The organism is Cedecea davisae DSM 4568, assembly GCF_000412335.2.
GTDB classification, from domain to species: Bacteria; Pseudomonadota; Gammaproteobacteria; order Enterobacterales; family Enterobacteriaceae; genus Cedecea; species Cedecea davisae.
The window spans coordinates 599,995-640,952 of sequence record NZ_KE161030.1; the positions used below are offsets into that span (position 1 = coordinate 599,995).

Consider the following 40,958-nt stretch of genomic DNA (forward strand, 5'->3'; position numbering starts at 1 on the left):
GAGCAGAAGGCGCTGGAGAAGTATGGTCTCGATGAGCTAACCGGCCCGTTTGAAAGCATAGTGGAAATGGCCTGCCTGATGCACGACATCGGCAACCCGCCGTTCGGCCATTTTGGCGAGTCTGCCATCAACGACTGGTTCCGCCAGCGGCTACAGCCGAAAGATGCCGGGAGCCAGCCCCGCAGCGATGACCGCTGCAAAGTGGATTTTTTAAAGCTGCGTGAAGGGGAGGAGTCGCTAAATACTCTACGCAGCAAAGTGCGCCAGGATTTGTGCAGCTTTGAGGGCAACGCCCAGGGTATCCGCCTGGTGCACAGCCTGCTGCGCATGAACCTGACCTGGGCGCAGGTTGGCTGCATCCTGAAATATACCCGCCCGGCCTGGTATGCCGACAAACCGCCGGAAAGCCATAATTACCTGATGAAGAAGCCGGGGTTTTATCTTTCGGAAGAGGGCTATATCGCCCGCCTGCGTAAAGAATTGAGCCTCGGAGAGTACAGCCGTTTCCCGCTGACCTGGATAATGGAGGCGGCGGATGATATCTCCTACTGCGTGGCGGATCTTGAAGATGCGGTAGAGAAGCGGATCTTTAGCGTGGAGCAGCTTTACCAGCATTTATGCGAAGCCTGGGGCGAGGAGAAGCGTGGCGACCTGTTTGAGCAGGTGGTTAAAGATGCGTGGGAGAAGTCCCGCACCAACCAGATGCGACGCAGCGCGGAAGATCAGTTCTTTATGTATCTACGCGTCAATACGCTGAACAAGCTGGCGCCTTATGCCGCCCAGCGCTTTATCGACAATCTGCCGGATATCTATTCCGGCGAGTTTAATCACGCGTTGCTGGAGGACGACAGTCCTTTCGCCAGGCTGCTGGAGTTGTATAAGCAGGTGGCGGTACGCCATGTTTTCAGCCATCCTGATGTGGAACAGCTGGAGTTGCAGGGTTACCGGGTTATCAGTGGCTTACTTGATATTTACAGTCCCTTACTCGAGCTTTCAACCGAGGATTTCTCCGAGCTGGTCAGCAAAGAGAGCCTGCGCCGTTTGCCGATTGAAACGAGGCTTTTCCACAAACTCTCAACTAAACATAGGCTTGCTTATGTAGAGGCGGTGAACGATTTGCATCCGGCCAGCCTTGATTTTTCGGTTTGGGAATACTATTTCCGTGTAAGGCTGATTCAGGATTACATCAGCGGAATGACGGATTTATACGCCTGGGATGAGTACCGACGCCTGATGGCGGTAGAGTGAAGTCGGCAGGAGTTTTGTAAAGATGGACAATAAATTTTTACTTTTTCCAGCCACTTAAGCGCTGAACTTAGGGCGTAAACTTCACTCTGAATGGTACCAACACAGCAATTTTGCGTTATTTGAAAGTTGAGATGATTCCATGAAAAAAACCACGTTAGCAATGAGTGCGCTGGCTCTTAGTCTGGGTTTGGCGCTGAGTCCTATGTCTGCCTCCGCCGCTGAGACGGCCTCTTCTGCATCTGCTGCGCAGCCGCTGCCAAGCCTTGCGCCAATGCTGGAGCAGGTGATGCCTTCAGTGGTGAGTATCAACGTTGAAGGGAGCACGACGGTAAATACTCCGCGCATGGGGCGCAACTTCCAGCAATTCTTCGGTGATAACTCGCCGTTCTGCCAGGACGGTTCTCCGTTCCAGAGCTCACCTTTCTGCCAGGGCGGCGGCGGTGAAGGCGGCGCGCCTGACGGCGGCAGCCAGCAGCAGAAGTTTATGGCGCTGGGTTCCGGCGTAATTATTGATGCCGCTAAAGGCTACGTGGTGACCAATAACCACGTTGTTGATAATGCGACCGTGATTAAAGTGCAGCTGAGCGATGGCCGTAAATTTGACGCCAAAGTGGTCGGCAAAGACCCGCGCTCCGATATCGCGCTTATCCAGCTTCAGGACCCGAAAAACCTGACGGCGATTAAAATCGCGGACTCCGACGCGCTGCGCGTAGGGGATTACACCGTGGCTATCGGTAACCCGTATGGCCTGGGTGAAACCGTGACTTCCGGTATCGTTTCGGCGCTGGGTCGTAGCGGCCTGAACGTTGAAAACTATGAAAACTTTATCCAGACCGATGCGGCGATTAACCGCGGTAACTCCGGCGGTGCGCTGGTTAACCTGAGAGGCGAGCTGATCGGGATTAACACTGCGATCCTTGCGCCGGACGGCGGCAACATCGGTATCGGCTTTGCTATCCCGAGCAATATGGTGAAAAATCTCACCGCTCAGATGGTGCAGTACGGGCAGGTTCGCCGCGGCGAGCTGGGGATTATGGGCACCGAGCTGAACTCCGAGCTGGCGAAAGCGATGAAAGTCGACGCTCAGCGCGGGGCGTTTGTCAGCCAGGTGATGCCGAACTCCTCTGCTGCGAAAGCGGGGATTAAAGCGGGTGACGTTATTACGTCCCTGAACGGTAAACCTATCAGCAGCTTTGCGGCGCTGCGTGCCGAAGTTGGCTCGATGCCGGTGGGGAGCAAAATCGCGCTTGGCCTGCTGCGCGACGGTAAGCCGGTGACAGTGAGCCTGGAACTGCAGCAGAGCACGCAAAACCAGGTTGATGCGGCGACAATCTTCACCGGAATTGAAGGTGCGGAGATGAGCAACCGCGGCGGTAAAGACCAGAAAGGCGTGCAGGTCACCAGCGTGAAGCCAAATACTCCGGCGGCGCGTATCGGCCTGAAAAAAGGCGACATCATTGTTGGCGTCAACCAGCAGGCGGTGAACAATATTGCCGAGCTGCGTAAAGTGATGGACAGCAAGCCTTCGGTGATGGCGTTGAGCATCCAGCGCGGTGACACGTCGATTTACCTGCTGATGCAGTAATTTTTGAGTCAAACAGAAAAGGGCCGCAAATGCGGCCCTTTTTATTAGGTTACTGAACTACTTATTGCGGGTCAGTTTTTCCAGATCGGATTCGATTTCGCTGATCTTGTTGGTCACTACCGACTCGAGGTGACGCAGGTCTTCGAGGATCTTACGTTTCAGATCGACTTCGGTACGATCGCGCTGGCAAAGCTGATCCAGCTCATCTATCACGTAGCGCAGGTTCGGGCTGATTTCCTGCACTTCTTTGTAGCCCTGGCCTACGCCATCGGCGACCACGGTTTTGCGCTGGCGCGGATATTTAAACTTCACGCTTTTGGCAAAAAACTCGCCCTTATCCTTCTGGAAATAGACTTTCAGGATATCGTTGTTGGCTTCCTGCCGGAGGCTGTAACGATCGATTTCATCAGGATTAGTAATACCCAGACTTTTTAAATTATCGTACATAAGCGGTACCCTTAAATATCAATAACCATTAGAGAGTTAACGGAAAATTCCTTTTCCGCTAGTGCCAGATGCAAAAAAGGCGGGATAACCCGCCTTTTAGAGCAAAAAATTAGTCGATGGTGCGCAGCAGTTCGTTGATGCCGACTTTACCGCGGGTTTTGGCGTCGACTTTCTTAACAATCACCGCGCAGTACAGGCTGTAAGAACCATCTTTAGACGGCAGGTTGCCTGAAACAACAACCGAGCCAGCCGGTACGCGGCCGTAATGGACTTCGCCGGTTTCGCGGTCATAAATACGGGTGCTCTGGCCGATGTACACGCCCATTGAGATGACGGAGCCTTCCTCAACGATAACGCCTTCCACCACTTCAGAGCGCGCGCCGATGAAGCAGTTGTCTTCGATGATGGTCGGGTTGGCCTGCAGCGGCTCAAGCACGCCGCCGATGCCTACGCCGCCGGACAGGTGAACGTTTTTACCGATCTGCGCGCAGGAACCTACGGTCGCCCAGGTATCAACCATGGTGCCTTCATCAACGTATGCGCCGATGTTGACGTAGGAAGGCATCAGTACGGTGTTACGAGCGATAAACGCGCCCTGGCGCACCGCAGCAGGCGGAACCACGCGGAAGCCTTCTTTCTGGAAGCGAGCTTCGTCGTAGTCGGCAAATTTCATCGGTACTTTATCGAAATAGCGACTTTCGGCACCTTCGATAACTTTGTTGTCGTTAATGCGGAAAGAAAGCAGAACCGCCTTCTTCAGCCACTGGTGGGTGACCCACTGGCCGTCAATTTTTTCGGCAACGCGCAGCGCACCGCTGTCGAGCAGGGCAATAACCTGATTCACCGCTTCGCGGGTGACGGTATCAACATTTGCCGGGGTGATTTCGGCGCGGCGCTCGAAAGCGGATTCAATAACATTTTGTAGCTGCTGCATTATGAATATTTCCTGATTGTGACTTACCTTTCAACTTTCGGGCCGCAAAACTATTGACTGTGGCCCGCAAGCTAAAAGGTAAAAATAAAAGACCGTTATTTATCGTTTGGATTAAGGGCCGCTGTCAACCGTTGCTGCACTTCCTGCTGGAGCACATTATTAAGAGCACGCCGGTCGGCGGTCGCGATTATAAATAAATCTTCTACTCGCTCACCAATTGTCGTAATTCTCGCCCCGTAGAGCGAAATTCCCAGGTCCGCGAACACTTCACCGACCCTGGCAAGCAGGCCTGGCTGATCGAGCGCAATCAGCTCAAGAAAGGTTCGCCTGTCGGTATGGGTGGGCAGGAAGTTGACCTCGGTATCCACGGTAAAGTGGCGCAATTTTGCCGACTGGCGGCGAGGCTGCGGCGGCTGCCAGCTGGTCTGGGTTATCGCCTGCTCGAGACTGTGGCGAATAATATTATGCCGGTCAATGGAGAGCGGGCTACCGTCCGGCTCGAGCACGATAAAGGTGTCCATCGCCATGCCGTCGCGGGTGGTAAAGATTTGCGCATCGTGAACGCTAAGGTTGCGCCTGTCCAGCTCTGCACAAACGGCGGCAAACAGGTAAGGCCTGTCCGGGCTCCAGATAAATATCTCTGTCCCGCCGCGCGTCGCCTGCGGGCTAAGCAGGATCAGCGGCTGGGTGAGATCGTGCTTGAGCAGATGGCGGGCGTGCCAGGCAATCTGGTTCGGCGTGTGGCGCACAAAGTAGTTGGCACGGCAGCGCGCCCAGATGTGGTGCAGAGCCTCTTCGTTAATATTGTCCATGCGCAGCAAAGCCAGCGCCTGAAGCTGGTGGTGACGTACGCGCTCGCGCATATCCGGGCTGTTTTGCATCCCACGGCGCAGCTGTTTCTCTGTGGCAAAATAGAGCTCGCGCAGCAGGCTTTGCTTCCAGCTGTTCCACAGCGTTTCGTTGGTGGCGCAAATATCGGCGACCGTCAGGCAGACGAGGTAGCGCAGTCGGTTTTCCGTCTGAACTTCTTCGGCAAATTGCTTGATGACTTCAGGATCCTGAATATCGCGGCGCTGGGCGGTGACAGACATCAGCAGATGCTGGCGAACCAGCCAGGCGACGAGCTGGGTTTCCCGCGAGTTCAGGCCATGAAGCTCTGCAAATTTCAGCACATCCTGTGCGCCGAGAACCGAGTGATCTCCGCCTCGCCCTTTGGCGATATCGTGGAACAGAGCGGCTATCAGGATCAGCTCAGGGTGCGAAAGACGCGGCCAGAGATCGACGCAAAGCGGGTGTTTGGCCCGCGTTTCTTCCTTCGCGAAGCTTTCCAGTTTTTGCAGGACACGAATGGTGTGCTCATCCACCGTGTAGGCGTGGAACAGGTCGAACTGCATCTGGCCGACGATGTGCGACCATTGAGGCATATAAGCCCACAGCACGCTGTGGCGATGCATCGGCACCAGAGCACGACTTACCGCGCCGGGGTGGCGGAGCATCACAAGGAATAGCTCTCGCGCCTCCGGGATGTAGCACAGCGGCTGCGTGAGGTGGCGGCGGGCATGGCGCAGATGGCGCAGCGTGGTTGAATAAATGCCGGTTATCTCGCGGTTGCGCACCATCATGTAGAACATGCGCAGAATCGCCTGCGGCTCGCGCATGAACAGCGTTTCATCGCGAAGGTCGATAAGCGTGCCGCGCAGCTGGAAGTCATCGTCCAGAGGGCGAGGCTTCTCGCTGGCGTCCAGCGCCAGGATGGCTTCGTCAAACAGCTGCAACAGCATTTGGTTTAACTCGCCGACTCGCCGCGTCACGCGGTAGAAGTCCTTCATCATACGTTCGACCGGCTCGTTGCCTTCACCGCTGTAGTGCAGGCGCTGGGCAACGCTAAGCTGGCGGTCAAACAGCAGGCGGTTATCGTAGCGATTCACTTCAAGATGCAGCGCAAAGCGAATGCGCCACAGCAGATGCTGGCACTCGTCCAGCTCTTTGCGCTCGGCTTCGGTTAAGAAACCAAAATCGACCATTTCGCCCATCGACGTTGCGCCGAAGTGGCGGCGCGCCACCCATTGCAGGGTATGAATATCGCGCAGGCCGCCGGGGCTGCTTTTAATGTCCGGTTCGAGATTGTAGCTGGTGCCGTGGTAGCGCTGGTGGCGCTCGTTTTGCTCTTCGACCTTGGCGGCAAAGAACTTGGCCGAGGGCCAGAAGCCCTCGCTAAAAATATGTTTTTGCAGTTCGAGGAACAGGGCAACGTCGCCTATCAGCAGGCGCGACTCGATAAGGTTGGTGGCAACCGTCAGGTCTGAAAGGCCTTCAAGCAGGCACTCTTCCAGGGTGCGTACGCTGTGGCCGACTTCCAGCTTAACGTCCCATAGCAGGGTCAGCAGTTCGCCGATTTTCTGCGCCTGGGCATCGGTCAGGCGTTTGCGGCTGAGGATCAGCAGGTCGATATCCGAAAGCGGGTGCAGTTCGGCGCGACCATAGCCGCCAACCGCAACCAGTGCGGCTTCCGGCACTTCAGCAAAACCGTAGACAATCCACAGCCGCTGTAGCAACTGGTCGATAAATTCGGTGCGTGCCTCAATCAGCCGCTCGGCTGAAATGCCGCTGTCGAAGGCGGCGCCCAGCCACTTTTGAAAAGTGTCTAAATGCGACTTGATACTGGCGCAATTAAGCTCGGCTTCCTGCCAACTGTTGGGATAATCCGGCTGGCCGGAAATCTCGGGTTCCGTGGTGTTGGCAAACTGCTCTGGTAAACCTGGACTCATTGTGCGCTACCCATAAAAAAAGCCGGCTCGGGGCCGGCTTAGATTGCTGACTGACGTCAGGGCATCATTCGTTATGCGAAATCACGTTGGGGATGGTGTCATCCTTACGCAGCGTCATAATCTCGCAGCCGTTCTCAGTCACCACAATAGTATGCTCGTATTGAGCAGACAAGCTGCGATCTTTGGTTTTCACCGTCCAGCCGTCTTTCATGGTGCGAATGCGGTAATCACCGGCGTTTACCATCGGTTCGATGGTGAAGGTCATGCCCGGCTGGAGCACCACGCCGCCGTCGTCTGCATCATAGTGCAGCACCTGCGGTTCTTCGTGGAATACGCGACCAATGCCGTGGCCACAGTATTCACGCACCACGGAGAAACCTTCGGCTTCAACAAACTTCTGAATCGCCGCGCCAAGCGTGCGCAGACGGATGCCGGGCTTCACCATACGCAGGGCCAGGTAGAGGCTTTCCTGAGTGATGCGGCACAGGCGTTCGCCGAGAATGGTTGGCTTGCCGACGATAAACATCTTCGAGGTGTCGCCGTGGTACTCGTCTTTAATGACCGTCACGTCGATATTGACGATGTCGCCGTCTTTCAGCGCTTTTTCATCGTCCGGGATGCCGTGGCAAACCACTTCGTTAATGGAGATACAAACGGATTTCGGGAAGCCGTGGTAGCCCAGACAGGCGGAAATAGCCTGCTGCTCGTTGACGATGTAGTCATTACAGATGCGATCCAGCTCGCCGGTAGTGATGCCCGGTTTAACGTGGGGTTCGATCATTTCCAGCACTTCGGCAGCCAGGCGGCCGGCGACGCGCATTTTTTCGATTTCTTCAGGTGTTTTAATTGAAATAGCCATATCAGGTCCGCAGATGTCGAGCTTGTCGACATGAATTAAGCAGGGAAGTGACGTAATGGTATCAGGGGGCGCGACTTCCTGCCAAATTGAGAATCATTGAGCGAGCAGAACGGCAACAACTATTGGAGTCCTGACGCCGTTTATGGTATAAAGCGCGCCGGACTTGTATTCCGATTTTTCGGGTACAGCCAAACACTCTCACTTTGTGTAAATAACACACACGTATCGACACATATTCCGGGGTGCCCTTTGGGGTCGGTAATATGGGATACGTGGAGGCATAACCCCATACTTTTATAGAGGTTTTAAAACATGGCTACTGTTTCCATGCGCGACATGCTCAAGGCTGGTGTTCACTTCGGTCACCAGACCCGTTACTGGAACCCGAAAATGAAGCCTTTCATCTTCGGCGCACGTAACAAAGTTCACATCATCAACCTTGAGAAAACTGTACCAATGTTCAACGAAGCTCTGGCTGAACTGAACAAGATTGCTTCTCGCAAAGGTAAAATCCTTTTCGTTGGTACTAAGCGCGCTGCAAGCGAAGCGGTGAAAGAGTCTGCTAACAGCTGCGATCAGTTCTTCGTGAACCATCGCTGGTTGGGTGGCATGCTGACTAACTGGAAAACCGTTCGTCAGTCCATCAAACGTCTGAAAGACCTGGAAACTCAGGCTCAAGACGGTACTTTCGACAAGCTGACTAAGAAAGAAGCGCTGATGCGCACTCGTGAGCTGGACAAGCTGGAAAACAGCCTGGGCGGTATCAAAGACATGGGCGGCCTGCCGGACGCACTGTTTGTAATCGATGCCGATCACGAGCACATCGCTATCAAAGAAGCAAACAACCTGGGTATCCCGGTATTTGCTATCGTTGATACCAACTCTGATCCGGACGGTGTTGACTTCGTTATCCCTGGTAACGACGATGCTATCCGTGCTGTTAGCCTGTACCTGGGCGCTGTAGCTGCAACCGTTCGTGAAGGCCGTTCTCAGGATCTGGCTTCCCAGGCGGAAGAAAGCTTCGTAGAAGCAGAATAATAAGGCACGCTCGTCAGAGCCCTTATTTAACCAGGTAGTATCTAGTTTGGTTAGGGGCCTTTTTATGGCCCCTTTTTCACTTTTAAGTCTGTTTGGCCACCGTGCCGGGCAGGCAACATCTCCGAGGATTTTAGAATGGCTGAAATTACCGCATCCCTGGTAAAAGAGCTGCGTGAGCGTACTGGCGCTGGCATGATGGATTGTAAAAAAGCGCTGACCGAAGCCAACGGCGACATCGAGCTGGCAATCGAGAACATGCGTAAATCCGGTGCTATCAAAGCAGCTAAAAAAGCAGGCAACGTTGCTGCTGACGGCGTGATCATCACTAAGATCAACGGCAACTACGGCGTGATTCTGGAAGTTAACTGCCAGACCGACTTCGTTGCTAAAGACGGCGGCTTCCAGGCATTTGCTAACAAAGTTCTGGACGCAGCAGTTGCTGGCAAAATCACCGACGTTGAAGTTCTGAAAGCGCAGTTCGAAGAAGAGCGCGTTGCACTGGTTGCTAAAATCGGTGAGAACATCAACATCCGTCGCGTTTCTTCCCTGGAAGGCGACGTTCTGGGTTCTTACCAGCACGGCGCGCGTATCGGTGTTCTGGTTGCAGCTAAAGGCGCTGATGAAGAGCTGGTTAAACAGCTGGCAATGCACATTGCTGCAAGCAAGCCTGAGTTCGTTAAGCCAGAAGACGTTTCTGCAGAAGTTGTAGAGAAAGAATACCAGGTTCAGCTGGACATCGCGATGCAGTCCGGTAAGCCGAAAGAAATCGCAGAGAAAATGGTTGAAGGCCGCATGAAGAAATTCACCGGCGAAGTTTCTCTGACCGGCCAGCCGTTCGTAATGGACCCAAGCAAAACCGTTGCTCAGCTGCTGAAAGAGCATAACGCTGACGTCACTAACTTCATCCGCTTCGAAGTGGGTGAAGGTATCGAGAAAGTTGAGACTGACTTCGCAGCAGAAGTTGCTGCCATGTCCAAGCAGTCTTAATGGTTTAAAAGGAACCGCCAACCGGCGGTTCCTTTTTATCCAGCCTCATAAATTCAGCCGTCTCCTATAGGCAACTGGCTGAAATGCGACAGAATGTCGCCAGAATTATCCATCCCCCATTCGTTGACTGTTCTCAGGAAAGAAACATGGCTACCAATGCAAAACCCGTCTACAAACGCATTCTGCTCAAATTGAGCGGCGAAGCTCTGCAAGGTACAGAAGGCTTCGGTATTGACGCGAGTATTCTGGACCGTATGGCTCAGGAAATTAAAGAACTGGTGGAACTTGGCATTCAGGTCGGGGTGGTAATCGGCGGCGGTAACTTATTCCGTGGTGCTGGTCTTGCAAAAGCCGGTATGAACCGCGTCGTGGGCGACCACATGGGCATGCTGGCGACCGTAATGAACGGACTGGCGATGCGTGATGCGCTCCACCGCGCCTATGTGAACGCCCGCCTGATGTCCGCTATTCCACTGAATGGCGTTTGCGATAACTACAGCTGGGCAGAGGCCATCAGCCTGCTGCGCGCTAACCGTGTCGTTATCCTCGCAGCCGGTACCGGCAACCCGTTCTTCACCACCGACTCCGCAGCCTGCCTGCGCGGGATCGAAATTGAAGCGGACGTTGTGCTGAAAGCAACCAAAGTTGACGGCGTATTTACCGCCGATCCGGTTAAAGATCCAACTGCGACACTGTACGAGCAGCTGACCTACACCGAAGTTCTGGATAAAGAGCTGAAAGTCATGGATCTTGCCGCCTTCACCCTTGCTCGCGACCACAAACTGCCGATCCGCGTGTTCAATATGAACAAGCCGGGTGCGCTGCGCCGTGTGGTAATGGGTGAGAAAGAAGGCACTTTAATCACTGAATAATTTCAGTCGCCCTTTAATCAGGGTAAGATTTGGCTTTATCTACAGCCAGGAATAAACAGGGCTATACTTAGCCTGCGGCTATCGTTGCCGCAGATGATAAGCGTGGTCTGCCTTAAACCAGTTTTCAAGGATTCGTAACGTGATTAGCGATATCAGAAAAGATGCTGAAGTGCGTATGGATAAATGCGTCGAAGCATTCAAAAACCAAATCAGCAAAATCCGCACCGGCCGCGCTTCTCCAAGCCTGCTGGACGGCATTGTCGTGGAATATTACGGCACGCCAACTCCGCTGCGTCAGCTGGCCAGCGTCACCGTAGAAGATACCCGTACCCTGAAGATCAACGTTTTCGATCGTTCCCTGGGCCCGGCAGTTGAAAAAGCGATCATGGCTTCTGACCTGGGTCTTAACCCAAGCTCAGCGGGCACCGATATTCGCGTTCCGCTGCCTCCGCTGACTGAAGAACGTCGTAAAGATCTGATCAAGATCGTACGTGGCGAAGCCGAAGGCGCTCGTGTTGCCGTGCGTAACGTTCGCCGTGACGCTAACGACAAAGTTAAAGCCCTGCTGAAAGACAAAGAGATCAGCGAAGATGATGATCGTCGTTCCCAGGATGACGTTCAGAAACTGACTGATGCAGCCATTAAGAAAGTGGATGCGGCTCTGTCTGAAAAAGAAGCCGAGCTGATGCAGTTCTAATCCACCCTCTGGTGGATAATACGCCGCACAGTAAGCCCTCGCGTGAAGCGTGGCGTTTGCTGAGCGGCGTTTTGCTTTGATAAACACAGAGCAAAGGCGTAGACAATACGCCCCCGTCGCCGCAAACTAATGCGTCATTAATCCCTCATTTTACGACCCTGAGTAACTCATGAAGCAGCTCACTATTCTTGGATCCACCGGCTCTATTGGCGTCAGTACGCTGAGCGTCGTTCGTCATAATCCTGAAAAATTTGCCGTAACCGCCCTGGTGGCCGGTAGCAACGTTGGGAAAATGGTCGAGCAATGTCTGGAGTTCTCGCCGCGCTTTGCGGTCATGGCCAGTGAGCAGGCCGCTTCTGAATTGCGTCGCCAGTTGAAAGAGCAGGGCAGTAAAACCGAGGTGTTGGCCGGTTCGCAGGCGGCATGTGAAGTTGCCGCGCTGAATGAAGTTGACCAGGTAATGGCCGCTATTGTTGGCGTTGCAGGTCTCCCCTCTACGCTCGCCGCTATCTCTGCGGGTAAGCAGGTGCTGCTGGCGAACAAAGAGTCGCTCATCACCTGCGGGCGGCTGTTTATGGAAGCCGTTGCCCGCAGCAAAGCGCAGTTATTGCCGATAGACAGCGAACATAACGCTATTTTTCAGAGTTTGCCGGAAACAATTCAGCAGAACCTGGGATACGCTAGCCTCGAAGATAATGGCGTATCGTCCATTATTCTCACCGGATCGGGTGGTCCGTTCCGGGAAACGGCGTATGCCGAACTGGCCGCAATGACGCCTGACCAGGCATGCAGCCACCCGAACTGGTCGATGGGACGCAAAATCTCCGTTGATTCGGCCACCATGATGAATAAAGGTCTCGAATATATTGAAGCGCGTTGGTTATTCAACGCCTCTGCGGCACAGATGGAAGTGCTGATTCATCCGCAGTCGGTTATCCATTCAATGGTTCGCTACCGTGACGGTAGCGTGCTGGCACAGCTTGGCGCACCGGATATGCGTACGCCAATTGCCCATGCGATGGCCTATCCTGCCCGCGTATCATCGGGCGTTGAGGCACTCGATTTTTGTAAAATCGGCACGCTGACTTTCATGGAGCCGGACTTTAAGCGCTACCCATGCCTGAAGCTCGCTATCGATGCCTGCGCGCAGGGGCAGGCGGCTACCACGGCGCTGAATGCGGCAAACGAAGTTGTGGTTGAAGCTTTCCTTAATCAGCAGGTGCGTTTCACCGATATCGCAGTGCTAAACCGCAGCGTGCTTGAGCAAATGAACTTAACCGAACCGCAAAGCGTGGAAGAGGTGCTGAGTGTCGATGCAATCGCTCGTGAAATAGCCAAAAAACAAGTGATGCACCTCGCAAGCCGGTGATAATTCATGCGGCCGACGTACCGCCATTTGTTCACTTTGTGCTTCAGTGATATAGTCTGCGCCACTTAATCGTCAGATGTGACTGAAGGTTAGGTGGAGAGCCGTGTCACAGCACGGCTTTTTTATGCGAAAGGCTTCAGTATTCCTGAGTACCGCTTAATTCTTTTCAGGGAATCATTACGCGTTATGTTGTCTGCTAATCAACAATTAAGCGAATCCTCACCTGCTCATGGCGCTCGCCATGTTGCCATTATTATGGATGGCAATGGCCGCTGGGCTAAGCGACAGGGGAAAATGAGGGTTTTCGGTCATAAAGCCGGGGCAAAGTCGGTTCGCCGCGCTGTTAGTTTTGCAGCCAATAACGGCATCGATGCGCTGACGCTTTACGCTTTTAGTAGCGAAAACTGGAATCGCCCGGCTCAGGAAGTGACCGCGTTGATGGAGCTTTTTGTGTGGGCATTGGACAGTGAAGTCAAAAGCTTACACCGTCATAATGTCCGCTTACGGGTAATCGGCGATACCAGTCGGTTCAACTCACGCCTGCAAGAACGTATCAAAAAAGCTGAAGCACTGACCGGTGAAAATACCGGTTTGACGCTGAATATCGCCGCGAATTATGGCGGGCGTTGGGATATTATTCAGGGAGTGCGACAACTTGCGTCGCAGGTGCAGGAAGGCTTATTGCGCCCTGACCAAATAGATGAAGACCTGCTCGGTCAGCAGATCTGCATGCATGAACTGGCTCCCGTTGATTTAGTAATTAGGACAGGGGGAGAACATCGCATCAGTAACTTTCTCATCTGGCAAATTGCCTATGCTGAACTTTATTTTACCGATGTTCTTTGGCCTGATTTCGATGAACAAGACTTTGAAGGTGCACTAAATGCTTTTGCAAACCGAGAGCGTCGTTTTGGTGGCACAGCACCTGGTGGTGAATAAGCCTGTTGGGGGTCGCTTTTGCTGAAGTATCGCCTGATTTCCGCATTTATTATGATTCCTGTTGTCATCGCGGCGCTGTTTTGGCTGCCGCCGGTAGGATTCGCGATTGCGACACTGGTTATCTGCATGCTGGCTGCATGGGAGTGGGGGCAACTGGCTGGTTTCGTTGCTCGTTCACAGCGCGTTTGGCTGGCCGTACTGTGCGGCCTGCTGCTTGCAGTAATGCTCATTACGCTGCCTGAATACCGCCATTCGGTGCATCTCCCGGTGATAGAAGTATCGCTTTGGGCATCACTTATCTGGTGGGTTGCGGCGCTGCTGTTGGTGCTATTTTATCCCGCTTCTGCGGCACTCTGGCGCAATTCTAAGCCGATCCGTCTGGTCTTCGGCCTGTTGACGATTATCCCCTTTTTCTGGGGAATGGTGGCGCTGCGCAGCTGGCATTATGATATCAACCACTACAGCGGCTCCGTGTGGCTACTGTATGTGATGGTGCTGGTATGGGGCGCGGATTCCGGTGCTTATGTCTTCGGCAAGATGTTTGGTAAGCATAAGCTGGCACCGAAAGTGTCCCCGGGTAAAACCTGGCAGGGCTTTATTGGCGGGCTGGCTACATCCGCAGTTATTTCCCTGCTGTTTGGCATGTGGGCGAATCTGAATGTTGCGCCAGCTGTTCTGCTAACCTGTTCCATCGTTGCCGCGCTGGCCTCGGTTTTGGGTGATTTAACCGAGAGCATGTTTAAGCGTGAGGCCGGTATTAAAGATAGTGGTCACTTGATCCCCGGACATGGTGGTATTCTTGACCGCATTGACAGTCTGACAGCGGCGGTGCCGGTGTTTGCCTGTCTGCTGCTTCTGGTATTCAGGACGATTTAACGGAAGGTTTTATGCTGAGCATACTCTGGAATTTGGCTGCGTTTATTGTTGCACTGGGTGTTTTAATTACCGTGCACGAGTTTGGTCATTTTTGGGTTGCTCGCCGCTGCGGCGTTCGTGTTGAACGCTTCTCCATCGGCTTTGGTAAGGCGCTGTGGCGCCGTACCGACCGCCAGGGCACGGAGTTTGTCATTGCTCTTATCCCGCTGGGCGGCTACGTCAAAATGCTGGATGAACGCGTTGAGCCGGTCATCCCGGAAATGCGTCACGCCGCGTTCAACAACAAAACGGTTTCTCAGCGAGCGGCAATCATCGCTGCGGGGCCGGTTGCCAATTTTATCTTCGCTATCTTTGCTTACTGGCTGGTCTTTATTATCGGCGTCCCGAGCCTGCGCCCGGTGATCGGCGAAATAACCCCCAACTCTATCGCCGCCGAAGCACAAATTGCGGCGGGTATGGAACTAAAAGCGATAGATGGCATCGAAACGCCTGACTGGGATGCTGTTCGTTTGGCCTTGGTCGGCAAAATTGGCGATGCCAGCGCGCGGGTTTCTTATGCCCCGTTTGGCACCAATCAGACGCATGATGTGACCCTCGATCTGCGTAACTGGCAGTTTGAGCCAGACAAGCAGGATCCGGTAACATCACTCGGGTTTAAGCCTCGCGGTGCGCAGATTGAAAATGTGCTGGATGAAGTCCAGCCGCAGTCGGCAGCAAGTAAAGCGGGTTTGCAAGCCGGAGACAGGATCGTTAAAGTCAACGGTCAGCCGCTCCTTCAGTGGAGTACGTTTGTTAACCTGGTGCGCGATAACCCAGGGCAGGCGCTGGCCGTCCAGATTGAAAGGCAGGGGAGTTCCTTGTCTTTGACGCTGATACCGGATACAAAACCGGGTAAAGCGAAGGCCGAAGGGTTCGCAGGGGTAGTGCCAAAAATTATCCCGCTGCCTGATGAGTATAAGACAGTGCGTCAGTATGGGCCGTTTACCGCTGTAGCAGAAGCCACGGATAAAACCTGGCAACTGATGAAGCTGACGGTCAACATGCTGGGGAAATTAATAACCGGTGATGTAAAACTGAACAACCTCAGTGGGCCAATCTCCATAGCTCAAGGGGCAGGTATGTCGGCGGAATACGGGTTGATTTACTTCCTGATGTTCCTGGCGCTTATCAGCGTCAATTTAGGGATTATCAATCTGTTTCCACTGCCCGTCCTTGACGGCGGACACCTGCTCTTTTTGGCGGTTGAGAAACTGAAGGGCACACCGGTTTCCGAGCGAGTTCAGGACTTCAGTTATCGCATTGGCTCAATCCTGCTGGTGCTGTTAATGGGGCTTGCACTTTTCAATGATTTCTCTCGTTTATAGAGAGAATTAGGTTAGGAAGAACGCATAACAACGATGGCGATGAAAAAGCTCCTCATAGCGTCGCTGCTGTTTAGCAGCGCCACCGTATACGGTGCAGACGGGTTCGTGGTGAAAGACATTCATTTCGAAGGCCTGCAGCGAGTCGCCGTCGGTGCGGCCCTCCTCAGTATGCCGGTACGCCCAGGCGATACCGTCTCTGACGAGGATATCAGTAATACTATCCGTGCTCTGTTTGCCACCGGCAACTTCGAAGACGTGCGGGTTCTGCGTGATGGCAATACGCTGCTGGTGCAGGTCAAAGAGCGCCCAACCATTGCCAGCATCACTTTCTCCGGTAACAAGTCGGTGAAAGATGACATGCTCAAGCAGAACCTCGAAGCCTCCGGCGTTCGTGTGGGTGAATCTCTCGATCGCACCACTTTGGGCGACATCGAGAAAGGGCTGGAAGACTTCTACTACAGCGTCGGTAAATACAGCGCCAGCGTGAAAGCAGTGGTTACGCCGCTGCCGCGTAACCGTGTTGACCTGAAACTGGTATTCCAGGAAGGCGTTTCCGCGAAGATCCAGCAGATCAACATCGTCGGTAACCACGCGTTTACTACCGATGAGCTGATCTCCCACTTCCAGCTGCGCGATGAAGTGCCGTGGTGGAACGTGGTTGGCGATCGCAAATACCAGAAGCAGAAGCTGGCCGGGGATCTCGAGACCCTGCGCAGCTACTATCTGGATCGCGGCTATGCGCGTTTCAACATCGACTCCACGCAGGTTAGCCTGACGCCGGATAAGAAAAGCATTTATGTGACGATTAACATCACCGAAGGCGAGCAGTACAAAATCGCCGGCGTGGATGTGAAAGGCAACCTGGCGGGCCACTCTGCGGAAATCGAGAGCCTGACCAAGCTGAAGCCTGGTGAGCTGTATAACGGCACCAAAGTCACCAAAATGGAAGACGACATTAAGAAACTACTGGGCCGCTATGGTTACGCGTATCCGCGCGTACAGACTCAGCCGGAAATTAATGACGCCGATAAGACCGTTAAACTGCACGTAAACGTCGACTCAGGTAACCGTTACTACGTTCGTAAAATCCGTTTCGAAGGCAACGACACCAGTAAAGATTCCGTTCTGCGCCGTGAAATGCGCCAGATGGAAGGCGCATGGCTGGGGAGCAACCTGGTTGACTCCGGTAAAGAGCGTCTGAACCGTCTGGGCTACTTCGAAACCGTAGATGTGGATACTCAGCGTGTGCCGGGCAGCCCGGACCAGGTTGACGTAGTCTATAAGGTGAAAGAGCGTAACACCGGTAGCTTCAACTTCGGCGTCGGTTACGGCACTGAAAGCGGCGTGAGCTTCCAGGTTGGCGTTCAGCAGGATAACTGGCTGGGTACAGGTTACTCCGTCGGCATCAGCGGCACCAAAAACGACTACCAGACCTACGCAGAACTCTCGGCCACCGACCCGTACTTCACGGTTGACGGCGTGAGCCTCGGCGGCCGTATTTTCTATAACGACTTTAAAGCTGACGATGCGGACCTGTCTGACTACACCAACAAAAGCTATGGCGTAGACAGTACGCTGGGCTTCCCGGTGAACGAATACAATACGCTGCGCCTTGGTCTCGGCTATGTGCATAACGACCTGTCGAATATGCAGCCGCAGATAGCGATGTGGCGTTACCTGGATTCTGTGGGTCAGCACCCGAATATGAACGCCAATGACAACAGTTTCTCGGCGGACGACTTCACTCTGAACTATGGTTGGACATACAACAACCTTGACCGCGGTTACTTCCCAACCGACGGTTCTCGCGTCAACCTGAATGGTAAAGTGACCATTCCAGGATCTGATAACGAGTTCTATAAAGTGACGTTAGATACGGCGAGCTACTTCCCTATCAACGACGATCACACCTGGGTGGTGCTGGGTCGTACCCGTTGGGGTTATGGCGATGGTTTAGGCGGTAAAGAGCTGCCGTTCTACGAGAACTTCTACGCCGGTGGTTCCAGTACCGTGCGTGGCTTCCAGTCGAACAACATCGGCCCGAAAGCGGCTTACTTTGGCCCTAACCAACGTAACTGCGGAACTGGTGAGGTGTGTAACTCTAACGATGCGGTGGGCGGTAACGCCATGGGTGTTGCCAGCCTCGAGCTGATTACCCCGACGCCGTTCCTGAGCGAGAAGTATTCGAATTCTGTTCGTACCTCTCTGTTCGTTGATGCGGGTACCGTTTGGGATACCAAATGGGAAAATACCGCAGCAACCAGAGCGGCCGGTATACCTGACTACAGCACGCCGAGTAACATCCGTATGTCTGCAGGTATCGCATTGCAGTGGATGTCTCCTCTGGGGCCGCTGGTGTTCTCTTATGCCCAGCCGTATAAGAAATATGATGGAGACAAGGCAGAGCAATTCCAGTTTAACATTGGTAAAACCTGGTAATTGTTCCGCGCGAAGGAACGCAACAGCAGTGTAGCGTAGCGCCCGTTAGCCGCTTAGCAGTTCGCGGGTGCTCGCAAAAAACAGTGTCTTCGGACACCTATGGGATGGTAAGGAGTTAATTGTGAAAAAGTGGTTAGTTGCCGCAGGTCTCGGGATTGCTATGGTTGCTTCAGCCGGCGCTCAGGCTGCCTCCAGCATCGCAGTAGTTAATATGGGCAACCTGTTCCAACAGGTGGCACAAAGCACCGGCGTTTCTAAAACCCTGGAAAACGAGTTCAAAGGCCGCGCCGGTGAACTGCAGGGCATGGAAAACGATCTGCAATCCAAAATGCAGCGTCTGCAGCGCGATGGTTCAACCATGAAAGCTTCAGATCGCAGCAAAATGGAAAAAGACGTGATGGCTCAGCGCCAGGCGTTCTCTCAAAAAGCACAGGCTTTTGAGCAAGATCGCAACCGTCGCTCCAACGAAGAGCGTGGCAAACTGGTTACTCGTATCCAGGCTGCCGTGAAGAAAGTTGCTGACGACAAAGGTTATGATGTTGTTCTGGATGCAAACACCGTTGCCTATTCCGGTAACGATGTAAAAGACATCACTGCAGACGTTCTGAAACAGGTTAAATAAGTAATGCCTTCGATTCGACTGGCTGAATTAGCCCAGCAGTTGGATGCAGAATTGCACGGTGATGGCGATATCGTCATCACCGGCGTCGCATCTATGCAAACCGCCCAGGCGGGCCATATCACGTTCATGGTTAACCCTCGCTATCGTGAACAGCTGGCGGCTTGCCAGGCTTCTGCCGTCGTGATGACCGAAGCCGATCTTCCTCATGCTAAAAGCGCAGCTCTGGTAGTGAAGAATCCCTATCTGACCTATGCACGCATGGCACAAATTCTTGATACCACGCCTCAGCCGGCGCGTGACATCGCCCCGAGTGCGGTGGTTGACGCTTCAGCGAAGCTGGGTAATAACGTTTCTATCGGCGCGAACGCCGTTATCGAGTCCGGCGTTGAGCTGGGCGATAACGTAGTGATTGGCGCTGGATGCTTTATTGGTAAAAATACCAAAATCGGCGCGGGTAGCCGCCTGTGGGCCAATGTCTCCATTTATCACGAGATTGAAATCGGTGCCCAGTGCCTGATTCAGTCCAGCACCGTGATTGGATCTGACGGCTTTGGCTACGCCAACGATCGCGGCAATTGGGTGAAAATCCCCCAGCTTGGCCGCGTCATCATTGGCGATCGCGTTGAGATTGGTGCCTGCACAACCATTGACCGCGGTGCGCTGGATGACACGATTATCGGCAATGGTGTTATCATTGATAACCAGTGCCAGATTGCACATAACGTCGTGATTGGCGACAATACCGCAGTTGCTGGCGGCGTCATCATGGCTGGCAGCCTGAAAATCGGGCGTTACTGCATGATTGGCGGCGCAAGCGTGATTAACGGCCATATGGAAATCTGTGACAAGGTGACCGTGACCGGAATGGGAATGGTGATGCGTCCTATCACCGAGCCTGGCGTTTATTCCTCGGGCATCCCGTTGCAGCCAAACAAAGCGTGGCGTAAAACCGCTGCCCTGGTGATGAACATCGATGAAATGAGCAAACGCTTAAAATCCATCGAACGTAAGGTCAATCAACAAGACTGACCGTCGCCTGCCCCGCGCTGCCGTGCTTACCGGCCATAAGGGCCGAAGCGCGAAGCCGCGCGATTTGATTTGCGGCCTGCTGGCTTTCTTTCGATAGCCGCAGGCCGTGTTATTATTGTCATTTAGAATATTTAGACAGGAAGAGTATTTTGACTACTGACACTCATACTCTGCACATTGAAGAGATTTTAGAGCTTCTGCCGCACCGTTACCCGTTCTTGCTGGTTGACCGCGTGCTGGATTTTGAAGAAGGTCGTTTTCTGCGCGCAGTAAAAAATGTCTCCGTTAACGAGCCATTTTTCCAGGGCCACTTCCCTGGCAAGCCAATCTTCCCGGGCGTACTAATCCTGGAAGCGATGGCGCAAGCTACCGGTATTCTGGCGTTTAAAAGCGTCGGCAAACTTGAGCCGGGCGAACTGTATTACTTTGCCGGTATCGATGAAGCGCGCTTCAAGCGCCCTGTAGTGCCTGGCGATCAAATGGTTATGGAAGTGACCTTTGAGAAAACTCGCCGTGGTCTGACGCGTTTCAAAGGCGTTGCGACCGTTGACGGAAAAATTGTCTGCGAAGCAACCATGATGTGCGCGCGCAGCCGGGAGGCATAATACGTGATTGATAAATCCGCCTTTATTCATCCAACAGCTATCGTGGAAGAGGGTGCCGTTATCGGTGCCAACGTCCATATTGGTCCGTTTTGTATCGTGGGTCCAAATGTTGAAATCGGCGAAGGCACGGTGCTGAAATCTCACGTTGTCGTGAATGGCCATACTAAAATTGGCCGCGACAATGAGATCTATCAGTTCGCGTCCATCGGCGAAGTTAACCAGGATCTTAAATATGCGGGTGAACCTACTCGCGTGGAAATTGGCGATCGCAACCGCATTCGCGAAAGCGTCACTATCCACCGTGGTACGGTACAAGACGCTGGATTAACGAAGGTGGGCAGCGATAACCTGCTGATGGTTAATGCGCACGTTGCGCATGATTGCCAGATTGGCGACCGCTGCATCCTCGCGAACAACGCTACGCTCGCGGGTCACGTACAAATCGGGGATTACGCCATCATTGGCGGGATGACCGCGGTGCATCAGTTCTGCATCATCGGTGCCCACGTTATGGTTGGCGGCTGTTCCGGCGTCGCTCAGGACGTTCCACCTTACGTTATCGCACAGGGCAACCATGCGACGCCGTTTGGCGTGAACATCGAAGGCCTGAAGCGTCGCGGTTTCAGCAAAGAGGCGCTGCACGCTATTCGTAACGCCTATAAACTCCTCTATCGCAGCGGCAAAACGCTTGAAGAGGCGAAGCCGGAAATCGCTGAGATTGCCGCTCAGCATCCGGAAGTGAACGCATTTGTTGAATTCTTTGCGCGCTCCACGCGCGGTCTGATTCGCTAAATGAAGCGTGGTCGTCCCCTCACGATTGCCCTGGTCGCCGGAGAAACTTCCGGCGATATTCTTGGCGCAGGTCTTATCCGCGAGCTGAAAGCCCGAGTCCCCGATGCCCGTTTTGTTGGCGTTGCCGGGCCGCTGATGCAGGCTGAAGGCTGTGAAGCCTGGTATGAGATGGAAGAGCTGGCGGTAATGGGCATTGTCGAAGTGCTTGGCCGCCTGCGCCGCCTGCTGCATATCCGTGCTGACCTGACCAAACGCTTTACCGAACTGCAGCCAGACGTCTTCGTCGGCATTGATGCGCCGGATTTCAATATCACCCTGGAAGGCAATCTCAAGAAGCAGGGGATCCGCACCATCCACTACGTCAGCCCGTCCGTTTGGGCATGGCGGCAAAAACGCGTTTTCAAAATTGGCAGAGCGACCGATCTGGTGCTGGCTTTTCTGCCTTTCGAAAAAGCGTTTTATGACCGGTTTAACGTACCCTGTCGCTTCATTGGGCACACCATGGCGGATGCCATGCCGCTCGACCCTGACAAAAACGCCGCCCGCGCGACGTTGGGTATAGCGCCTGAAGCAAAATGCCTCGCACTGCTGCCCGGCAGCCGTGGTGCTGAAGTCGAAATGCTCAGCGCTGACTTCCTGCGTACCGCGCAGCTGCTGCGCAAACGCTGGCCGGAGCTGGAAGTTGTGGTGCCGCTGGTTAACGCGAAGCGCCGCGAGCAGTTTGAAAAAATCAAAACCGAAGTTGCCCCCGAGTTGCACGTTCACCTGCTGGACGGCAAGGCTCGTGAGGCGATGATCGCCAGCGACGCGGCGCTGCTTGCCTCAGGCACGGCTGCTCTGGAGTGTATGTTGGCGAAATGCCCGATGGTTGTGGGTTACCGCATGAAGCCATTCACCTTCTGGCTGGCAAAGCGCCTGGTGAAAACAGACTACGTTTCGCTGCCTAACCTGCTGGCCGGGCGTGAGCTGGTGAAAGAGCTGCTGCAAAATGAATGTGAACCTATCGCTCTTGCGGCCGCGCTTGCGCCGCTGCTTGAAGACGGTGCGGTCAGCCATCAGGTGCACGAAACCTTCCGCGATTTGCATCAGCAGATCCGTTGTAACGCGGATAAGCAGGCGGCGGACGCCGTGCTGGAGCTGGCTCAATGATGGAATTTATCTACCCCCACACGCATCTGGTCGCCGGGGTTGACGAAGTAGGCCGCGGGCCGCTTGTTGGTGCCGTTGTTACCGCTGCGGTTATCCTTGATCCGGCAAAACCCATCGTCGGCCTGGCGGACTCGAAAAAATTATCAGAAAAGCGCCGTCTGGCGCTGTATGACGAGATTGTTGAGAAAGCGCTGAGCTGGAGCCTTGGGCGAGCCGAGCCGGAAGAGATAGACCAGCTCAATATTCTGCATGCGACAATGCTGGCGATGCAGCGTGCCGTTGCGGGCCTCCATATCATGCCAGAATATGTGTTGATCGACGGCAACCGCTGTCCGGCGCTGCCGGTGCCGTCTCTGGCGGTGGTAAAAGGCGATAGCCGGGTTGCGGAAATTAGCGCGGCGTCAATACTTGCCAAAGTCACGCGTGACCGCGAAATGGCAGAGCTGGACATAAGCTTCCCGCAGTACGGTTTCGCTCAACACAAGGGCTACCCAACCGCTTTTCATCTTGAGAAGCTTGCCGAGCATGGCGCGACCGAGCATCATCGCCGCAGCTTTGCCCCTGTCAAACGCGCGCTTGGGCTGGTGTCCTGAGCCGCGAGTAGCTGATACAGAGTAATTGGTGAGAGATGGCTGAACCACGTTTCATTCACCTTCGGGTGCACAGTGACTATTCCATGATTGATGGGCTGGCAAAAACCGGGCCGCTGGTAAAAAAAGCCGCGGCGCTGGGGATGCCTGCCATCGCTATCACCGACTTCACCAACCTGTGCGGGCTGGTGAAATTCTACGGTGCCGGCCACGGCGCCGGCATTAAGCCGATCATTGGCGCAGATTTTAACGTTGCCAGCGAGCTTCTGGGCGACGAGTTAAGCCATTTGACGGTGCTGGCCTCCAATAACGAAGGCTACCAGAACCTTACCTTGCTGATTTCTCGCGCCTATCAGCGCGGCTACGGAGCTGCGGGCCCGATTATCGACCGCGACTGGTTGATTGAGCTTGGTGAAGGGTTGATCCTGCTCTCCGGCGGGCGTATGGGAGATATCGGCAAAAGCCTGTTGAGAGGAAACCAGCCGCTGGTCGATCAGTGTCTGGCGTTCTACCAGCAGCATTTTGCCGATCGCTTCTATCTGGAACTGATACGTACCGGTCGTCCTGATGAAGAAAGTTATCTTCACGCGGCGGTGGCGCTGGCCGATGAACGAGGCTTGCCGGTCGTGGCAACCAATGACGTTCGTTTTCTCGAGCCGGGTGATTTCGACGCGCACGAAATTCGTGTCGCTATCCACGACGGCTTCACGCTGGACGATCCTAAACGCCCGCGAAATTACTCGACCCAGCAGTACATGCGCAGCGAAGATGAGATGTGCGAGCTGTTCTCGGACATCCCGGAAGCGCTGGAAAACAGCGTGGAAATCGCCAAACGCTGTAACGTGACCGTACGTCTGGGCGAATACTTCCTGCCGCAGTTCCCGACCGGTGAAATGAGCACCGAAGACTTCCTGGTAATGAAGTCCAAAGAGGGGCTGGAAGAGCGTCTCGAGTTCCTGTTCCCGGACCCCGAAGTCCGCGCGGAAAAACGCCCTGAATACGACGAACGTCTGGATATCGAGCTTCAGGTTATCAACCAGATGGGCTTCCCTGGCTACTTCCTGATCGTTATGGAGTTTATCCAGTGGTCGAAGGATAACGGCGTGCCGGTAGGGCCGGGGCGCGGTTCCGGTGCCGGCTCGCTTGTTGCGTATGCGTTGAAAATCACCGACCTCGATCCGCTGGAATTCGACCTGCTGTTCGAACGCTTCCTGAACCCTGAACGTGTTTCGATGCCCGACTTCGACGTCGACTTCTGCATGGAAAAACGCGACCAGGTTATCGACCACGTTTCGGAGATGTACGGCCGCGAGGCGGTTTCTCAGATAATCACCTTCGGCACCATGGCGGCGAAAGCGGTAATCCGCGACGTAGGCCGCGTGCTGGGGCACCCTTACGGCTTTGTCGATCGTATCTCCAAGCTGATCCCACCCGATCCGGGTATGACACTGGCCAAGGCGTTCGAAGCCGAACCTCAGCTACCTGAGATCTACGAAGCCGACGAAGAAGTTAAAGCGCTTATCGATATGGCGCGTAAGCTGGAAGGCGTCACGCGTAACGCCGGTAAGCACGCAGGGGGCGTGGTTATCGCCCCGACCAAAATTACCGATTTTGCGCCGCTTTACTGTGACGATCAGGGCCAGCATCCGGTCACCCAGTTTGACAAAAACGACGTTGAATATGCCGGCCTGGTGAAGTTCGACTTCCTCGGCCTGCGTACGCTGACGATCATCGACTGGGCGTTGAAAATGATTAACCCGCGTCGGGCTAAACAGGGGCTGGAGCCGATCGATATCGCCGCCATCCCGCTCGACGATAAGAAAAGCTTCGACATGCTGCAACGCTCGGAAACCACGGCGGTATTCCAGCTTGAATCGCGCGGCATGAAAGACCTGATTAAGCGCCTGCAGCCCGACTGCTTCGAAGACATGATTGCCCTGGTGGCCCTGTTCCGCCCCGGCCCGTTACAGTCGGGGATGGTAGATAACTTTATCGACCGTAAGCATGGCCGCGAAGCTATCTCTTACCCGGATGTTCAGTGGCAGCATGAATGTCTGAAGCCGGTTCTGGAGCCGACTTACGGCATCATTCTGTACCAGGAACAGGTGATGCAGATTGCCCAGGAGCTTTCTGGTTATACCCTCGGCGGCGCGGATATGCTGCGTCGTGCAATGGGTAAGAAAAAACCGGAAGAGATGGCCAAGCAGCGCGGCACCTTCGAAGAGGGGGCGAAGAAGAACGGCGTCGACGGCGAGCTGGCGATGAAGATCTTCGACCTGGTAGAGAAATTTGCCGGGTACGGTTTTAACAAATCCCACTCCGCCGCCTATGCTTTGGTTTCCTACCAGACGCTGTGGCTGAAGGCGCACTATCCCGCCGAGTTTATGGCGGCGGTAATGACCGCGGATATGGACAACACCGAGAAAGTTGTTGGTCTGGTGGACGAGTGCTGGCGCATGGGGCTGAAGGTTCTGTCGCCGGATATTAACTCCGGTCTTTATCATTTCCACGTCAATGACGATGGGGAAATTGTGTACGGCATCGGCGCGATTAAAGGCGTGGGTGAAGGGCCGATTGAAGCCATCATCGAAGCGCGTAACCAGGGCGGGCATTTCCTCGACCTGTTTGATCTTTGCGCGCGCTCCGATGTTAAAAAGCTCAACCGCCGGATACTGGAAAAACTGATTATGTCCGGGGCGTTTGACCGCCTCGGGCCGCACCGCGCGGCGCTGATGAACGCCCTGGGCGATGCCTTGAAGGCAGCCGATCAGCACGCGAAAGCCGAAGCCATTGGCCAGGCCGATATGTTTGGCGTGCTGGCCGAAGAGCCTGAACAGGTTGAGAAGTCGTATGCCAGCGTCATTCCCTGGCCCGATCAGGTGGTGCTGGAGGGCGAGCGTGAAACCCTGGGTCTGTACCTTACCGGCCACCCAATCAACCAGTACCTGAAAGAAATTGAGCGCTATGTCGGCGGCATGCGCCTGAAAGAGATGCACCCGACAGAACGTGGTAAAATGACCACGGCTGCGGGTCTGGTGATTGCTTCGCGAGTTATGGTCACCAAGCGGGGCAATCGCATCGGCATCTGTACGCTGGATGACCGTTCTGGTCGTCTGGAAGTGATGTTATTCACAGATGCGCTAGAAAAATACCAGCATCTGCTGGAAAAAGACCGTATCCTGATCGTTAGCGGACAGGTCAGCTTTGATGACTTCAGCGGAGGGCTTAAAATGACGGCCCGCGAGCTGATGGACATCGACGAAGCCCGTGAAAAGTACGCGCGTGGGCTTGCTATCTCGCTGACGGACAGGCAAATTGATGACCAGCTTTTAAACCGTCTCCGTCAGTCTCTGGAACCCCATCGTTCGGGGACAATTCCAGTACATCTCTACTATCAGAGGGCGGATGCACGCGCTCGATTGCGCTTTGGCGCAGCGTGGCGTGTTTCCCCTAGCGATCGGTTACTTAACGATTTGCGCACGCTGATTGGTTCGGAGCAGGTGGAACTGGAGTTTGACTAAAACAGGAATATTATGAGTCTGAATTTCCTTGATTTCGAACAGCCGATTGCAGAGCTGGAAGCGAAAATCGATTCCCTGACGGCCGTTAGCCGCCAGGACGAAAAACTGGATATTAATCTGGATGAAGAAGTGCAGCGTCTGCGCGAGAAAAGCGTTGAGCTGACCCGCAAGATCTTCGCTGATTTAGGCGCATGGCAGATTGCGCAACTGGCGCGTCACCCGCAGCGCCCGTACACCCTGGATTATTTGCGTCTCGCTTTTGACGAGTTTGACGAGCTTGCGGGCGACCGCGCCTATGCCGACGATAAAGCTATCGTTGGCGGTACCGCTCGTCTGGACGGCCGCCCGGTGATGATCATTGGTCATCAGAAAGGGCGTGAAACTAAAGAGAAAATCCGCCGTAACTTCGGTATGCCTGCTCCCGAAGGCTACCGCAAAGCGCTGCGTTTGATGGAAATGGCCGAGCGTTTCAACATGCCGATCATTACCTTCATCGACACGCCGGGGGCATACCCGGGCGTTGGCGCCGAAGAGCGCGGCCAGTCGGAAGCGATTGCCCGTAACCTGCGTGAAATGTCTCGCCTGAAGGTGCCGGTTATCTGCACCGTGATTGGCGAAGGCGGCTCCGGCGGCGCGCTGGCTATCGGCGTGGGCGACAAAGTGAACATGCTGCAGTACAGCACCTATTCGGTTATCTCCCCGGAAGGCTGTGCTTCTATTCTGTGGAAAAGTGCCGATAAAGCGCCGCTCGCGGCAGAAGCGATGGGCATTATTGCCCCGCGTCTGAAAGAGCTGAAGCTTATCGACACCGTTATCCCGGAACCGCTCGGCGGTGCGCACCGCAACCCGGAAGTGATGGCTGCTTCCCTGCGTGCTCAGCTGCTGGCGGACCTGGCCGATCTCGACGTGTTGAACAAAGAAGAGTTGTTAAACCGTCGTTACCAGCGTCTGATGAGCTACGGTTACGCTTGAATAAAGGGTAAACAATAGCGATAAGGGTCGGATTTTCCGGCCCTTTTTTTATTTATCGCTTCATGGAAAATCGCATTGCGCTATGCTTAGCAAAGTATATTTTCCAGGAGGTGAATATTGAATACGATTGCAGTCATGGGGCCGCACGGCGTTTTTTACAAAGACGAGCCTATCAGGGAGCTGCATCGCGCCCTGGAGCTACAAGGCTTTCAGCTGATTTACCCGACCAACAGCACCGACCTCCTCAAGCTGATTGAGCACAACCCGCGTATCTGCGGCGTGGTGTTTGACTGGGACGAATACAGCCTTGATTTATGCAGTGAAATTAACCTGCTGAACGAAAACCTGCCGCTGTACGCCTTTATCAATACCCACTCTTCGCTGGACGTCAGCGTTAACGAAATGCGCATGGCGCTGTGGTTCTTCGAGTATGCGTTGAGCGCCGCCGACGACATCGCCCTGCGCATTCGCCAGTACACCGCTGAGTATCTCGACACCATTACGCCACCGCTGACCAAAGCGCTTTTTACCTATGTGAAGGAAGGGAAATATACCTTCTGCACGCCGGGTCACATGGCGGGAACCGCTTACCAGAAAAGCCCGATTGGCTGTCTGTTCTACGATTTCTTTGGCGGCAACACGCTGAAGGCTGATGTCTCTATCTCGGTGACGGAGCTGGGGTCGCTGCTCGACCATACCGGGCCACATCTTGAGGCGGAAGAGTACATCGCCCGTACCTTTGGCGCCGAGCAAAGCTACATGGTGACTAACGGCACCTCGACCTCCAACAAAATCGTCGGCATGTATGCTGCGCCTTCCGGCAGCACTATTCTGGTGGATCGCAATTGCCACAAATCGCTCACGCACCTGCTGATGATGACCAACCTGGTGCCAATCTGGCTGAAGCCGACGCGAAACGCATTGGGGATCCTTGGCGGTATTCCTCAGCGCGAATTTATGCGGGAAAATATCGAAAAGAAAGTGGCCGCAACGCCTGACGCCCAATGGCCGGTACATGCGGTGATCACCAACTCCACCTACGATGGCCTGCTGTACAACACCGAATTTATCAAACAGACGCTGGATGTTCCGTCGATTCATTTTGACTCCGCATGGGTGCCTTATACCAACTTCCACCCAATCTATCAGGGTAAAAGCGGTATGAGCGGCGAACGCGTGCCGGGGAAAGTGATTTATGAAACGCAGTCTACCCACAAGCTGCTGGCGGCCTTTTCACAGGCTTCGCTGATCCATATTAAAGGCGATTACAGCGAAGAGACTTTTAACGAAGCCTACATGATGCACACCACGACTTCTCCGAGCTACCCGCTGGTGGCGTCGATAGAAACGGCGGCGGCCATGCTGCGTGGTAACACCGGCAAGCGTTTGATTAACCGCTCCGTAGAGCGGGCGCTTCATTTCCGTCGTGAAGTGCAGCGTCTGCGTGAAGAGTCGGAAGACTGGTTCTTCGATATCTGGCAGCCGGAAAGTATTGATGAAGCGCAGTGCTGGCCTATTGCGCCGGGTGAAGAAGACTGGCACGGTTTCCGTGATGCCGATACGGATCATATGTATCTTGATCCTATCAAGGTTACGATCCTTACGCCGGGTATGAGCGAGCTGGGTGAAATGGCAGAGGAGGGGATCCCGGCCGCGCTAGTGGCGAAGTTCCTCGACGAGCGCGGCGTGGTGGTTGAGAAAACCGGGCCGTACAACCTGCTGTTTCTGTTCAGCATTGGCATTGATAAAACCAAGGCGCTAAGCCTGCTGCGCGGGCTGACCGAGTTTAAGCGCTCATACGATCTCAACCTGCGGGTGAAAAACATGCTGCCGGATCTCTACGCAGAAGATCCCGACTTCTATCGCAACATGCGTATTCAGACGCTGGCGCAGGGTATCCATAAGCTTATCAAGCAGCATAATTTGCCCGACCTGATGCTGCGGGCGTTCGACGTGCTGCCGGAAATGAGAATGACGCCGCATGAAGCCTGGCAGCAGCAGGTGAAGGGCAATGTTGAAACGGTAGAGATTGAAGAGTTGCTGGGGCGCGTGTCGGCCAACATGATCCTGCCTTATCCTCCCGGCGTGCCGGTCGTGATGCCTGGGGAAGTTATTACCAAACAGAGCCGCGCGGTGCTCGACTTCCTGCTGATGCTTTGCTCGGTGGGTGAGCATTACCCCGGTTTTGAAACAGATATTCATGGCGCAAAACTCGGCGACGATGGGATCTACAGGGTACGAGTCTTAAAAGAGGCCTGAGTGCTTGATTTGCAATGAAGCGGTGTTACCGTGCCAGAATAGATTAAGGAGCATCCTATGCTGGGTTTAAAACAGATTCATCACGTCGCTATTATCGCGTCGGACTACGAGCGCAGTAAGCAGTTTTATTGTGATGTGCTGGAATTCACGCTTGAAGCTGAAGTGTATCGCAAAGAACGAGATTCCTGGAAAGGTGACCTGGCGCTCAACGGGCAATACGTTATTGAGCTGTTTTCTTTCCCGTTCCCGCCCGCTCGCCCGAGCCGCCCGGAAGCCTGCGGGCTTCGTCACCTGGCGTTTAGCGTCGATAATATCGAGCAGGCGATTACGCACCTTGAAAGCCATGGCGTAAAATGCGAGCCGGTTCGTATTGATCCATATACCGATAAGCGTTTTACCTTCTTTAGCGATCCCGACGGTTTGCCGCTGGAACTTTATCAACAGTAGCCCTTGCCAGCGCTCTCAATGCCCGGTAACTTTCCGGGCAAATACCTCGTAACTATCGAACTATGACAATCCGCGAACTTCAGTCCTTTCTGCTTCCTCACCGCCGGCTGCTGGTGGCGTTCAGCGGTGGGCTGGATTCGACCGTTTTGCTTCACCAACTGGCCACGCTGCGGGATTCTTTAGCCCCTGAGCTGGAGATCCGGGCGATGCATATCCATCACGGTCTTAGCCCGAAGGCGGATAGCTGGGTGGAACATTGCCGCACTTTATGTCGCCGCTGGTTAGTGCCTTTCGATGTCGCTTACGTGCAGCTTCCTTCCGGTGGCCAGGGGATTGAGGGAGAGGCGCGGGCGGCGCGTTATCAGGCGCTGTCAGGCTCTCTTTTAACCGAAGAAGTGCTGCTGACGGCCCAGCACCTGGATGATCAGTGTGAAACCTTCCTGCTGGCTTTGAAACGCGGCAGCGGCCCTGCCGGTTTAGCGTCAATGCCCGCAAAATTACCGTTTGCCAATACTCTATTGCTTCGCCCGCTGCTGGCGACTTCGCGCGCTCAGCTTGAGGAGTGGGCGCTGGCTCATCAACTTAGCTGGATAGAAGATGAGAGCAACGGGGATGATAAATACGACCGCAATTTCCTGCGCCTGCGGATTGTGCCTTTGCTACAACAGCGCTGGCCGCATTTTGCCCGCAGCGTAGCCCGCAGCGCCGACCTGTGCGGCGAGCAGGAACAGCTGCTTGATGAGCTTCTGGCCGAACAGCTTGCCGGGCTGATGTCGCCCCAGGGCGCTTTGCTTATTGAGCCGCTATGCACGGTAAGCGAAGCCCGGCGTTTTGCCTTATTGCGCCGCTGGCTGGGGCATCACCGGGCGGCTATGCCATCGCGGGCGGCGCTTCAGCGCCTGTGGCAAGAAGTGGCGTTGAGCCGGGAGGATGCTAATCCTCGCCTTCGCCTGGGTGAGTATGAAATTCGCCGCTTTCAGGGCGAACTTTATTGGGTTCCGCTGCGGGCAATAGACAAAGAGAGCGTTTATCCGTGGCCCGCCCCTCATCGGCCGCTTTCTCTTCCCGGCATCGGGACCGTTTCTCTTCAGGAAAGCGGGACTGCGGTGCGTGCTCCGATAGAAGGCGAAGCGGTGAGCCTGCGCTTTAAGGCTTCAGGATTGCAGCATATTGTTGGGCGGGATAAAGGGCGTCCGCTTAAAAAAATCTGGCAGGAATTGCGCATTCCGCCCTGGCAGCGGGATATCACTCCGCTGCTGTTTTATGGCGAACAGTTGATTGCTGCTCCGGGAGTGTTTGTCACTCGTGAAGGGCAGGCGACAGAAAATTCATGCTGGCATATAGACTGGCAACAAGGAAGGGAAGAATGAAAAAGGCGGTGTTATTGCTGGGGTTGATGATTTGTAGCTTGTCTGCGCTGGCAAAAGGCAATGCTGAGGCCGGTGAGCAGAAAGCGATGATGTGCGTGGCCTGCCACGGCGCAAGCGGCACCGCGTCCGCCCCCCTTTACCCGAACCTGGCCGGGCAGCAAGAGGCGTATCTGGAGCATTCTCTCCAGGCCTATAAAAAAGGGGAGCGCAGCGGCGGGCAGGCAGAAATCATGAAGGCTTATGTCAGCGGGCTTTCCGATGAAGACATCAGTAATCTGGCGGCATATTACGCCTCAATGAAGCCTTAAAACAAAACGGGCAACCACCTGGGCTGCCCGTTTTGTGTTTATGCGGTTACTACAGTTATTCAACGCTGACCACGATAGTGCCAATTTCAGGGTGGCTGAAGCTGTTAATCTTATCGAGGCGGACTTCACGCGAGGCACCGGCATCATCGACAATCAGATATTCGACGTTTTTACGAGAAACCAGGTCGCTCGCCTTGGCTTTGAAAATCTCCCCGTCTTTTAACTCCAGCGTCAGTAACAAATGCTGCTGGCAGGCGAGCTCGAGATTGTCATAATCATCACAATTGATGGGTTGATAGGCATCATTCATTGACATAATCGCTCACCAGTAAGTTCGCGGCAGCATACGCCGCCTGTTCCCTGATTGACTCTGAGACGGCCTCGCTGGAAGCCACTTCATTCAGAGCCTTCAATACGCATCCTAAGGCATCAGGAATGTAGCCTAAGTCACCGCTGGCAATTTCCGCATAGCGTTGTCGAACCAATTCACAATACTTTTCCACATACCCTCCTCTCAGAGTCCCAACTTCAGACCTATTCGTGGGGTCAAATCTAAGCCTACGAAGATAAACTCTGTTTAGCAAGGTGACTATACCACAGCAATGTAACCGATATCAGTAAGGCAAGGGGATGCAGCCACAATCGATAACAGCGTTTTTCAGTAGATTTCGCTACAATGGCACCAACTGTGTATGGAGAAGTGTAATGGCGTTAAAAGCGACAATTTATAAGGCGACGGTGAATGTGGCCGATCTCGATCGGAATCGGTTTATGGACAGCAGCCTGACGCTGGCACGCCACCCTTCTGAGACTCAGGAACGCATGATGTTGCGCCTGCTGGCATGGATTAAATATGCGGATGAGCGGCTGGAGTTTACCCGCGGGCTGAGCGCAGAAGAAGAGCCGGAGATCTGGCGTAAAAACGATCATCTGGGCATTGATTTATGGGTTGAGCTTGGGCTACCGGAAGAGCGCCGGGTGAAAAAAGCCTGTAGTCAGTCGGCCGAGGTGGCATTGTTTACCTATAATAGTCGGGCAGCGCAGGTTTGGTGGCAGCAAAACCAAAACCGCCTCAGCCAGTTTAAAAACCTGTCTATCTGGTATCTGGATGACGAGCAGCTGGCGAAGCTGAGCGAGTTCGGCACGCGCACCATGAATTTGCAGGCTACCATCCAGGACGGCGCTATCTGGCTTTCAGACAGCGAGAATAATCTGGAAATTCACTTTACGGCCTGGCAGCAGCGATGATTTCCGTTTCCAGGACGGTATCAATCCCGGACAATGAAGTGACGATTACCGCCATTCGTGCCCAGGGGGCGGGCGGGCAGCATGTGAATAAAACCTCAACGGCTATTCACTTGCGCTTTGATATCCCTGCCTCAAGCCTGCCGGAGTCGTATAAGATACGTCTGCTGGCCGTAAGCCACCATTTAATCACGCCTGAAGGCGTGGTGGTGATTAAGGCCCAGGAATACCGAAGCCAGGAGATGAACCGCGAAGCGGCGGTGGCTCGCCTGGTTTCACTGATACAAGAATTAACCGTAGTGCAGAAAAGCCGCCGGGCCACCAGGCCAACGCGGGCTTCTAAAGAGCGTCGTCTGGCTTCCAAATCGCAGAAGTCGACAACCAAAGCGCTACGCGGCAAGGTTAGCCGCCATCCGGAATAGTGGCTAACCTCAGGACAACAGCATAAGGATAAGAAGCATGAAAAAGAGTTTTCTGGCGGTGCTGGCGGCACTTAGCCTGTTCACGCTGTTTGGCTGTAATAACCGCAGTGAAACCCAAACCCTGATCCCGGCTCAGGCCGCCGAGTTGACGCCTATGCAGCAAAGCTACCGCGGCGTGATCCCATGCGCGGACTGCGAGGGAATTGAGACTTCACTGTTCCTGGAAAAAGATGGCACCTGGGTGATGAACCAGAGCTATCAGGGCAAAGGAGCCTCTTTCGGTAGTTACGGCACTTGGGCGCGTACCGCGGATAAACTGGTGTTAACCGATAGCGAAGGCGAAAAGCAGTATTTCCATCCGAAGGGCGATAGCCTGGTTATGCTGGATCGCGAAGGTAACCCGATTGAATCGCAGTTCAACTATACGTTGAAGGCGGTTAACGCGGCGCTGCCGTCAACGCCGATGCCGATGAAAGGGAAATATAAATATATGGCGGATGCAGCCGTCTTCCAGGATTGCGCCACCGGCAAGACCTTTGCCGTAGCGGATAATGCCGAACTGGAAAGAGGCTATGCTGCGGCTCGCGGTAAGAATAGCGCCCCGGTTCTGCTGGTGGTTGAAGGCCACTTTACGCTTCAGGCTTCCCCTGACAGCGGCGAACTGCAAAAAGCGCTGGTCGCCGACAAAGGCGCAAAATTCAGGCCCGGCAAAGAGTGTAACGACTAAAAACAAAAAGCCCTGCAATGCAGGGCTTTTTAATGGCTTCAACCAAAGTTAGCCTTTGATCTGTTTCACCAGGAAATCAACGATTTCATTGGTTTTGATCATCTGTTTCTCACCAGCACGGCGGTGTTTGTATTCAACTTCTTCGTTATCCAGATTACGGTCGCCGATAACGATAGTGTGAGGAATACCAATCAGCTCCATATCTGCAAACATCACGCCCGGACGCTCTTTACGGTCGTCCAGCAGCACGTCGATACCCTGAGCGCGCAGCGTGGTGTACAGCTCTTCAGCAAGCTGCTGCACGCGGAAGGATTTGTGCATGTTCATCGGCAGAATGGCAACGTTGAACGGTGCGATGGCTTCCGGCCACAGAATGCCGCGATCGTCAAAGTTCTGCTCAATCGCCGCCGCGACAACGCGGGTTACGCCGATACCGTAGCAGCCCATGGTCAGCGTCTGATTGCGGCCATCTTCACCCTGTACCGCGGCTTTCAGCGCTTCAGAGTATTTGGTGCCCAGCTGGAAGATGTGACCCACTTCGATGCCACGCTTGATCATCAGCGTACCTTTGCCGTCCGGGCTTGGGTCGCCGGCGACAACGTTACGGATGTCTGCCACTTCCGGCAGCGCAACGTCACGCTCCCAGTTAATGCCGACAAAGTGCTTACCGTCGATGTTAGCGCCTGCGGCAAAATCACTCATCGCGGCTACGCTGCGGTCGATAACCACCGGGATTGGCAGATTGATTGGGCCAAGTGAGCCCGGGCCAGCTTTCGCTACAGCACGGATTTCTTCTTCAGTAGCAAAAGTCAGCGGGCTGGCAACCTGAGGCAGTTTTTCAGCTTTGACTTCGTTCAGCTCGTGATCGCCACGTACCAGCAGAGCAACCAGCGGGTAAGCGCTGCCCTCGGTGGCTTTCACCAGCAGAGTTTTAACCGTTTTCTCGATTGGCAGGTTGAACTGCTCAACCAGCTCGGCGATGGTTTTTGCATTCGGGGTATCAATCTGGCTCATTTCAACGGTTGGTGCCGCACGGCCAGCCGCCGGAGCCAGCGCTTCAGCGAACTCGATATTTGCCGCGTAGTCAGAGCTGTCGGAGAAGATAACGTCATCTTCGCCGCTCTGTGCCAGCACCTGGAACTCGTGCGAAGCGCTGCCGCCGATGGAGCCGGTATCAGCCTGCACGGCGCGGAAATCAAGGCCCATGCGGGAGAAGATTTTGCTGTAGGCTTCATACATCTTGTCGTAAGTTTCCTGCAGCGATTCCTGAGAAGTATGGAAAGAGTAGGCATCTTTCATCAGGAATTCGCGAGAACGCATAACGCCAAAGCGCGGACGCACTTCGTCACGGAACTTGGTCTGGATCTGGAACAAGTTCAGCGGCAACTGCTTGTAAGAGCTCAGCTCGTTACGAATCAGGTCGGTGATAACTTCTTCGTGAGTTGGACCCAGTACAAACGGGCGCTCGCCGCGGTCAACAAAACGCAGCAGCTCGGGGCCGTACTGCTCCCAACGTCCGCTCTCCTGCCACAGGTCGGCGGGCTGAACAACCGGCATGCACATTTCGATAGCACCGGCGTTGTTCATCTCTTCACGCACAATGTTTTCGACTTTCTTCAGGACGCGCAAACCGGTCGGCAACCAGGTGTATAAACCCGAGGCCAGCTTGCGGATCATCCCGGCGCGCAGCATCAGCTGGTGGCTGACCACTTCGGCGTCGGCAGGTGTCTCCTTCAGAGTGGAGAGCAGGTATTGGCTAGTACGCATGTTGTTACGGTTCCATTTGAACGGCGGATAACAGGCCTTAAGCGACCTGCTTCAAAAAAAGTGGTTTAGTTTACCAGTGTGGCAGAGATGTCAAAAGAGAGGGGCGCTAAATTAACGTGCTTCGACGGCAAACACCTCAAACCCTTGCCCGGTAACGCGCCAGCGAACGTTAAAGTCCAGCAGCAGCACCGCGTAAGCTTTCCCCTCATCTTCGCCTTTACGGTAAGCGGGGCGGGGATCCTGAGCAAGAACCTGGCAAATGAAACGCGCAATATGCGGGTAGCGCGATTCAAGCTTTACCAGTTGCTGCTGTACTTCTGGCGTGAAGCTAACCTGCGTATCGGCCTCTGGCGCAAGCTGTGCATAGCCCGCACGAGCGTCAGGCAGGGCTTCGGCAAACGGCAGGTAGGGTTTGATATCCACGATGGGCGTGCCATCGACCAAATCAAGACTGCCCAGCTCCAGAATAACGTCATCTTTCTGGCAGCGAATCCCTTTTAACTCAACCAGAGACATGCCGATGGGGTTTGGGCGGAAGGTTGAGCGCGTAGCAAAAACGCCCATTCGCGCATTGCCGCCAAGACGAGGAGGGCGGACCGTTGGCCGCCAGCCGCCTTCCATCGTCTGATGGAAAACGAACAGCAGCCACAGGTGGCTGAAAGCCTCAAGCCCACGGACGGCATCGGCCTGGTTGTAGGGCGACAGCAGGTGTAGTTCACCGCCGCCGTCTTTCACCAAACCCGGCTGGCGCGGTACGGCAAACTTTTCTTTATATGGAGAGCGAATTACGCCAATTTGCGCAAACTGAAAAGGGGTCATTGCGCCGAAACTTGCAGCGCTGAGCCTACGCAAACCGCCTGGCGGTAGCATCCTGGAGCGCCGCTGGTAATATCGCAGCTGTGTAGCAGAACGGCATTGGCTTTCATTTTCGAGGCGTTAATCTGCATGCGTTTACGCGCTGTCGGGATATTTGCAGGGGAGTCCTGATTACTTGCCTGGCAGGAATCGCCGCTGACTTCACCTAAGTCGCGGAAAGGCTTACCGACTAAATCTTCTGCGTTGGTGTAGATCCTGACCGGAGCGGGGCGGGGCGCTTTAGGTTTTTCGGTTTCGGTCTTCGGCGTTGCAGCCGTGCTTTGGACGGGTTCTACAGGGGATCTGCTTAGCATGGAACAGCCGCTCAGCATGAATGCCAATAAACAGATCGGTAAAGCACGCATAATATTTCCTCAATGAATGTAAAACGGAAGACATTGAAGCAAGCTCGCAACAAAATAACAAGGCGGGCTTGCGCCCGCCTGTAATTATTTACGCAAAACTGAATAATGAAATCTTACCAGCCTTTCACCGCGCCGCCGTTGAAGACCTTATTAGCCGCTTCGTTAACTTCGTCAGACTGGTAGGCCTGAACGAATTTCTTCACGTTTTCGGCGTCTTTATTGTCTTCGCGGGAAACGATCAGGTTAACGTATGGGGAGTTTTTATCTTCAACGAAGATGCCGTCTTTAGCAGGCGTCAGGCCAATCTGGCTGGCGTAGGTGGTGTTGATAACCGCCAGGGCAATCTGAGCGTCGTCCAGAGAACGCGGCAGCTGAGGCGCTTCTAGCTCAACCAGCTTGAGGTTTTTCGGGTTCTCGGTCACGTCCAGAACGGTTGGCAGCAGGCCAACGCCGTCTTTCAGTTTGATCAGACCTTCTTTCTGCAGCAGCAGCAGGGAACGGCCGAGGTTAGTCGGGTCGTTCGGCAGCGCTACCTGAGCGCCCGGCTGTAACTCTTCCAGTGATTTAATTTTCTTGGAGTAGCCGGCGATTGGGTAAACAAAGGTGTTGCCCACGGAAACCAGCTTGTAGCCGCGATCTTTGATCTGCTGGTCGAGGTAAGGTTTGTGCTGGAAGGCGTTAACGTCGATATCGCCTTTGCTCAGCGCTTCGTTCGGCAGAACATAATCGGTAAAGGTCACCAGCTCAACGTCCAGACCGTATTTCTCTTTTGCAACTTTCTGCGCAACTTCTGCAACTTGCTGCTCGGCACCGGCGATAACGCCAACTTTAATATGGTTAGGATCTTTTTCTTCCTGACCGCAACCCACCAGAGCAAGAGAACCAATCAGAGCGCCGACCGCGGCGAGCGTTTTAAATTTAAAAGCCATGTCCTTTTCCTTATATGAATGCAGTTGTGTTTATTTGTGAGTGACAGCCCGGACGATGCGATCGCCAGAGAATTGAATTAAATACACCAGAACGACCAGCAACACTAACACGGTATTCATCACGGTAGCGTTGTAGCCGATATAACCGTACTGATAACCAATCTGGCCCAGACCGCCGGCGCCCACGGCACCGCCCATAGCAGAATAGCCAACCAGCGTAATCAAGGTAATGGTAGCCGCATTCACCAGGCCCGGCAGGGCTTCCGGCAGCAGAACCTTACGAATTATTTGCATCGGCGTTGCGCCCATCGCGCGGGAGGCTTCAATTAACCCGGTTGGGATTTCCAGCAGGGCGTTTTCAACCATACGGGCAATAAACGGCGCGGCGCCAACGGTTAATGGAACAATCGCCGCCTGCAGGCCGATTGATGTCCCGACGATGACGCGAGTAAATGGAATCATCCAGACCAGTAAGATAATGAAAGGAATGGAACGGAAAATGTTAACCAGCGCGGAGAGGCTGCGGTAAAGCTTCGCGTTGGCGCTGATTTGCCCCGGGCGAGTGATATACAGCAGCACGCCCACCGGCAGGCCGAGCACAAATCCAAAGAGGCCCGAAACAAAAGTCATCGCCAGCGTTTCATAAACGCCGCGCACCAGTAACCAAATCATCGGCTCAGACATAGCCCAGTACCTCTACTTTAACGTGTTGCTCCTGCAACCAGGCAATAGCCGCTTGCGTATCCTTTGGCTCACCGTGCATTTCGCACAGCATAATGCCGAACTTCACGCCGCCAGCGTAATCCATCTGCGCGCTAATAATATTGCTGTTCACGTTGAAAGTGCGTGCCGTTTCAGAAAGCAGCGGGGCATCAACCGACTGGCCGGTGAACTCGAGGCGTAATAAAGGTACGGCCTTGTCTTTATTCTCCGCGCTAAGGCGCTGAGCATAATCTTCCGGGATGTCGAGATGCAGAGTGGACTGAATAAACTGCTGCGCCAGCGGCGTTTTCGGATGGGAAAACACTTCGCTTACCGTATCCTGTTCAATCAGTTCGCCGTCGCTGATAACCGCCACGCAGTCGCAAATACGCTTAACAACGTCCATCTCATGAGTAATAAGAAGGATAGTCAGCCCAAGGCGGCGGTTAATATCTTTCAGTAATTCAAGAATGGAGCGGGTGGTTGCCGGGTCGAGTGCGCTGGTGGCCTCATCGCACAGCAGAACTTTCGGGTTGCTAGCCAGAGCGCGGGCAATGGCCACACGCTGTTTCTGACCGCCGGAAAGGTTTGCCGGCCACACGTCATGTTTCTCGCTCAGCCCCACTAAATCCAGCAGCTCGGTCACGCGACGCTGGATCTCTTCCTTCGGCTGGTTGTCCAGCTCCAGCGGCAAAGCCACGTTGCCAAATACGGTGCGCGAAGAAAGCAGGTTAAAGTGCTGGAAGATCATGCCAATCTGGCGACGAGCTTTGGTTAACTGGCTTTCAGAAAGCGTGGTCAGGTCCTGGCCATCAACCAGCACCGAGCCTTCAGTTGGGCGCTCGAGCAGGTTCACGCAGCGGATCAGAGTGCTTTTACCGGCACCGGACGCACCAATCACGCCATAAATTTGCCCGGCAGGCACGTGCAGACTGACATTGTTCAATGCCTGTATGCTGCGGTTGCCCTGCTGGAACACCTTGGTGATATTTGAAAGTTTAATCATTGAGTTATTTATTATCGTTTATGTATGAGCCGTGGAATTATCTGCTACCGGTGACCGAAGTTACCGTAATCAATCTGGATGTTAAGGCATCCAGACGTCTAAATCAATCGGCGCGTGAAGGACTGTTCTCTCCTTATTACTAAATCATGCGATACTAGACACAATTAACCCGTTTCAGGAGTTCTCAAGTGGCACAGTCCGTACCCGCTATTTTTCTCGACCGCGATGGCACTATTAATGTCGATCATGGCTATGTATATGAAGTGGACCGATTCGAGTTCATTGATGGCGTAATAGAAGCAATGCGTGAGTTAAAAGAGATGGGCTTCGCTCTGGTGCTGGTAACAAACCAGTCCGGCATCGCCCGCGGGATGTTCACCGAGGCTGATTTCGAAAATCTCACCGAGTGGATGGACTGGTCGCTGGCCGACCGCGGCGTTGACCTGGACGGTATCTATTATTGTCCGCATCACCCTGAAGGCGAGGTCGAAGAGTTCCGCCAGGTGTGCGACTGCCGTAAACCGCAGCCGGGCATGCTTATCTCCGCGCGTGACTTCCTGAATATCGATATGGCCGCTTCTTATATGGTAGGCGACAAAATTGAAGATATGCAGGCAGCTAATGCGGCGCTGGTTGGCACCAAAGTGCTGGTTCGCAGCGGTAAACCTGTAACGGAAGCAGGCGAAGCGGCCGCTGATTTAGTGATTAATAGCCTCGCAGACCTGCCAAAAGCCATCAAACAGCGCCAAAAATAGGCGTTTAGATTAAAAAACACCCGGTCAGAAAGTTTTTTCAAATTAGGGGTTGTCAGGCTCTGAGAACTCCCTATAATGCGCCTCCACTGACACGGCGAA

The 40,958-nt window shown here is 54.2% G+C and carries 39 protein-coding genes (1 of these 39 running past the window's edge); 27 read left to right on the top strand and 12 right to left on the bottom strand.

The window, feature by feature from the left end:
- Together dgt and degP are read left to right on the top strand one after the other, a co-directional pair.
- Positions 1–1,248 carry the 3' portion of a dGTPase gene (gene dgt / locus HMPREF0201_RS02850; RefSeq protein WP_039897928.1) on the top strand. It extends 267 nt beyond the left edge of the window, so 1,248 of the gene's 1,515 nt are visible here — the last part of the coding sequence; the start codon falls outside the window, past its left edge; it ends in the stop codon at positions 1,246–1,248.
- 139 nt (positions 1,249–1,387) lie between these two features.
- On the top strand, positions 1,388–2,833 hold the full coding sequence (gene degP, locus HMPREF0201_RS02855; protein WP_016534959.1) for a serine endoprotease DegP: 1,446 nt from the start codon (positions 1,388–1,390) through the stop codon (positions 2,831–2,833).
- A gap of 57 nt (positions 2,834–2,890) precedes the next feature.
- Here the strand turns inward: degP and HMPREF0201_RS02860 are convergent, their stop codons facing one another.
- The 4 genes from HMPREF0201_RS02860 to map form a co-directional block, all read right to left on the bottom strand.
- On the bottom strand, positions 2,891–3,280 hold the full coding sequence (locus tag HMPREF0201_RS02860; RefSeq protein WP_016534960.1) for a DUF3461 family protein: 390 nt from the start codon (positions 3,278–3,280) through the stop codon (positions 2,891–2,893).
- 109 nt (positions 3,281–3,389) lie between these two features.
- Positions 3,390–4,214, bottom strand: a complete 825-nt coding sequence (dapD, locus tag HMPREF0201_RS02865; RefSeq protein WP_016534961.1) for a 2,3,4,5-tetrahydropyridine-2,6-dicarboxylate N-succinyltransferase — start codon at positions 4,212–4,214, stop codon at positions 3,390–3,392.
- Positions 4,215–4,309: 95 nt separating this feature from the next.
- Positions 4,310–6,982, bottom strand: coding sequence for a bifunctional uridylyltransferase/uridylyl-removing protein GlnD (glnD, locus tag HMPREF0201_RS02870; protein WP_016534962.1), 2,673 nt, complete (start codon positions 6,980–6,982; stop codon positions 4,310–4,312).
- A 64-nt stretch (positions 6,983–7,046) separates the two neighbouring features.
- Entirely contained in the window at positions 7,047–7,841 is a 795-nt protein-coding gene (map, locus tag HMPREF0201_RS02875) for a type I methionyl aminopeptidase (protein ID WP_016534963.1), read from the bottom strand.
- A gap of 312 nt (positions 7,842–8,153) precedes the next feature.
- Between map and rpsB the strand changes: the two genes are divergently transcribed.
- The 21 genes from rpsB to HMPREF0201_RS02980 all read left to right on the top strand — a co-directional run bounded on the left by rpsB (position 8,154) and on the right by HMPREF0201_RS02980 (position 32,086).
- A complete protein-coding gene (gene rpsB, locus HMPREF0201_RS02880) occupies positions 8,154–8,879 on the top strand; it encodes a 30S ribosomal protein S2 (RefSeq protein ID WP_016534964.1) in 726 nt (241 codons plus the stop codon).
- Positions 8,880–9,014: 135 nt separating this feature from the next.
- On the top strand, positions 9,015–9,866 hold the full coding sequence (gene tsf / locus HMPREF0201_RS02885) for a translation elongation factor Ts (RefSeq protein ID WP_016534965.1): 852 nt from the start codon (positions 9,015–9,017) through the stop codon (positions 9,864–9,866).
- Between the two features lie 146 nt (positions 9,867–10,012).
- Positions 10,013–10,738: a UMP kinase gene (pyrH, locus tag HMPREF0201_RS02890; RefSeq protein ID WP_039897929.1), complete on the top strand. Its 726-nt coding sequence runs from the start codon at positions 10,013–10,015 to the stop codon at positions 10,736–10,738.
- 139 nt (positions 10,739–10,877) lie between these two features.
- Complete coding sequence (gene frr, locus HMPREF0201_RS02895) at positions 10,878–11,435, top strand: ribosome recycling factor (protein ID WP_039897930.1); 558 nt, start codon at positions 10,878–10,880, stop codon at positions 11,433–11,435.
- A 169-nt stretch (positions 11,436–11,604) separates the two neighbouring features.
- Entirely contained in the window at positions 11,605–12,804 is a 1,200-nt protein-coding gene (gene ispC, locus HMPREF0201_RS02900; RefSeq protein WP_016534968.1) for a 1-deoxy-D-xylulose-5-phosphate reductoisomerase, read from the top strand.
- 186 nt (positions 12,805–12,990) lie between these two features.
- Positions 12,991–13,743, top strand: a complete 753-nt coding sequence (ispU, locus tag HMPREF0201_RS02905) for a (2E,6E)-farnesyl-diphosphate-specific ditrans,polycis-undecaprenyl-diphosphate synthase (RefSeq protein WP_039897931.1) — start codon at positions 12,991–12,993, stop codon at positions 13,741–13,743.
- A gap of 18 nt (positions 13,744–13,761) precedes the next feature.
- Positions 13,762–14,619, top strand: a complete 858-nt coding sequence (gene cdsA, locus HMPREF0201_RS02910) for a phosphatidate cytidylyltransferase (protein WP_039897932.1) — start codon at positions 13,762–13,764, stop codon at positions 14,617–14,619.
- 11 nt (positions 14,620–14,630) lie between these two features.
- Positions 14,631–15,983 carry a sigma E protease regulator RseP gene (rseP, locus tag HMPREF0201_RS02915; protein ID WP_016534971.1) on the top strand — a complete coding sequence of 451 codons (1,353 nt, stop codon included), beginning with the start codon at positions 14,631–14,633 and terminating at the stop codon, positions 15,981–15,983.
- A 33-nt stretch (positions 15,984–16,016) separates the two neighbouring features.
- Positions 16,017–18,422: an outer membrane protein assembly factor BamA gene (gene bamA / locus HMPREF0201_RS02920; protein ID WP_016534972.1), complete on the top strand. Its 2,406-nt coding sequence runs from the start codon at positions 16,017–16,019 to the stop codon at positions 18,420–18,422.
- Between the two features lie 121 nt (positions 18,423–18,543).
- Complete coding sequence (skp, locus tag HMPREF0201_RS02925) at positions 18,544–19,044, top strand: molecular chaperone Skp (protein WP_039897933.1); 501 nt, start codon at positions 18,544–18,546, stop codon at positions 19,042–19,044.
- Positions 19,045–19,047: 3 nt separating this feature from the next.
- On the top strand, positions 19,048–20,073 hold the full coding sequence (lpxD, locus tag HMPREF0201_RS02930; RefSeq protein ID WP_016534974.1) for a UDP-3-O-(3-hydroxymyristoyl)glucosamine N-acyltransferase: 1,026 nt from the start codon (positions 19,048–19,050) through the stop codon (positions 20,071–20,073).
- Between the two features lie 149 nt (positions 20,074–20,222).
- Positions 20,223–20,678, top strand: coding sequence for a 3-hydroxyacyl-ACP dehydratase FabZ (gene fabZ, locus HMPREF0201_RS02935; protein ID WP_016534975.1), 456 nt, complete (start codon positions 20,223–20,225; stop codon positions 20,676–20,678).
- Between the two features lie 3 nt (positions 20,679–20,681).
- Complete coding sequence (gene lpxA, locus HMPREF0201_RS02940) at positions 20,682–21,470, top strand: acyl-ACP--UDP-N-acetylglucosamine O-acyltransferase (RefSeq protein WP_016534976.1); 789 nt, start codon at positions 20,682–20,684, stop codon at positions 21,468–21,470.
- Positions 21,471–22,619, top strand: coding sequence for a lipid-A-disaccharide synthase (gene lpxB / locus HMPREF0201_RS02945; protein WP_016534977.1), 1,149 nt, complete (start codon positions 21,471–21,473; stop codon positions 22,617–22,619). It begins immediately after the preceding gene.
- Positions 22,616–23,212, top strand: coding sequence for a ribonuclease HII (gene rnhB, locus HMPREF0201_RS02950; protein ID WP_016534978.1), 597 nt, complete (start codon positions 22,616–22,618; stop codon positions 23,210–23,212). Before lpxB ends, rnhB begins: the two co-directional genes overlap by 4 nt.
- Positions 23,213–23,247: 35 nt before the next feature.
- A complete protein-coding gene (dnaE, locus tag HMPREF0201_RS02955; RefSeq protein WP_016534979.1) occupies positions 23,248–26,730 on the top strand; it encodes a DNA polymerase III subunit alpha in 3,483 nt (1,160 codons plus the stop codon).
- A gap of 12 nt (positions 26,731–26,742) precedes the next feature.
- Positions 26,743–27,702, top strand: coding sequence for an acetyl-CoA carboxylase carboxyl transferase subunit alpha (gene accA / locus HMPREF0201_RS02960; RefSeq protein ID WP_016534980.1), 960 nt, complete (start codon positions 26,743–26,745; stop codon positions 27,700–27,702).
- A 117-nt stretch (positions 27,703–27,819) separates the two neighbouring features.
- A complete protein-coding gene (locus HMPREF0201_RS02965; RefSeq protein WP_039897934.1) occupies positions 27,820–29,961 on the top strand; it encodes a lysine decarboxylase LdcC in 2,142 nt (713 codons plus the stop codon).
- Positions 29,962–30,018: 57 nt separating this feature from the next.
- Positions 30,019–30,408, top strand: coding sequence for a VOC family protein (locus HMPREF0201_RS02970; protein ID WP_016534982.1), 390 nt, complete (start codon positions 30,019–30,021; stop codon positions 30,406–30,408).
- A 62-nt stretch (positions 30,409–30,470) separates the two neighbouring features.
- Positions 30,471–31,778, top strand: coding sequence for a tRNA lysidine(34) synthetase TilS (tilS, locus tag HMPREF0201_RS02975; RefSeq protein ID WP_016534983.1), 1,308 nt, complete (start codon positions 30,471–30,473; stop codon positions 31,776–31,778).
- Positions 31,775–32,086: a c-type cytochrome gene (locus HMPREF0201_RS02980; protein WP_016534984.1), complete on the top strand. Its 312-nt coding sequence runs from the start codon at positions 31,775–31,777 to the stop codon at positions 32,084–32,086. The genes tilS and HMPREF0201_RS02980 overlap by 4 nt, the downstream gene beginning before the upstream one ends.
- 55 nt (positions 32,087–32,141) lie before the next feature.
- On the opposite strand, the gene rof is transcribed toward HMPREF0201_RS02980, so the two are convergent.
- Positions 32,142–32,402, bottom strand: coding sequence for a Rho-binding antiterminator (gene rof / locus HMPREF0201_RS02985; protein ID WP_039897935.1), 261 nt, complete (start codon positions 32,400–32,402; stop codon positions 32,142–32,144).
- Positions 32,389–32,589, bottom strand: a complete 201-nt coding sequence (locus tag HMPREF0201_RS02990) for a YaeP family protein (RefSeq protein ID WP_016534986.1) — start codon at positions 32,587–32,589, stop codon at positions 32,389–32,391. Before HMPREF0201_RS02990 ends, rof begins: the two co-directional genes overlap by 14 nt.
- Positions 32,590–32,791: 202 nt before the next feature.
- On the opposite strand from HMPREF0201_RS02990, the gene HMPREF0201_RS02995 reads away from it, so the two are divergent.
- Genes HMPREF0201_RS02995 through nlpE form a run of 3 tightly spaced genes read left to right on the top strand, consistent with a single transcriptional unit; the run spans position 32,792 to position 34,480 of the window.
- Positions 32,792–33,334, top strand: a complete 543-nt coding sequence (locus tag HMPREF0201_RS02995; RefSeq protein WP_016534987.1) for a YaeQ family protein — start codon at positions 32,792–32,794, stop codon at positions 33,332–33,334.
- Positions 33,331–33,753: an alternative ribosome rescue aminoacyl-tRNA hydrolase ArfB gene (gene arfB / locus HMPREF0201_RS03000; protein ID WP_016534988.1), complete on the top strand. Its 423-nt coding sequence runs from the start codon at positions 33,331–33,333 to the stop codon at positions 33,751–33,753. The genes HMPREF0201_RS02995 and arfB overlap by 4 nt, the downstream gene beginning before the upstream one ends.
- 37 nt (positions 33,754–33,790) lie before the next feature.
- On the top strand, positions 33,791–34,480 hold the full coding sequence (gene nlpE / locus HMPREF0201_RS03005) for an envelope stress response activation lipoprotein NlpE (RefSeq protein WP_016534989.1): 690 nt from the start codon (positions 33,791–33,793) through the stop codon (positions 34,478–34,480).
- A gap of 48 nt (positions 34,481–34,528) precedes the next feature.
- Here the strand turns inward: nlpE and proS are convergent, their stop codons facing one another.
- From proS to metN, 6 genes are all read right to left on the bottom strand, one after another.
- A complete protein-coding gene (gene proS / locus HMPREF0201_RS03010) occupies positions 34,529–36,247 on the bottom strand; it encodes a proline--tRNA ligase (protein WP_016534990.1) in 1,719 nt (572 codons plus the stop codon).
- A gap of 111 nt (positions 36,248–36,358) precedes the next feature.
- The gene (gene tsaA, locus HMPREF0201_RS03015) at positions 36,359–37,066 is read right to left on the bottom strand and encodes a tRNA (N6-threonylcarbamoyladenosine(37)-N6)-methyltransferase TrmO (RefSeq protein WP_016534991.1); all 708 of its coding nucleotides are present in this window, start codon (positions 37,064–37,066) and stop codon (positions 36,359–36,361) included.
- Positions 37,063–37,467, bottom strand: a complete 405-nt coding sequence (rcsF, locus tag HMPREF0201_RS03020; RefSeq protein ID WP_039897936.1) for an Rcs stress response system protein RcsF — start codon at positions 37,465–37,467, stop codon at positions 37,063–37,065. Before rcsF ends, tsaA begins: the two co-directional genes overlap by 4 nt.
- A gap of 113 nt (positions 37,468–37,580) precedes the next feature.
- Positions 37,581–38,396: a MetQ/NlpA family lipoprotein gene (locus HMPREF0201_RS03025; RefSeq protein ID WP_016534993.1), complete on the bottom strand. Its 816-nt coding sequence runs from the start codon at positions 38,394–38,396 to the stop codon at positions 37,581–37,583.
- 30 nt (positions 38,397–38,426) lie between these two features.
- Positions 38,427–39,080 carry a methionine ABC transporter permease MetI gene (locus HMPREF0201_RS03030; protein ID WP_016534994.1) on the bottom strand — a complete coding sequence of 218 codons (654 nt, stop codon included), beginning with the start codon at positions 39,078–39,080 and terminating at the stop codon, positions 38,427–38,429.
- Entirely contained in the window at positions 39,073–40,104 is a 1,032-nt protein-coding gene (gene metN / locus HMPREF0201_RS03035) for a methionine ABC transporter ATP-binding protein MetN (protein WP_016534995.1), read from the bottom strand. The genes HMPREF0201_RS03030 and metN overlap by 8 nt, the downstream gene beginning before the upstream one ends.
- A gap of 188 nt (positions 40,105–40,292) precedes the next feature.
- On the opposite strand from metN, the gene gmhB reads away from it, so the two are divergent.
- Positions 40,293–40,859 (top strand): D-glycero-beta-D-manno-heptose 1,7-bisphosphate 7-phosphatase, encoded by a 567-nt coding sequence (gmhB, locus tag HMPREF0201_RS03040; RefSeq protein WP_016534997.1) that lies wholly within the window; start codon positions 40,293–40,295, stop codon positions 40,857–40,859.
- Positions 40,860–40,958: the final 99 nt, after the last annotated feature.

Coding starts and splice junctions, on each gene's coding strand:
- rpsB (WP_016534964.1), top strand. CDS start 8,154: ATGGCTACTGTTTCCATGCGCGACATGCTCAAGGCTGGTGTTCACTTC.
- lpxB (WP_016534977.1), top strand. CDS start 21,471: ATGAAGCGTGGTCGTCCCCTCACGATTGCCCTGGTCGCCGGAGAAACT.
- ispU (WP_039897931.1), top strand. CDS start 12,991: ATGTTGTCTGCTAATCAACAATTAAGCGAATCCTCACCTGCTCATGGC.
- bamA (WP_016534972.1), top strand. CDS start 16,017: ATGGCGATGAAAAAGCTCCTCATAGCGTCGCTGCTGTTTAGCAGCGCC.
- HMPREF0201_RS02980 (WP_016534984.1), top strand. CDS start 31,775: ATGAAAAAGGCGGTGTTATTGCTGGGGTTGATGATTTGTAGCTTGTCT.
- proS (WP_016534990.1), bottom strand. CDS start 36,247: ATGCGTACTAGCCAATACCTGCTCTCCACTCTGAAGGAGACACCTGCC.
- HMPREF0201_RS03030 (WP_016534994.1), bottom strand. CDS start 39,080: ATGTCTGAGCCGATGATTTGGTTACTGGTGCGCGGCGTTTATGAAACG.
- rof (WP_039897935.1), bottom strand. CDS start 32,402: ATGTCAATGAATGATGCCTATCAACCCATCAATTGTGATGATTATGAC.
- accA (WP_016534980.1), top strand. CDS start 26,743: ATGAGTCTGAATTTCCTTGATTTCGAACAGCCGATTGCAGAGCTGGAA.
- pyrH (WP_039897929.1), top strand. CDS start 10,013: ATGGCTACCAATGCAAAACCCGTCTACAAACGCATTCTGCTCAAATTG.
- tilS (WP_016534983.1), top strand. CDS start 30,471: ATGACAATCCGCGAACTTCAGTCCTTTCTGCTTCCTCACCGCCGGCTG.
- tsf (WP_016534965.1), top strand. CDS start 9,015: ATGGCTGAAATTACCGCATCCCTGGTAAAAGAGCTGCGTGAGCGTACT.
- map (WP_016534963.1), bottom strand. CDS start 7,841: ATGGCTATTTCAATTAAAACACCTGAAGAAATCGAAAAAATGCGCGTC.
- dapD (WP_016534961.1), bottom strand. CDS start 4,214: ATGCAGCAGCTACAAAATGTTATTGAATCCGCTTTCGAGCGCCGCGCC.
- nlpE (WP_016534989.1), top strand. CDS start 33,791: ATGAAAAAGAGTTTTCTGGCGGTGCTGGCGGCACTTAGCCTGTTCACG.
- glnD (WP_016534962.1), bottom strand. CDS start 6,982: ATGAGTCCAGGTTTACCAGAGCAGTTTGCCAACACCACGGAACCCGAG.
- HMPREF0201_RS02860 (WP_016534960.1), bottom strand. CDS start 3,280: ATGTACGATAATTTAAAAAGTCTGGGTATTACTAATCCTGATGAAATC.
- HMPREF0201_RS02970 (WP_016534982.1), top strand. CDS start 30,019: ATGCTGGGTTTAAAACAGATTCATCACGTCGCTATTATCGCGTCGGAC.
- tsaA (WP_016534991.1), bottom strand. CDS start 37,066: ATGACCCCTTTTCAGTTTGCGCAAATTGGCGTAATTCGCTCTCCATAT.
- HMPREF0201_RS02995 (WP_016534987.1), top strand. CDS start 32,792: ATGGCGTTAAAAGCGACAATTTATAAGGCGACGGTGAATGTGGCCGAT.
- HMPREF0201_RS03025 (WP_016534993.1), bottom strand. CDS start 38,396: ATGGCTTTTAAATTTAAAACGCTCGCCGCGGTCGGCGCTCTGATTGGT.
- rnhB (WP_016534978.1), top strand. CDS start 22,616: ATGATGGAATTTATCTACCCCCACACGCATCTGGTCGCCGGGGTTGAC.
- degP (WP_016534959.1), top strand. CDS start 1,388: ATGAAAAAAACCACGTTAGCAATGAGTGCGCTGGCTCTTAGTCTGGGT.
- dnaE (WP_016534979.1), top strand. CDS start 23,248: ATGGCTGAACCACGTTTCATTCACCTTCGGGTGCACAGTGACTATTCC.
- rseP (WP_016534971.1), top strand. CDS start 14,631: ATGCTGAGCATACTCTGGAATTTGGCTGCGTTTATTGTTGCACTGGGT.
- arfB (WP_016534988.1), top strand. CDS start 33,331: ATGATTTCCGTTTCCAGGACGGTATCAATCCCGGACAATGAAGTGACG.
- metN (WP_016534995.1), bottom strand. CDS start 40,104: ATGATTAAACTTTCAAATATCACCAAGGTGTTCCAGCAGGGCAACCGC.
- lpxD (WP_016534974.1), top strand. CDS start 19,048: ATGCCTTCGATTCGACTGGCTGAATTAGCCCAGCAGTTGGATGCAGAA.
- ispC (WP_016534968.1), top strand. CDS start 11,605: ATGAAGCAGCTCACTATTCTTGGATCCACCGGCTCTATTGGCGTCAGT.
- rcsF (WP_039897936.1), bottom strand. CDS start 37,467: ATGCGTGCTTTACCGATCTGTTTATTGGCATTCATGCTGAGCGGCTGT.